This window comes from Micromonospora sp. DT44, from assembly GCF_049841635.1.
Taxonomy (GTDB): domain Bacteria; phylum Actinomycetota; class Actinomycetes; order Mycobacteriales; family Micromonosporaceae; genus Micromonospora.
In genome coordinates, this window is sequence record NZ_JBNCKS010000033.1 from 5963 (window position 1) to 62365 (window position 56403).

General features: G+C 72.5%; 54 protein-coding genes (1 of these 54 running past the window's edge). 20 read left to right on the forward strand and 34 right to left on the reverse strand.

Translation table 11 applies throughout. The annotated features are described in order from the left end of the window. Nucleotides 1–140 precede the first annotated feature (140 nt). The 5 genes from ACLQ25_RS19515 to ftsY all read right to left on the reverse strand — a co-directional run bounded on the left by ACLQ25_RS19515 (nt 141) and on the right by ftsY (nt 6598). Nucleotides 141–2471 (reverse strand): [protein-PII] uridylyltransferase, encoded by a 2331-nt coding sequence (locus tag ACLQ25_RS19515; protein WP_425732258.1) that lies wholly within the window; start codon nt 2469–2471, stop codon nt 141–143. 17 nt (nt 2472–2488) lie between these two features. After that, a complete protein-coding gene (locus tag ACLQ25_RS19520) occupies nt 2489–2827 on the reverse strand; it encodes a P-II family nitrogen regulator (RefSeq protein ID WP_007456507.1) in 339 nt (112 codons plus the stop codon). Nucleotides 2828–2852: 25 nt separating this feature from the next. Next, nucleotides 2853–4271, reverse strand: coding sequence for an ammonium transporter (locus ACLQ25_RS19525; protein WP_425732259.1), 1419 nt, complete (start codon nt 4269–4271; stop codon nt 2853–2855). A gap of 275 nt (nt 4272–4546) precedes the next feature. Continuing rightward, nucleotides 4547–5410, reverse strand: a complete 864-nt coding sequence (locus ACLQ25_RS19530; RefSeq protein WP_355051563.1) for an aminoglycoside phosphotransferase family protein — start codon at nt 5408–5410, stop codon at nt 4547–4549. Nucleotides 5411–5416: 6 nt separating this feature from the next. Further along, entirely contained in the window at nt 5417–6598 is a 1182-nt protein-coding gene (ftsY, locus tag ACLQ25_RS19535) for a signal recognition particle-docking protein FtsY (protein ID WP_425732260.1), read from the reverse strand. Nucleotides 6599–6681: 83 nt separating this feature from the next. Here ftsY and ACLQ25_RS19540 point away from each other — a divergent pair, with 83 nt between their 5' ends. The 5 genes from ACLQ25_RS19540 (at nt 6682) to ACLQ25_RS19560 (ending at nt 11620) form a co-directional block, all read left to right on the forward strand. Beyond that, nucleotides 6682–8394, forward strand: a complete 1713-nt coding sequence (locus tag ACLQ25_RS19540; protein WP_425732261.1) for an alkaline phosphatase D family protein — start codon at nt 6682–6684, stop codon at nt 8392–8394. Between the two features lie 26 nt (nt 8395–8420). Next, a complete protein-coding gene (locus ACLQ25_RS19545) occupies nt 8421–8861 on the forward strand; it encodes a MarR family winged helix-turn-helix transcriptional regulator (protein WP_425732262.1) in 441 nt (146 codons plus the stop codon). A gap of 83 nt (nt 8862–8944) precedes the next feature. Next, nucleotides 8945–10549, forward strand: coding sequence for an MDR family MFS transporter (locus ACLQ25_RS19550; protein WP_425732263.1), 1605 nt, complete (start codon nt 8945–8947; stop codon nt 10547–10549). Nucleotides 10550–10558: 9 nt separating this feature from the next. After that, on the forward strand, nt 10559–11053 hold the full coding sequence (locus ACLQ25_RS19555) for a universal stress protein (RefSeq protein ID WP_396801720.1): 495 nt from the start codon (nt 10559–10561) through the stop codon (nt 11051–11053). Between the two features lie 45 nt (nt 11054–11098). After that, nucleotides 11099–11620 carry a DinB family protein gene (locus ACLQ25_RS19560; RefSeq protein WP_425732264.1) on the forward strand — a complete coding sequence of 174 codons (522 nt, stop codon included), beginning with the start codon at nt 11099–11101 and terminating at the stop codon, nt 11618–11620. A gap of 7 nt (nt 11621–11627) precedes the next feature. Here ACLQ25_RS19560 and ACLQ25_RS19565 read toward each other — a convergent pair whose 3' ends face one another. The 3 genes from ACLQ25_RS19565 to ACLQ25_RS19575 all read right to left on the reverse strand — a co-directional run bounded on the left by ACLQ25_RS19565 (nt 11628) and on the right by ACLQ25_RS19575 (nt 16429). Next, nucleotides 11628–12248, reverse strand: a complete 621-nt coding sequence (locus tag ACLQ25_RS19565; RefSeq protein ID WP_425732265.1) for an HAD family hydrolase — start codon at nt 12246–12248, stop codon at nt 11628–11630. Beyond that, nucleotides 12248–15862: a chromosome segregation protein SMC gene (smc, locus tag ACLQ25_RS19570; protein ID WP_425732266.1), complete on the reverse strand. Its 3615-nt coding sequence runs from the start codon at nt 15860–15862 to the stop codon at nt 12248–12250. Before smc ends, ACLQ25_RS19565 begins: the two co-directional genes overlap by 1 nt. 372 nt (nt 15863–16234) lie before the next feature. Next, complete coding sequence (locus tag ACLQ25_RS19575) at nt 16235–16429, reverse strand: hypothetical protein (protein WP_030487463.1); 195 nt, start codon at nt 16427–16429, stop codon at nt 16235–16237. Nucleotides 16430–16823: 394 nt separating this feature from the next. On the opposite strand from ACLQ25_RS19575, the gene ACLQ25_RS19580 reads away from it, so the two are divergent. Both ACLQ25_RS19580 and ACLQ25_RS19585 read left to right on the forward strand, forming a co-directional pair. Continuing rightward, a complete protein-coding gene (locus tag ACLQ25_RS19580) occupies nt 16824–17894 on the forward strand; it encodes a CAP domain-containing protein (protein WP_425732312.1) in 1071 nt (356 codons plus the stop codon). Between the two features lie 110 nt (nt 17895–18004). After that, entirely contained in the window at nt 18005–18847 is an 843-nt protein-coding gene (locus ACLQ25_RS19585; protein ID WP_425732267.1) for an endo alpha-1,4 polygalactosaminidase, read from the forward strand. A 92-nt stretch (nt 18848–18939) separates the two neighbouring features. Here ACLQ25_RS19585 and ACLQ25_RS19590 read toward each other — a convergent pair whose 3' ends face one another. The 9 genes from ACLQ25_RS19590 to rsmD form a co-directional block, all read right to left on the reverse strand. Beyond that, nucleotides 18940–21159 (reverse strand): MMPL family transporter, encoded by a 2220-nt coding sequence (locus tag ACLQ25_RS19590; protein WP_425732268.1) that lies wholly within the window; start codon nt 21157–21159, stop codon nt 18940–18942. Between the two features lie 221 nt (nt 21160–21380). Continuing rightward, nucleotides 21381–22238: a bifunctional DNA-formamidopyrimidine glycosylase/DNA-(apurinic or apyrimidinic site) lyase gene (gene mutM / locus ACLQ25_RS19595; protein ID WP_425732269.1), complete on the reverse strand. Its 858-nt coding sequence runs from the start codon at nt 22236–22238 to the stop codon at nt 21381–21383. Further along, complete coding sequence (rnc, locus tag ACLQ25_RS19600) at nt 22231–23151, reverse strand: ribonuclease III (RefSeq protein WP_425732270.1); 921 nt, start codon at nt 23149–23151, stop codon at nt 22231–22233. The genes mutM and rnc overlap by 8 nt, the downstream gene beginning before the upstream one ends. Further along, nucleotides 23148–24134, reverse strand: a complete 987-nt coding sequence (locus ACLQ25_RS19605; RefSeq protein ID WP_425732271.1) for a phosphate acyltransferase PlsX — start codon at nt 24132–24134, stop codon at nt 23148–23150. The genes rnc and ACLQ25_RS19605 overlap by 4 nt, the downstream gene beginning before the upstream one ends. Nucleotides 24135–24245: 111 nt before the next feature. Beyond that, a complete protein-coding gene (gene rpmF, locus ACLQ25_RS19610) occupies nt 24246–24419 on the reverse strand; it encodes a 50S ribosomal protein L32 (protein ID WP_030335284.1) in 174 nt (57 codons plus the stop codon). 5 nt (nt 24420–24424) lie between these two features. Then, nucleotides 24425–24988: a YceD family protein gene (locus tag ACLQ25_RS19615; protein ID WP_425732272.1), complete on the reverse strand. Its 564-nt coding sequence runs from the start codon at nt 24986–24988 to the stop codon at nt 24425–24427. A gap of 111 nt (nt 24989–25099) precedes the next feature. Then, complete coding sequence (locus ACLQ25_RS19620; protein WP_355051547.1) at nt 25100–25597, reverse strand: hypothetical protein; 498 nt, start codon at nt 25595–25597, stop codon at nt 25100–25102. Nucleotides 25598–25877: 280 nt separating this feature from the next. Continuing rightward, on the reverse strand, nt 25878–26354 hold the full coding sequence (gene coaD, locus ACLQ25_RS19625; protein WP_425732273.1) for a pantetheine-phosphate adenylyltransferase: 477 nt from the start codon (nt 26352–26354) through the stop codon (nt 25878–25880). Then, complete coding sequence (gene rsmD, locus ACLQ25_RS19630; RefSeq protein ID WP_425732274.1) at nt 26351–26914, reverse strand: 16S rRNA (guanine(966)-N(2))-methyltransferase RsmD; 564 nt, start codon at nt 26912–26914, stop codon at nt 26351–26353. The genes coaD and rsmD overlap by 4 nt, the downstream gene beginning before the upstream one ends. 305 nt (nt 26915–27219) lie before the next feature. Here rsmD and ACLQ25_RS19635 point away from each other — a divergent pair, with 305 nt between their 5' ends. Beyond that, complete coding sequence (locus tag ACLQ25_RS19635; RefSeq protein ID WP_425732275.1) at nt 27220–28734, forward strand: cell wall anchor protein; 1515 nt, start codon at nt 27220–27222, stop codon at nt 28732–28734. 155 nt (nt 28735–28889) lie between these two features. Here ACLQ25_RS19635 and ACLQ25_RS19640 read toward each other — a convergent pair whose 3' ends face one another. Beyond that, nucleotides 28890–29363, reverse strand: coding sequence for an NUDIX domain-containing protein (locus ACLQ25_RS19640; protein WP_425732276.1), 474 nt, complete (start codon nt 29361–29363; stop codon nt 28890–28892). Continuing rightward, on the reverse strand, nt 29360–30082 hold the full coding sequence (locus tag ACLQ25_RS19645; protein WP_425732313.1) for an XRE family transcriptional regulator: 723 nt from the start codon (nt 30080–30082) through the stop codon (nt 29360–29362). Before ACLQ25_RS19645 ends, ACLQ25_RS19640 begins: the two co-directional genes overlap by 4 nt. A gap of 249 nt (nt 30083–30331) precedes the next feature. On the opposite strand from ACLQ25_RS19645, the gene ACLQ25_RS19650 reads away from it, so the two are divergent. Continuing rightward, a complete protein-coding gene (locus ACLQ25_RS19650) occupies nt 30332–30589 on the forward strand; it encodes a flavin reductase (protein WP_425732314.1) in 258 nt (85 codons plus the stop codon). Nucleotides 30590–30591: 2 nt separating this feature from the next. On the opposite strand, the gene recG is transcribed toward ACLQ25_RS19650, so the two are convergent. Together recG and ACLQ25_RS19660 are read right to left on the reverse strand one after the other, a co-directional pair. Beyond that, nucleotides 30592–32790, reverse strand: a complete 2199-nt coding sequence (recG, locus tag ACLQ25_RS19655) for an ATP-dependent DNA helicase RecG (protein WP_425732277.1) — start codon at nt 32788–32790, stop codon at nt 30592–30594. Further along, entirely contained in the window at nt 32787–34400 is a 1614-nt protein-coding gene (locus tag ACLQ25_RS19660) for a DAK2 domain-containing protein (protein ID WP_425732278.1), read from the reverse strand. Before ACLQ25_RS19660 ends, recG begins: the two co-directional genes overlap by 4 nt. Nucleotides 34401–34702: 302 nt before the next feature. Between ACLQ25_RS19660 and rpmB the strand changes: the two genes are divergently transcribed. After that, a complete protein-coding gene (rpmB, locus tag ACLQ25_RS19665) occupies nt 34703–34894 on the forward strand; it encodes a 50S ribosomal protein L28 (protein ID WP_091671657.1) in 192 nt (63 codons plus the stop codon). A gap of 93 nt (nt 34895–34987) precedes the next feature. Here rpmB and ACLQ25_RS19670 read toward each other — a convergent pair whose 3' ends face one another. After that, nucleotides 34988–35482 (reverse strand): GNAT family N-acetyltransferase, encoded by a 495-nt coding sequence (locus tag ACLQ25_RS19670; RefSeq protein ID WP_425732279.1) that lies wholly within the window; start codon nt 35480–35482, stop codon nt 34988–34990. After that, nucleotides 35479–36411, reverse strand: coding sequence for a thiamine-phosphate kinase (locus ACLQ25_RS19675; RefSeq protein ID WP_425732315.1), 933 nt, complete (start codon nt 36409–36411; stop codon nt 35479–35481). The genes ACLQ25_RS19670 and ACLQ25_RS19675 overlap by 4 nt, the downstream gene beginning before the upstream one ends. Nucleotides 36412–36564: 153 nt before the next feature. Here ACLQ25_RS19675 and ACLQ25_RS19680 point away from each other — a divergent pair, with 153 nt between their 5' ends. Together ACLQ25_RS19680 and ACLQ25_RS19685 are read left to right on the forward strand one after the other, a co-directional pair. Beyond that, entirely contained in the window at nt 36565–36798 is a 234-nt protein-coding gene (locus tag ACLQ25_RS19680; RefSeq protein WP_007456453.1) for an Lrp/AsnC ligand binding domain-containing protein, read from the forward strand. Between the two features lie 9 nt (nt 36799–36807). Further along, a complete protein-coding gene (locus ACLQ25_RS19685; protein WP_425732280.1) occupies nt 36808–37488 on the forward strand; it encodes a DUF3515 family protein in 681 nt (226 codons plus the stop codon). Nucleotides 37489–37540: 52 nt separating this feature from the next. On the opposite strand, the gene ACLQ25_RS19690 is transcribed toward ACLQ25_RS19685, so the two are convergent. Continuing rightward, entirely contained in the window at nt 37541–38641 is a 1101-nt protein-coding gene (locus tag ACLQ25_RS19690) for a D-alanine--D-alanine ligase family protein (protein WP_425732281.1), read from the reverse strand. Between the two features lie 172 nt (nt 38642–38813). Then, nucleotides 38814–39032, reverse strand: a complete 219-nt coding sequence (locus ACLQ25_RS19695; RefSeq protein ID WP_088946586.1) for a hypothetical protein — start codon at nt 39030–39032, stop codon at nt 38814–38816. Between the two features lie 274 nt (nt 39033–39306). On the opposite strand from ACLQ25_RS19695, the gene ACLQ25_RS19700 reads away from it, so the two are divergent. Together ACLQ25_RS19700 and ACLQ25_RS19705 are read left to right on the forward strand one after the other, a co-directional pair. After that, nucleotides 39307–40152 carry a helix-turn-helix domain-containing protein gene (locus ACLQ25_RS19700; protein ID WP_357131152.1) on the forward strand — a complete coding sequence of 282 codons (846 nt, stop codon included), beginning with the start codon at nt 39307–39309 and terminating at the stop codon, nt 40150–40152. Nucleotides 40153–40159: 7 nt separating this feature from the next. After that, on the forward strand, nt 40160–40360 hold the full coding sequence (locus ACLQ25_RS19705) for a DUF397 domain-containing protein (RefSeq protein WP_357131155.1): 201 nt from the start codon (nt 40160–40162) through the stop codon (nt 40358–40360). A 77-nt stretch (nt 40361–40437) separates the two neighbouring features. Here the strand turns inward: ACLQ25_RS19705 and ACLQ25_RS19710 are convergent, their stop codons facing one another. The 5 genes from ACLQ25_RS19710 to ACLQ25_RS19730 form a co-directional block, all read right to left on the reverse strand. Further along, a complete protein-coding gene (locus ACLQ25_RS19710; RefSeq protein WP_425732282.1) occupies nt 40438–41487 on the reverse strand; it encodes an ROK family protein in 1050 nt (349 codons plus the stop codon). Nucleotides 41488–41680: 193 nt separating this feature from the next. After that, entirely contained in the window at nt 41681–42466 is a 786-nt protein-coding gene (locus tag ACLQ25_RS19715) for a putative protein N(5)-glutamine methyltransferase (RefSeq protein ID WP_425732283.1), read from the reverse strand. Then, entirely contained in the window at nt 42463–43584 is a 1122-nt protein-coding gene (locus ACLQ25_RS19720; RefSeq protein ID WP_425732284.1) for a cystathionine gamma-lyase, read from the reverse strand. The genes ACLQ25_RS19715 and ACLQ25_RS19720 overlap by 4 nt, the downstream gene beginning before the upstream one ends. 7 nt (nt 43585–43591) lie before the next feature. Further along, a complete protein-coding gene (locus ACLQ25_RS19725; protein WP_425732285.1) occupies nt 43592–44599 on the reverse strand; it encodes an NAD(P)H-dependent glycerol-3-phosphate dehydrogenase in 1008 nt (335 codons plus the stop codon). Then, nucleotides 44596–45330: a lysophospholipid acyltransferase family protein gene (locus ACLQ25_RS19730; RefSeq protein WP_425732286.1), complete on the reverse strand. Its 735-nt coding sequence runs from the start codon at nt 45328–45330 to the stop codon at nt 44596–44598. Before ACLQ25_RS19730 ends, ACLQ25_RS19725 begins: the two co-directional genes overlap by 4 nt. Before the next feature lie 127 nt (nt 45331–45457). Here ACLQ25_RS19730 and cofC point away from each other — a divergent pair, with 127 nt between their 5' ends. From cofC to ACLQ25_RS19755, 5 genes are read left to right on the forward strand one after another with little or no spacing between them, the layout of a single operon-like run. Then, nucleotides 45458–46105, forward strand: a complete 648-nt coding sequence (cofC, locus tag ACLQ25_RS19735) for a 2-phospho-L-lactate guanylyltransferase (protein ID WP_425732287.1) — start codon at nt 45458–45460, stop codon at nt 46103–46105. Between the two features lie 51 nt (nt 46106–46156). After that, nucleotides 46157–46354 (forward strand): cold-shock protein, encoded by a 198-nt coding sequence (locus tag ACLQ25_RS19740; protein ID WP_007456426.1) that lies wholly within the window; start codon nt 46157–46159, stop codon nt 46352–46354. 54 nt (nt 46355–46408) lie between these two features. After that, nucleotides 46409–48754, forward strand: coding sequence for an RNA degradosome polyphosphate kinase (locus ACLQ25_RS19745; protein ID WP_425732288.1), 2346 nt, complete (start codon nt 46409–46411; stop codon nt 48752–48754). A gap of 24 nt (nt 48755–48778) precedes the next feature. After that, nucleotides 48779–50299 carry a CHAD domain-containing protein gene (locus tag ACLQ25_RS19750; protein WP_425732289.1) on the forward strand — a complete coding sequence of 507 codons (1521 nt, stop codon included), beginning with the start codon at nt 48779–48781 and terminating at the stop codon, nt 50297–50299. Then, a complete protein-coding gene (locus ACLQ25_RS19755) occupies nt 50287–51165 on the forward strand; it encodes an NUDIX hydrolase (RefSeq protein ID WP_425732290.1) in 879 nt (292 codons plus the stop codon). The genes ACLQ25_RS19750 and ACLQ25_RS19755 overlap by 13 nt, the downstream gene beginning before the upstream one ends. A gap of 137 nt (nt 51166–51302) precedes the next feature. Here the strand turns inward: ACLQ25_RS19755 and ACLQ25_RS19760 are convergent, their stop codons facing one another. The 4 genes from ACLQ25_RS19760 to leuC form a co-directional block, all read right to left on the reverse strand. Further along, entirely contained in the window at nt 51303–53309 is a 2007-nt protein-coding gene (locus ACLQ25_RS19760) for an endonuclease/exonuclease/phosphatase family protein (RefSeq protein WP_425732291.1), read from the reverse strand. 144 nt (nt 53310–53453) lie between these two features. Further along, nucleotides 53454–54125 (reverse strand): HU family DNA-binding protein, encoded by a 672-nt coding sequence (locus ACLQ25_RS19765; RefSeq protein ID WP_425732292.1) that lies wholly within the window; start codon nt 54123–54125, stop codon nt 53454–53456. A gap of 171 nt (nt 54126–54296) precedes the next feature. After that, nucleotides 54297–54884: a 3-isopropylmalate dehydratase small subunit gene (gene leuD, locus ACLQ25_RS19770; protein WP_425732293.1), complete on the reverse strand. Its 588-nt coding sequence runs from the start codon at nt 54882–54884 to the stop codon at nt 54297–54299. 14 nt (nt 54885–54898) lie between these two features. Then, entirely contained in the window at nt 54899–56344 is a 1446-nt protein-coding gene (gene leuC, locus ACLQ25_RS19775; RefSeq protein ID WP_425732294.1) for a 3-isopropylmalate dehydratase large subunit, read from the reverse strand. 49 nt (nt 56345–56393) lie between these two features. Here leuC and ACLQ25_RS19780 point away from each other — a divergent pair, with 49 nt between their 5' ends. Then, nucleotides 56394–56403 carry the 5' end (the start) of an IclR family transcriptional regulator gene (locus ACLQ25_RS19780; RefSeq protein WP_091671614.1) on the forward strand. 677 nt of this gene lie beyond the right edge of the window, so the window shows 10 of its 687 coding nt (coding positions 1–10); the start codon lies at nt 56394–56396; its stop codon lies off the right edge, out of view.

The following is a 56403-nucleotide window of genomic DNA, read 5'->3' on the forward strand; positions in this document are numbered from 1 at the left end:
AACACGGCCAGCGCGGGCCCAACACGGCCAGCGCGGGCCCAACACGGCCAGCGCGGGCCCAACACGGCCAGCGCGGGCCCAACACGGCCAGCGCGGGCGACGGCTGCCAACGCTAGCCGTCGCACGGCGCGGATCGCTGGTCAGACGGCGGCGAGTACGGCGGCCTCCAGGCGGGCCCGGGTGGCGTCGTCCGGCCAGCCGCCCACGAGGTAGAAGGCGTCGACGACGTCCGCGCCGAGAGTCGAGATCCGTGCGGCCCGGACCAGGGCGCCCGCCTCGTCGAGCGCGCCGGCCACCCGGTAGAGCAGCCCGGCGGCGTCGGCCGCGCGAAGTTCGAGCAGGACGGCGTCGGTGGCCGCCTCGCGGTGCCAGACGACCCGGGGTGCGGCGCCGCTGCCCCGGGCGGCGAGCGCACGACCGCGCAGCCGTTGGGTGACGGACACGTCGCCGGCGACCGCGCGGCGTAGGTCGGCGCGGAGCGGGACCGGGTCGGCCGGCAGGCCGTAGCGGGGTTGCACCCGGCACTCGACGAGCGCTCGGCCGTCGACCACGGAGGCGTCGGCGGAGAGCACCTCCAGTCGGTGCAGGGCGAGGCAGCCGGCCACCGTGGCGAGCAGTCCCCGCCGGTCGGCGGCGGCCACCGCCACCCGGTCTCCGGTGAGGTGGACGACCGGCAGCGGCCCGGCCAGCAGCGCCGGGTCCGGGGCCGGGGGCTCGGGCAGCACACCGGTGTCCAGGGCGGTACGGACGCGGGCGACCAGTTCGGCGACGAGTCGGCCCTTCCAGTCCGACCAGGCGGCCGGGCCGGTGGCGGCGGCGTCGGCGCGGACGAGGGCGTGCAGCAGGTCGAGCGTGCCGGTGTCCCCCACCGCCTCGGCGACCGACGCGATGGTCACCGGATCGGCGAGGTCCCGACGGGTGGACACGTCCGGCAGGAGCAGGTGCAGCCGGACGAGCGTGCCGATCAGCGCCACCTCCGGGGCGGGCAGCCCGACGCGGGTCGCCACCGTCTCGGCGAGCGGTACCCCGACGGTGCTGTGGTCGCCGGGCAGGCCCTTGCCGATGTCGTGCAGCAGGGCGCCGAGCAGCAGCAGGTCGGGACGGTCCACCTCGCGGGCGTGCCGGCTGGCCTCGTGGGCGGCCTGCACGAGGTGCCGGTCGAGGGTGTAGCGGTGCACCGGGTTGTGCTGGGGCAGGCTGCGCAGCCGGGTCCACTCGGGCAGCCAGCCGTCCACCAGCCCGTACCTGTCGCAGGTCTCCCACGCCGGCACCAGGCCGGGACCGGCGCCCAGCAGCGTGGTGAGCGCGGCCCGGGCCTCGGCCGGCCAGGGTGCGGGCAGCGGGGGGCAGTACGCGGCCAGCCACTCGCAGGTGGCCCGCGCGATCGGCAGTCGGGTGGTGGCCGCCGCGGCGGCCACGCGCAGGGACAGGCTGGGGTCGGGACGCGCGCCGATCGCCGTCCGGGCCAGCACCAGCTCCCCGTCGTGCTCGACCACGTCCCGGGCCACGGGCCGACGTACCGGGCTGCCGTTCCCACCCCGGGAGCGGCCCGAGCGCAGCCGGTCGGCGGCGCGGAAGGCGTCGTCGAGGGCGTGGCTGACCGTGCGCGCGTCCCCGGCCACCCGCCGCAGGAGTGCGTCGCCATCGTCCACGACGGCTCCAGGCCGCCGCGCGGCGTCAGACGCGCCGGGCTGGAGTTGTCGTAGGCCGAGCAGCGCGGCGACGCCGTCGCGTTCCTGGGCGACCAGTCGGTCGACCCGGCGGCCGACCTGCTGGTGCAGGGCGTCGCGCGTGTCCAGCAGCCGCAGGTGGGCGGCGCGGACGGCGGGACGCAGCGCGTCGGTGATTCCGGCGGCGGAGATCGCGCGCAGCAGCCCCACGTCGCGCAGCCCGCCGGCGGCTTCCTTGAGGTCGCCTTCGAGGAGGAAGGCCAGCTCGCCGTGCGCCTGCCAACGGGCGACGGTGATCTCACGCAGACCCGGGAGCTGCCGCACGGCGGTCCGCCGCCAGTGGTCGGCGGCGGTGCGGGTCAGCGCGTCGGCCAGGGACTGGTCGCCGGCCACCAGGCGGGCGTCGAGCAGCCCGAGGGCGACCTTGACGTCGTCCTGGGCCACCGACAGGGCCTCGGAGACGGTCCGCACGGAGTGGTCGAGGCGCAGTCCGGCGTCCCAGATCGGGTACCAGACGGAGGCGGCCAACTCGTCCGTGCCGGGCACTCCGGCGTGCAGCAGCACCAGGTCGAGGTCGCCGTAGGGGGCGCACTGCCGCCGCCCCAGGCCCCCGACGGCCATCAGCGCGACACCGTCGCGCGCGGGCAGCAACCCACGCAGGAACTCGTCGTACGCGGCCGCCCGCCCCACTCGGGCGGCCTCCCCGATCCCCCCCGGTACGCCGACGACCTCGTTGATCAAGAGGTTCGCGTCGCCGTCGCCGGTGTTTCCTGACGCGTTCTTCTTGATCAACGAGGTCATGTCAGTAGTGGTCCGGATCAGAGAGCGTCGAGGCCGCGCTCGCCGGTACGTACCCGGACGACCTCCTCGACACCGGTGACCCAGACCTTGCCGTCGCCGATCTTGCCCGTACGGGCGGCACCGACGATGGCGTCCACGATCTTTTCCACGTCGATCTCGTCGGTGAGCACCTCGACCCGGATCTTGGGCAGGAACTCGACCGTGTACTCGGCACCCCGGTAGACCTCGGTGTGCCCCTTCTGCCGTCCGTACCCCTGGACCTCACTGACGGTCAGCCCGGCCACGCCCAGGGCGTGCAGAGCTTCCTTCACCGCGTCCAGCTGGTACGGCTTGATGACCGCGGTCACCAGCTTCATGTCCAACCCCTCCATCTAAGGAACGTTAACCGGCGACCTTGGCGCTGACCGGCTCGGTGGACTCGGTCTCGGGAGCGGCGGTGCTCGGCGCGCCACCGGTGGAACCGATGCCGGCCATCGCGAACGCGCCACCCGTGCCGCCGCCCGACGGAGACAGGTCGTAGCTGCTCTCGGCGTGCTCGGCGATGTCGATGCCCTCGACCTCGGCCTCGCTCTTGACGCGGAAGCCGATCGTCTTCTCAATCGCGAAGGCGATCACCCAGGCGACGCCGAACGACCACGCGGTGACGATCAGACCGGCCAGGGCCTGCCGACCGAGCTGGGTCACGCCGCCACCGTAGAACAGGCCGTCGGAGGCGCCGACCACGTCGCTGATCGCGGCGTTGACCGAGTTGGTGGCGAACAGGCCGAGCCAGAGCGAGCCGATCCAGCCGCCGACGAAGTGCACGCCGACCACGTCGAGGGAGTCGTCGTAGCCCAGCTTGTACTTCAGGCTGACGGCGACCGCGCACACCGCGCCGGCGACGATGCCGAGCAGTACGGACGCCCACGGGGTGATGAAGCCACAGGCCGGGGTGATGGCGACCAGGCCGGCGACGGCGCCGGACGAGGCGCCGACCATCGTCGGCTTCCGGTCCTTGATCCACTCAACCGCGATCCAGCCGAGCACCGCGGCGGCGGTGGCGAGCTGGGTGTTGATGAAGGCGAGGCCGGCGACCGAGTCGACGGTCAACTCCGACCCGGCGTTGAAGCCGAACCAGCCGAACCACAGCAGACCGGCGCCGAGCGCGACGAGCGGGATGTTGTGCGGCTTCATGCCCTCGCGGGGCCAGCCGAGACGCTTGCCGAGCACCAGGGCCACGGCCAGGGCCGCCGCACCGGCGTTGATGTGCACTGCGGTACCACCGGCGAAGTCGAGCGCCTTGATGTGGCCGTCACCGCCGCCGATGAAGCCGCCGCCCCACACCCAGTGCGCGACCGGGAAGTAGACCAGGGTCGCCCAGCCGAAGGCGAACAGCAGCCAGCCGGCCATCTTGGCCCGGTCGGCGATGGCGCCGCTGATGAGCGCGACGGTGATCACGGCGAAGACCATCTGGAACGCCATGAACACGTAGAGCGGAATGCCGATGCCGCTGGGGTTCTCCGCCGTGGCGCCCCACAGGTCGGACTCGGCGAGGAAGGTCTTGGTACCGAGGTACGCGCCCGGGTCACCGATGATGCCGCTCTTATCGGTGCCGAAGGCGATGCTGAAACCGTAGAACCACCATAGAACAGAGATGAGCCCGATGGCGGTGAAGCTCATCATCATCATGTTGAGTACGCCCTTGGCCCGGTTGAGGCCGCCGTAGAACAGCGCCAGTCCGGGGGTCATGAGCAGCACGAGCGCGGTCGAAACCAGCAGCCACGTAGTATTGGCGCCGTCGATCGTCGGTGCTTCAGGCACGCTGGCCTCCTAAAGGTGAAGTCCTCCTTCGCGGCTTTCCGGGGCAGCGTCGCCCGTAGGCCGGTTGCGCGGAAGCCTTGTTGCCGGCTGTTTCACCCAGGGTCCCGTGCGGGTTTCCAATTCGTGACGGCTTGTTTCGTACGTGTCACGGAGTCCGCACAGTCGGCAGCATGGACAATGGTGGATCGTTCGGACGGCGCGCGTCGATGGCTGACCGGCCAGACCCATCGACCGGTCCGCTTGACGGGCCCGGCCGAGCATCGACCGGTCCGCGCTCAGCGGAGGGCGTTCTCCAGTGCGTGCCGCTCGTAGTCGAGCAGCCGCAGGTCGCGCATCGGACGCCGCAGGTGCCCCTTGTGCACGATCCGGACGAACGCCGGCTCACCGGCGGCGGCCATCCGGCGGATGCCCTCGACGTGGTCCACGATCCGCTTGCGAATGGTGCGGATCAGTCGGTGCCGGTCCCGTGGGATCAACCCGTACGCGTCGGCGAACAGACGCAGCCGGCGCGGCCGGTCCGGGTGCTTCCAGCCCAGGGTGATCGAGTCCCGGTCGGCGAAGATCGGCACCCACGTCCACGCCGCGTACGCCACGTCGTAGATCCGCGCGCCGGGCGAGGCGAGGTCGAAGTCGATCAGCCCGAGGGTGCCGTCCGGACGCCAGATCACGTTGTGCGGGGCGGCGTCGTGGTGGCAGATCACCTCGGTGTCCGGCGGCGGAGGGCCGAACGAGCGCCAGACAGCCCCCGCCGGCGGGGCGAAGCCGTACTGCGCGTCGTGGAACATCCGCAGCATGGTGGCGACGGTGACCAGCGCCTCATCGGTCACCCAGTGCGGGGCGAGCGGATATTCCCCGCACTCCCCTTCCAGGTACGACAGCACCTCACGGTTGCGCTCGTCCATCCCGAGCGCCCTGGGGGCGCCGGTGAAGCCGACGTACTCCAGGTGCCGGAGCAGGGCGTGCACGGACGGGGTCCACGGCCCGGCGTTGCGACGGACCGTGTCGCCGACCCGGACCACGGTGCTCACGTTCCCGCCGTGCAGCGGGATCTCCTGCGAAGTCACGTACGGTCTCCCGAGGCGCTGCGAGGAATGGCCGGGATCACGCCAGCCCGCGTACGCGCGATCGTCACTGGTCACCCGAGACTACGCGTCCCGTCCAGCGGGCTCGGTGCCCAGCAGCGCGTCGACGAACTGCGCCGGGTCGAACGGCGCGAGGTCGTCCTTGCCCTCACCGAGACCGACGAGCTTGACCGGGATGCCGAGCTTGCGCTGTACGGCGATCACGATGCCGCCCTTGGCGGTGCCGTCGAGCTTGGTCAGCACCACGCCGGTCACGTTGACCACCTCGGTGAAGACCCGGGCCTGTTCCAGACCGTTCTGGCCGGTCGTGGCGTCGAGGATGAGCAGCGTCTCGTCGATCGGGCCCTGCTTCTCGACGACGCGTTTGACCTTGCCCAGCTCGTCCATCAGGCCGACCTTGTTCTGCAGGCGACCGGCGGTGTCGATGAGCACCGTGTCCACGCCGGTGTCGATGCCCCGCTTGACGGCGTCGAAGGCCACGCTGGCCGGGTCGGCCGCCTCGGGGCCCCGCACGGTCTCCGCGCCGACCCGTTCGCCCCAGGTCTGCAACTGGTCGGCGGCGGCGGCCCGGAAGGTGTCGGCGGCGCCGAGCAGCACGGTACGGCCGTCGGCGACCAGCACCCGGGCGATCTTGCCGCACGTGGTGGTCTTGCCGGCGCCGTTGACGCCGACGACCAGCACCACCGCCGGCACGCCGTCCTTGGGCGCGGTCCGCAGCGCGCGGTCCATGCCGGGGTTGAGGGCGTTGACCAGTTCGGCGGCGAGCAGCGCGCGGAGTTCGCCGGCCGAGCGGGTGCCCAGCACCCGGGTCTGCTCCCGCAGGCGGTCGACGATGTCACGGGTCGCGTCCACGCCGACGTCGGCGGTGATCAAGCTGTCCTCGATCTCCTCCCAGACGTCCTCGTCGAGGTGGTCGCGGGCGAGCAGGCCGAGCAGGCCCTTGCCGAACACGTTCTGCGAGCGCGACAGCCGCGACCGGAGCCGGATCAGCCGCCCGGCGGTCGGCTCGGGCACCTCGACCTGCGGCTCGAGCACCGGGGGCGGCTCGACCAGGACACCGGTGGACAGATCGGACTCCGGTGCCTCGACCGGCGGCCCGGCGAGATCCTCTTCGGCCCGGGTGTCGACCTCGGTGCGCGGAAGCGGAGGCTCGGGCCGCCGCCGCAGACGGGGCACGACCAGCCCGACTGTGCCGGCGATCAGCACACCGAGCAGGACCAGAGCGAGGACGAGATATTCGGCCATGCCGGAATCCTGTCAGATGCCGGCGACGGCGTCCCAGCCACCGCACCCGGCCGGTGTCCGGAAACCGGCGGTAGGCTCGCGTCATGCCCGCCGCACACCTCCTGATCGGCCCACTTCTGCGGCGAGTGGTCGACACCCGGGCGACGATCTGGGTGGAGACCGCCGCGCCCGCCGTGGTCACCGTCCGCACCGCCGACGGCGCCACCGGCACCGCGCCCACCTTCTCGGCGTACGACCACCACTACGCCCTCGTCGTGGTGGAGGGCCTCACTCCGGACAGCACCACCACCTACGAGGTGCTGGTCGACGACGAGCTGGTGTGGCCCGTGGAGAGCAGCGGCTTCCCGCCCAGCGTGATCCGTACCCGGGCGGTCGACGACCGGGAGCAGCCGGTCAACCTGATCTTCGGTTCGTGTCGCGAAACCACCCAGCACGCCACCACCCGCAAGCTCCCACCGGACGCCCTGGACGCGTACGCGCGGCGGTCGATGGCGGAACCGGAGTCGCATCCGCTGCCGGATTTGCTGGTGCTCCTCGGTGACCAGGTGTACGCCGATGTCACCTCACCGACCGTGCGCCGGCTGCTGCGCCGACGCCGTCGGCGGCCCAAGGGCGCTCCCGCCGACCAGGTGGTGAGCTTCGACGAGTACACGAAGCTCTACCTGGAGTCGTGGCGTGATCCGGAGATCCGCTGGCTGCTCTCCACCGTGCCCAGCGTGATGATCTTCGACGATCACGAGATCATCGACGACTGGAACACCTCGGCGTCGTGGCGTGCCGAGATGCGTGAGCAGCCGTGGTGGGCCGAACGGATCGGCAGCGGACTGGCCTCGTACTGGGTCTACCAGCACCTGGGCAACCTCGCGCCGGACGAGATCGCCGCCGACCCGGTCTTCGCCAAGGTCGTCGCCGCCGAGGACGCCACCGGCGTGCTGCGCGAGTTCGGGCACCGGGTCGACCAGGAGGCCGACCTGGCGCACGACACCGAGCGCTGGCGGGCGGTGCAGTACCAGTGGAGCTACGCGCTCGACCTGGGGCGCACCCGGTTGGTCATGCTCGACAACCGGTGCAGCCGGGTGCTCGAGCCGGGCAGCCGGGCGATGCTGCCGCCGGGTGAGTGGTCGTGGTTCCTGGATCAGGCCCACGGCGTCTACGACCACCTGGTGGTGGGCGCCTCGCTGCCCTGGCTGCTGCCCCAGGGCATCCACCACATCGAGGCGTGGAACGAGAAGCTGGCCGACTCGCGCCGACCGTGGGTGGCCCGGACGGCCGAGAAGCTGCGCCGGGCTCTCGATCTGGAGCACTGGGCGGCGTTCCGACGGTCCTTCGAGGCGCTCGGTGAGACGTTCGCCCGGATCGGCACCGGCACGCCGAGAGCGCCCGGCGCACGGGTCGGCGCCGGCCCGGCGTACGCCCCACCGGCGTCGATCAGCGTGCTCTCCGGGGACGTGCACCACTCGTACGTGGCCCGGGCCCGGTTCGCCGACCCCGCGGTGGTCACGCCGGTGCACCAGCTCACCTGCTCGCCGATTCACAACCAGGTGCCGGCCGGCATCCGACCGCTGATGAAGATGGGCTGGTCGTCGGGCCCGGCGGGGGCCACCCGGGCGCTGGCCCGTTCGGCGGGCGTCCGGCGGCCGGGGGTGCGCTGGCGCAAGCTGGCCGGCCCCTACTTCGGCAACGCCGTCGCCACCCTGACCCATCGGGGTCGGCAGGCCGAGGTGACGATCGAGGGCACGACCAGCGACGGTCACCTACGCCCCGTGATGAGCCGCCGCCTCTCCGGCGACGGGTGACCGGGCCCCGCCGTACTCTCTAGGCCGTGAGCGAGCATCAGCCGGAGCCGATCCGGGCCGTCGAGCACGAGCTGACCGCATTGCTGCGTCGCGGGCGGGCGGTCTCCTGGGAGATTGCCCGCGAGGTGCACCCGACCCTCGAACCGAACACCTACGGGCTGCTGCTCTGGTTGCGGCGCAGCGGGTCGATCCGGCTGACCGAGCTGGCGGCGCGGCTCGGCGTGGGCAAGGGGACGCTCAGCCGGCAGATCAACGGGCTGGAGGCACTCGGCCTGGTGCACCGCGAGCCGGACCCGAGTGACCGGCGGGCGGCGCAGATCAGCCTCACCGAGGAGGGGCAGCACCGGTTCGATGTCGCCCGAGCCGCCCGATTGGGCGAATTCCTCCGCGCGCTTGACGACTGGCCGACCCGGGACGTGGAGGAGTTCGCCCGGCTCCTCGGCCGCTTCAACGATTCCTGGAGATGACCCCGCGAGGCGGGGAATGTCGCCACCCCCCGGCAAGTTGTTGCTTGAGGCAACCAAAACGTACGGGCTGGAGGCACCACACGATGAGCCAGGCGACAGCGTCCCGAGCGCCCGCCGTCGACATGACCCACCGGCAGATCCTGGAGGCCCTCTCCGGCCTCCTGCTGGGCATGTTCGTCGCAATCCTCTCCTCCACGGTCGTCTCGAACGCGCTGCCGCGGATCATCACTGAGCTGCACGGCGGCCAGTCCGCCTACACCTGGGTGGTCACTTCGGCGCTGCTTGCGACCACCGCAACCACCCCAATTTGGGGCAAACTGTCCGACCTGGCCAGTAAGAAGACACTGGTCCAACTCGCCCTGGGCATTTACGTCCTGGGCTCGGTGCTGGCCGGCCTGGCGCAGGGCACCAGCGAGCTGATCGCGTGTCGGGTGCTCCAGGGCGTCGGCGCCGGTGGCCTCACCGCCCTGGCCCAGGTGATCCTGGCGACGATCATCGCGCCGCGCGAGCGGGGCCGCTACAGCGGCTACCTGGGCGCCGTGATGGCCGTCGGCACCATCGGCGGCCCGCTGATCGGCGGCGTGATCGTCGACACCTCGTGGCTCGGCTGGCGCTGGTGCTTCTACGTCGGTGTGCCGTTCGCCATCGCCGCGCTGGTCGTGCTGCAGAAGACGCTGCACCTGCCGGTGGTCAAGCGCAAGGCACAGATCGACTGGTGGGGCGCCACCCTGATCACGGCGGCGGTCTCGGTGCTGCTGATCTGGGTGTCCCTGGCCGGCGACCAGTTCGCCTGGGCGTCCTGGCAGACCGTCGCCATGGTCCTCGGCGCCCTGCTCCTCGGCGCGCTCGCCATCCGGGTGGAGACCCGCGCCGCCGAGCCGATGATCCCGCCGCGGCTGTTCCGCAACCGGACGATCACCCTCGCCGTCGTCGCCAGCGTCGCGGTGGGCGTGGGCCTGTTCGGCGCGTCGATCTTCCTCGGCCAGTACTTCCAGATCAGCCGGGGCGAGTCCCCGACGATGGCCGGCCTGATGACCCTGCCGATGATCCTCGGCCTGCTGGTCGCCTCGACGGTGGGCGGACGGATCATCACGAAGACCGGCCGCTGGAAGCGCTTCCTGGTAGCCGGTTCGGCGCTGCTCACCGTCGGCTTCGCGCTCATGGGCACCCTGCGCGCGGACACCAGCTACGCCCTGCTCAGCGTCTACATGCTGCTGGTCGGCGTCGGCCTGGGCCTCACCATGCAGAACCTCGTCCTCGCCGTGCAGAACACCGTCGGCACGCACGAGCTCGGCGCGGCCAGCTCGGTGGTGGCGTTCTTCCGCAGCCTGGGCGGCGCGATCGGCGTCTCCGCCCTCGGCGCGGTCCTCGCCCACAAGGTCAAGGGCTACACCGCCGACGGACTGTCCCAGCTCGGCATCCCGGCCTCCAGCTCCGGCAGCGGCGGCACCCTGCCCGACGTGCACGCCCTGCCCGGCCCGCTGCGGGCGGTGGTGGAGGCCGCGTACGGCCACGGCGCCGGCGACATCTTCCTGGCCGCCGCCCCGTTCGCGCTGATCGCGTTGATCGCCGTGCTCTTCATCAAGGAAGTGCCGCTGCGCCAGCAGAACAGCACTCCGGTTTCCGGCGGGGACGAGCGGGAATCGAACAACATCGTGGGCGCGGTCCCCGCCGCCGAGCAGAGGTGAGGTAGAGCCATGGGCGTGGGAGCACCGGACCGCGAGGAGTACGGCCCCCGGGTCAGCTCGCTTCCCTTCGAGCGCGGCACCGACGGCCCGAGGGTGATCATGGTGGGTGTCGACGGCACCCGTACCTCCGGGCGGGCCGGCTCCTACGCCGCAGGGCTGGCCCGCCGGCAGGGCGCCGCGCTCGTGGTGGTCTTCGTCAGCTCGGCGAGCGGCCTCACCTCCCTGGTGCCCGGGATGGATGCCGGCGCGGTCCAGCGCACCCACGACGAGCTGGCCGACGAGCTGCGCCGGGAGTGCCGACGGGGGGCCGAGCAGTTGGGCATTCCGGTGACGCTGCTGTGCCGACGCGGCGACGCGTACACCGAGCTGTGTGCGGCCGCCGACGAGTTCCGGGCCGACATGGTGGTGGTGGGCGCTTCCGAGCAGGCCGGGCACCGGCTGGTCGGCTCGGTCGCCACCCGGCTGGTCCGCAAGGGGCACTGGCCCGTCGTCGTGGTGCCCTGAATAACCCGTCGCGGACCGTCCCACGTCCCGGGCAGGATGCGCGCCATGACGTGGACCGCACCGGAGATCACCCGAACCCCCGAACCGTACGTCGGCGACGAGCGCACGATGCTCGACGGCTGGCTCGACTACCACCGGCAGACACTGCTGCTCAAGTGCGCAGGGCTCACCGAGAAGCAGTTGCGCACCCCGAGCGTCGAGCCGTCCGGGCTGACCCTGCTCGGCCTCGTCCGGCACCTCGCCGAGGTGGAGGCGTGGTGGTTCCGGGAGAGCTTCGCCGGCGAGCGGGTCGACTACCCGTACTTCACGCCCGAGAACCCGGACGCCGACCACGACGTGAGCGCCGCCGATGCCGAGGCGGACTTCGCCACCTTCCACCGCGAGGTGGCACTGGCCCGCGCGGCCGCCGCCGGGCACTCCCTCGACGAGACGTTCACCGAGGTCGGCGCGAAGAAGCGCACCTTCAACCTGCGCTGGGTGTACGTGCACATGATCGAGGAGTACGCCCGACACAACGGCCACGCCGACCTGATCCGGGAACGCATCGACGGCGTCACCGGCGAGTGAGCGCCGCTCAGTAGTCCAGAGCCGCGCGCAGGTAGCGCAGGTCGGTGTGGCCGCCCCAGCGGTGGGCCGACAGCCCGGCGGACCGGGCGCCCCGTACGGCCCAGTCCTCGTCGTCGACGAAGAGGACCCGGGCCGGTGGGGTGGCCAGCGCCTGGCAGGCAGCCTGGAAGTACTCCGGAGCGGGCTTGTGCACGCCGAGCGTGGACGAGTTGACCACCACGTCGAACTCGCCGACCAGGCCGAGCACGGCGAGGTCGGCGTCGAGCAGGTCGGTGGCGTTGGTGCCCAGGCCGACGGGAATGCCGGCGGCGCGCACCTCCCGGACGAAGTCGAGCACCTCGGTGTCCACCTCGCCCCGGTAGCGCTGCCACTGCTCGACGGCCGCGCGGGCCCGGTCCGGCCCGCCGGCCGGCTCGGCGAGCGCGTCGGCCACGCTGCTCACCCAGTCGGCGTGGCTGACCTGGCCGGTGAGCACCGGCTGGAGCCGTCCCCACTGCATGGCGATCTCGGTGAGCACCCCCTCGGAGAGGCCGTACTCCCGCTCGACGTCGGCCGCCACCGCCGGGTCCCACCGGCGCAGTACGCCGTCGAAGTCCAGCAGGAGCGCCCTCGCGCGTTCCCGAGCCACTACCCGTTCTCCTCGCCGCGGCCGGGCCGCTGGTCGTCCTCGTCGGCCCGGTTGAGCCGTTGACTGATCACCTGGGTGACCCCGCTGCGCATGGTCACCCCGTACAGCGCGTCGGCGATCTCCATCGTCCGCTTCTGGTGCGTGATGACGATCAGCTGACTCTTCTCCCGCAACTGTGCCAGCAGCGTGATGAGCCGGCCCAGGTTCACGTCGTCCAGGGCCGCCTCCACCTCGTCCATGATGTAGAACGGGCTGGGCCGAGCGCGGAAGATCGCCACGAGCATGGCCACGGCGGTCAGCGACCGCTCACCACCGGAGAGCAACGACAGGCGCTTGATCTTCTTGCCCGGCGGGCGGGCCTCGACCTCGACGCCGGTGGTGAGCAGGTCCTCGGGGTCGGTGAGGATGAGCCGGCCCTCACCGCCGGGAAAGAGCACCGTGAACACCTGCTGGAACTCGCGCGCGGTGTCCTCGAAGGCGCTGGCGAAGACCTCCAGGATCCGCTCGTCCACGTCCTTCACGACGGTGAGCAGGTCCCGTCGGGTGGCCTTGAGGTCCTCCAACTGCTCGGAGAGGAACTTGAAGCGCTCCTCCAGCGCCGCGAACTCCTCCAACGCCAGTGGGTTGACCTTGCCGAGCAGCGCGAGTTCGCGTTCCGCCTTGGCGGCCCGTTTCTCCTGCACCGGCCGCTCGTAGCGCACCGGCTCGGGCACCGGCAGACCGTCGCGTTCGGCGGTGGCCACGTCGACCTGGGTCGGTGGGACGAGCTGGTTCGGGCCGTACTCGGCGACGAGGGTCTCCACGTCCAGCCCGAAGTCCTCGGCGGCCTTCGCCTCCAGTTGTTCGATCCGCAGCCGCTGCTCCGCGCGGGCCACCTCGTCGCGGTGGACCTGGCTGGTCAGACGCTCCAGCTCGGCGCCGAGGCGCTTGGCCGCTCCGCGTACCTCCTGAAGCTCCGCCTCGCGGGCGGCGCGTTCGCGCGCGACGGCGTCGCGGTGCTGCTCGGCCGTCGCGATCGACGTGGTGAGCCGGGTGAGCGCCGCGCGCGCTCCGCCCGCGACGGCCCGGGCGATGCCCGCGCCCCGGGCGCGCGCCGCCCGCCGCGCGGCGGCGCGTTCGCGGGCGGCCCGCTCCGCGGTGGCCTGCCGGGTCAGCGAATCGGCCCGGCCCGCGATCGAGGAGACCCGCTCCTCGGCGGTACGCACCGCGAGCCGGACCTCCATCTCGTTCTGTCGGGCCTGCGGCACCATGGCGGCGAGCTGGTCCCGTTCCTCGGCGGAGGGTTCGGCGTCGACCGGGGTCTCCTCGGCCAGCCGAAGCCGCTCCTCCAGCTCGTCGAGCGTGGCGAGGTCCCGCTGCCGGGCGGCCTCGGCGCGGGCGCGGGATTCGCCGAGGCGGTCGGTCTCCGCCTTGGCGGACCGGGCGGCCGCGCCCAGCTCGGCGAGCCGGCGGGCGGCGGCGTTGCGGTGGCTCTCCGCCTCGCGCTTCTCGGCGGCGGCGTGCTGCACGACCTCCTTCGCGGCGGTCACCTCGGCGCGCGCCTCGACGAGCTGGTCGCGCAGCTCCACGCCGGTCCGCTCGGCGGTGAGCCGATTGGTCCGGGCCTCCTCGACGGCCGCCTGCACCTCGATGTAGCTGGGTGCCTTGGACGACCCGCCGGCCGCCGCGTACGCCCCGACGACGTCGCCGTCCGGGGTGACGGCTCGCAGCTCGGGGTTGCCGGCGACCAGCTCGGCCGCCGCGGCGAGATCGTCGACGAGCGCCACGTCCCGCAACGCCCGGTGCACCGCCGGACGGATGTCGGGCGCGCACTCCACCAGGTCGGGGGCCCAACGGGCGCCGTCGGGCAGCTTCGGGCGCAGCGCGTCGGCCGATCCGGTAATGCCGGGCCCGGCGGGGCTGCCGACCAGCAGACCGGCCCGACCGGCGTCGGAGATCTTCAGCAGCCGCATCGCCTCGACGGCCTCGTCCACCCCGCTGACGGCGACGGCGTCGGCGAGACCGCCGAGCGCGGCGGCCAGCGCGGCCTCGTGGCCGGGAGCGACGGTGAGCAGGCCGGCGAGGCTGCCGAGCAGACCGGGGACGTCTCCGGCGCGGGCGAGCAGCGCACCGGCGCCGTCCTTGCGCCGCAGGCCCAGCGCCAGGGCCTCCTCGCGGGCCTTCCAGGTGGCGGCGTCCTTCTCCGCGGCCCGCTCGGCGTCGGCGAGGGCCCGTACGGCCGCCTGGGCGCGTTCCTGGACGGCGAGCGCCTCGGCGTGCCGGGCGTCCAGGTCCGCGTTGTCCCGGTCCGCCTCGGTGGACTGGGCGGCGACCGCGTCCAGGTCGGCCTGCGCCTGTTCGGCGCGGCCCAGCGCGTCGGCGTGCGCGACGGCGAGGCGTTCGATCTCCTCGCCGGCGCTGGTGGTGCGGGCGCGGGCCGAGTTGACCTGGCCGGTGAGGCGGGCCATGCCCTCGCGCCGGTCGGCGATGGCCTTGGCGGCGGCGACCAGCTCGCGTTCGGCGGCGGCGAGCTGCCGTTCCAGCTCCTGGCGGTGCTCGACCGCCTCGGCCAGCCGGATCTGGTCGTCGGTGAGCGCCGCGCGCAGCTCCTCCTCCTGCTCGCGGACGCGCTCGGCCTCGGCTTCCAACTGGTCGGGGTCGCGGCCGGGCCGTTCGTCGTCGCCGCCGGCGCTGAGGTGCCGCAGCCGTTCCCGGGCGAGCTGTTCGATCGAGCGGAAGCGCTCCTGCAGCGCGGACAGCTTGTACCAGGTGTCCTGCGCGGCGGCGAGCAGCGGCGCGTCCTCGGCGAGGGCGGCCTCCAGCTCGCCGAGCCGGCCCTGCACCTCGGCGTGCTCCCCCTCGATCTGCTCGCGCCGCTCCCGCAGTGCGGTCTCGTCGGCGATCTCCCGGTCGAGCGTGGTCCGCAGGGTGGCCAGGTCGTCGGCCAGCAGGCGCAGCCGGGCGTCGCGCAGGTTGGCCTGGATGGCGGCGGCGCGGCGGGCCACCTCGGCCTGCCGGCCCAGTGGCTTGAGCTGGCGACGCAGCTCGGCGGTGAGGTCGTTGAGGCGGTTGAGGTTGGTCTGCATCGCATCGAGCTTGCGAAGGGCCTTTTCCTTGCGCTTGCGGTGCTTGAGGACGCCGGCGGCCTCCTCGATGAACGAGCGGCGGTCCTCCGGCTTGGCGTGCAGCATGCCGTCCAGACGGCCCTGCCCGACGATGATGTGCATCTCCCGGCCGATGCCGGAGTCGGACAGCAGCTCCTGGATGTCGAGCAGTCGACAGGTGTTGCCGTTGATCTCGTACTCGCTCTCGCCGGAGCGGAACATCCGGCGGGTGATGGAGACCTCGGTGTACTCGATCGGCAGCGCGCCGTCGGTGTTGTCGATGGTGAGGGTGACCTCGGCGCGGCCCAGCGGGGCGCGGCCGGCGGTGCCGGCGAAGATGACGTCCTCCATCTTGCCGCCGCGCAGCGCCTTGGCGCCCTGTTCGCCGAGCACCCAGGCGATGGCGTCGACGACGTTGGACTTACCGGAGCCGTTCGGGCCCACCACGCAGGTGATCCCGGGCTCCAGCTTCAACGTCGTGGCGGAGGCGAAGGACTTGAAGCCCTTCACCGTCAGGCTCTTGAGATACACCTTCTCGATCCTCGTCCGGTGGCCGCCGTACCGTCGCCGGCTGCGGGGACCTGGGTGAACCCGCAGACTAACCCGGTGACGGCACCCGCCCGGCACGCGACCCGCCCCGGCCGGGACGACGACCCGCGCTCACCCGTGGCCGAGGAGACAACGCGCTGTCGTCACGGCGGTGACGGAAAGGCAAAGGCCTTTCATGATCAGAATGCGGTTCGGCACGTTCTGCGATAACTGCGGGAGCGCTTAACGCGAGGCCGGTTACAAGATCATAAATCGTCGGCCGCGAAAGGGGCCGGACAGCGTTGCGCGCCGGCACATGGGTGTCGGCGCGCATTTTTGCGGTGGTGCTGCGACTCAGTTTTCCAATCCCGAAGATCAGGTCAGCGCCGGCTCGGCGAGACGGAGCAGGTCGTCCGCTTCCGCCGCAGCCGCCGCGAGCCGATCATTGTCGGCACGCAGACGCGTGATCTCGAACTCCAGTGCCTGAACCCTGGAACGCAGTCGGGTGACCTCGTCGAGCAGACGCCGGTCGGGCGCTGCACCTACGTGGCCGTAGAGGGCCTTCGCCATGCTGACTCCTTGATATGCGCTGCCGGAAAGGCCGGCCAAGCGCGCGCCCATTAAGTACGCGGCTGTCATTCCAGGTGTATCTGGGCATGACCGGGCGCGACTGGCGACACCTATATATTGAGCCGCAAACCCCTCCTTCGTCAAGTTCTCGCAGGCCGTAGATCATCTCCACGTCGACCTGTCCACTTGTCGGGGGGCTGCCGCAAGGCACGGACACGCTCTGTCCGGACGCCTTTACTGTACGCCCGTATTCCCGGAAGTCACCGCCTTGGCGTCCGACTTCCTCTTAACTCTTCCTTAGCCACGTTGCCGCAGGTCGCGGGCGAGTCGTAGCGTCACCCGGGCCCACAACCGACCCCGTGGAGGCAGCGGCGTGTACGGCTTGACCGACCCGATGGACCCGAACGGCGCCGCCAAGCGTGCCGAGCGGCCGACCGACGAGCCGGACTGGCTGACAGACCGCCCGGAGCCCCGCTCGGCGTACCTGTTCGGGGACGACCCCGACCAGCCCGCTGACGAGTGGCACGCCGCCGAGCCCTCCCCCCGCTGGGAGCCCGCCCCCATGAAGGCGTCGACCACTGGCCAGCCGGGCCAGGGGTGGGGCGACGAACCGACCGGCGACACACGGCCGACAGAGGTCACGGACGGGTGGCGCGACCAGACCGACGCGTACCGCACCGGAGGCAGGAACACGGAGGCCGCCGGCGACGGGCGGACCGGCACCGGACGGCACCGCTCGCCGCGGAACTGGCGTCGCCCGCTCATGATCGGCGGCGCGGCTGCGACGGCCACCCTCGTGGTGAGCATCGGCGTCGGCGCGCTCGCGATGCCCGGCGGCAACGGGCCGGCCGACGAGCCGAGCGCCGTCGACGACACCGTCGCCGCCGCGCCCGCGGTCCCCACCGACGAGGCGACCAGCGATGCTCCGGTCGCGCCTTCCCCGACCAGCTCGCCCAGCCCGGCGCGGCCGAGCCCGTCGCCGAGCAAGGTCGTCAAGCCCACGCCGGCCTCGTCGCGGACCACCGCCACGTCCCGCCGCAGCGTCGATCGCAGCACCGCCCCGAGCACCGCCAGCGGCACCGTCAGCGACCAGGCCCGCGAGGTGGTGGACCTGGTCAACGCCGAGCGGGCCAAGGCCGGCTGCAAGGCGCTGAGCATCGACGACAAGTTGATGACCGCCGCGCAGCGGCACAGCCAGGACCAGGCCGACCACAGCAAGATGACACACACCGGCAGCGACGGCAGCGACACGGGCGTCCGGCTGGACCGCGTCGGCTACGCGTGGCGTACCTACGGCGAAAACGTGGCGTGGAACCAGAAGACGCCGGCCGCCGTGATGGATGCCTGGATGAACAGCTCCGGGCACCGCGCCAACATCCTGAACTGCGCGTTCACCGAGATCGGCGTCGGCATCGCCAGCAGCGACGGGCCGTACTGGACGCAGGTCTTCGCGGCGCCGCGCTGACCGCGCGTCGTCCGCGCCCCCGCGCTCGTTGACCCGGTTGGGTACGCCGGGGTACACGGCGGCGTGCCGGTGGGGGCGGCGACGGGCCGCCCGGGACCCGGGAGCTGCCGATGCGGATCCGGCCGCGGCGACGTCGCGCCGCACGCCCGCTACGCCGGATCGTGTCGGCCGCCGTCGCGCTCGTCCTGGTGGTGCCGGCGTACGGCTGCCGGCGCGAGCTGACCCCGCCCGGCGCGCCCACCCCGTGGCCGGCCGCCCAGTCCCGCCACTGGCAGTGGCAGTGGCAACTCGACGGCCCGCTCGACGAGACGGTGGAGGCGGACGTCTTCCTGCTCGACCCGGTGGCGACCACGGCGGCCCAGACGGCCGAGCTGCGCGCACGGGACCGACGGCTGATCTGTCAGGTGGCGGTCGGCTCGATGCGCCCGACCGACCCGGACGCCAGCCGACTGCCCGCCGTCGTGCTCGGCGCTCCCGGTCGACAGTCCGGCAGTCGGTGGCTGGACGTACGGGCCTGGGACGCGCTGGAGCCGGTGCTGACCGACCGGTTCCGGCTGTGCCGGGGCAAGGGCTTCGGCGCGGTGGCGCTGGCCGACGCCGACGGGTACGCGCACCGCAGCGGTTTCCCTTTGGGGTTCGACGATCAGCTGCTGTTCAACCGCCGCCTGGCCCGCCTGGCGCGCTCGCTGGAGCTCTCCCCCGGGCTGGTCAACGACGTGCCGCAGCTCGCGGCCCTGGCGCCGGACTTCGACTTCGTGGTCAACGAGGAGTGCGTCCGGCTCGACCAGTGCGCCAAGCTGCTGCCGTTCGCGGACGCCGGCAAACCGGTCTTCCACGTCGAGTACGTCGGCACGACCGACGAATTCTGCGTCACCACCGTCGGCTACGGCTTCGCGTCGATCCGCAAGGACCGGGAGTTGGACGCCTGGCGGGAGCCCTGCCCGCTGCCGTGACCGCCCGCCACTGGTCTCGGACCGGCCGCGCTCGACCGGACGGCCCGTGCCGGGCCGCGAGTCGCGGCCCGGCACGGGGAACGATCTGCTGCTCAGGAGACGGGCACCAGCTCCGGCGCGGGGGTCGGCGGATCGGTGGGAGCGGGCGTCGGGCGTCGACGCAGGAACCGCGGCGCCCACCAGTTCGCGTCACCGAGCATGGTCATGAGAGCCGGCAGCACCACCCCCCGGATGATCGTGGCATCCAGCAGGATCGCCGCCGCCAGACCGATGCCGAGCTGCTTCATGTCGATCGTGCTCAACGTGGCGAAGATCGAGAACACCCCGACCATCACGATCGCCGCGCTGGTCACCACCCCGGCCGACGACGTGATGCCGTACGAGACCGCGTCCCGGTTGGACATTCCGGCCCGTATCCCCTCGCGGATCCGGCTCACCACGAACACGTGGTAGTCCATCGAGAGCCCGAACAGCACCACGAACAGGAACAGCGGCAGCCAGGAGACGATCGCCCCCATCGACGTGAAGCCGAGCAGTCCCTCGGCCCAGTCACCTTGGAAGACCAGCACCAGCAGCCCGTACGCGGCACCGGCGGAGAGCAGGTTCAGCACGATCGAGCTGGCCGCCACCACGACCGAGCGGAAGGTGAGCGTCATGACGAGGAACGTGAGCGCCAGCACGAAGCCCATCACCAGCGGCAGTTTGTCGCGGACATGCGCCGCGTAGTCCTCGCTGTCGGCCACGCTGCCGCCCACCGCGTACTCGATGCCGGGGATGCCCCGCAGCTCGGCCGGGACCAGGTCGGCGCGCAGCTTCTCCAGCGACTCCACCGACCGGTCGTCGCGGCTGGCGTACGGGGTGGCGACGTCCAGCACCGACACCCGCCGGTCGGCCGACACCTTGATCTTCGGGCCGTCCGCCTCGGTGGGGGCGAACAGCGGATCGGCGGAGGCGCGGGCGGCCAGGTCGGTGAGCGCCGCGCCCACCCGGTCGGCCTGGTCGGCCGGCGCGCGCACGGCCACCACGTGATTGGTGCCGGTGCTCGGGAAGGCGGCGGTGAGCCGGTCGTACGCCTGCATGGCCGGTGTCGTGCGCGGCAGGTCCTCCATGCCGGGGAACTTCAGCTTCATGCCGAGTGCCGGCGCGGCCAACGCGAGCAGCAGGCCGACCGAGATGACGAGCGTCGCCACCGGTGCCCGCAGCGCGGGACGCAGCACCGTCGGCCAGAGCCGGGGCGTACGCGCCTCGCCGTGCCGTCCCGTGCGCGGCGCGGTGAGGCGCCACAGCAGCGGCACCCGGGGACGGTCGACCCAGCGGCCCAGCCGGGCCAACAGGGCGGGCAGCACGGTCAGCGAACCGGTCACCGCGACGGCCACCACCAGGATCGAACCCACGGCCAGCGACGAGAAGACGACGTCGCCGGCGAGGAACAACCCGGCCATCGCGATGATCACCGCGACCCCGGAGACCACCACGGCATGCCCGGAGGTCTCCGCGGCGATCTCCACGGCGTCCAGGCCGGAGCGGCCCTTGGCGCGTTCCTCCCGCTCCCGGCGAATGTAGAACAGCGAGTAGTCGACCCCCACCGCCATGCCGATCAGCAGGATCACCGGTGACGTGGTGTCGGTGGCCGGCACCAGGTGCGAGGCGAGCGTGGACAGACCCATCGCCGCGGCGACCGACGAGAGCGCCAGCAGCACCGGCACGCTGGCCGCGATCAACGCGCCGAACGCGATGATCAGAATGGCGAGGGTCACCGGCAGGCTCAGCAGCTCGGCCCGCTCGAAGTCCTTGCCGAGGGTGTCGTCGAGCGCCTGACCGATCGACGCCCCGCCGACCTGCTCGACGCGTACCTGGGGGTGCGCGCTCTGCACCCCGGCGGTGGCGTCCCGCAACGGCTGCACCCGGTCGGACGCCGTCTCCGGGTCACCGGACATGGTGATCGGCAGCAACAGCGCCGACCCGTCCCGCGCGGTGACCGGTGGGCCGATCTCGGCAACCCCGGTGACCGTACGCAGCCGGGCGGCGGCATCGTCGGCGGCCGCCTTCGCCGCGGCCGGGTCCAGGGTGCCGCCCCGGGGGGTGATGAGGACGTTCTCCACGGCCGGGTCGTCGAAGTCCCCGCCGTTCACGATGAGGCTGGCCCGCCCGGCCTCGCCGATCGCCTGGTCGTCGCCGGTGGCCTCGTTGAGGCCGGCGGCGCTGCCCCCGACGAAGCACACCGCCACGAACACGACCCACAACGCGATCGCCCGCCACGGATGCTCGGCGCTCCACCGCGCCATCCGCACCGTCACCGGTCTGCTGCCCATCAGTGCCCCCCTGTCACGTCGACCCCCTGCCGACCGTGCTGACGTTAGGGGCGTGACGAGGCGGTCACATCGGGGAACGGCCCCGGCCCGCCCCGGAGTCGTCCGACCGGGGGCGGCGGGTCCGCCGGGCGGGCATCAACCCGCGATTCGGGCGTACGCCGGGGAACTACCCGGAGCGTCCGGCCGCAACCCGCCGGCACCGACCCGGAGCCGACTCCGGGTCATCCCCGAAGGGTTCCCCGAGGCCGGGGCTGGCAACGCGGGCAGCTGTACGAGGAGCGGTTCATGAACGACTCACGCCGGATCGGCATACCGCAGCGCCGGCACGGCTCACCCTCGCGGCCGTACGCGTTCAGCGCACGGTCGAAGTAGCCGCTCTCGCCGTTGACGTTGACGTAGAGGGCGTCGAAGCTGGTGCCGCCCACCTTGATGGCCTCGGCGAGCACGTCTCGGACGTGGCCGAGCAGGCGCTGGGCGGCCGGACCGGTGAGCGCGTCGGTCGGGCGGGCGCCGTGCAACCGCGCACGCCAGAGCGCCTCGTCGGCGTAGATGTTGCCCACCCCGGAGATCAGCGTCTGGTCGAGCAGGGCCCGCTTCACCTCGGTCCGCCGGCGTCGCAGCGCGGCGACGAACGCCGCGTCGGAGAACTCCGGGTCCATCGGGTCACGCGCGATGTGCGCGATCTCGGCCGGCAGGTCGGCGCCGCCCTCGCTCACCGCGAGCCCACCGAACGTGCGCTGGTCGACGAAGCGCAGCTCGGGCCCGTCGTCGGCGAACCGGAACCGGACCCGCAGGTGGGTCTCGTCGGGGGTGCCGGGCGGCTGGAGCAGCAACTGACCCGACATGCCGAGGTGCCCGACCACCGCGTCCCCGCTGTCCAGCGGGAGCCACAGGTACTTGCCGCGCCGCCGGACGTCCAGGATCGTCCGGCCGGCGAGCACGTCGGCGAAGTGCGCGCCGCCGGGTACGTGCCGCCGGACGGCACGCGGGTGCCGGACCTCGACCGAGGCGATCCGCCGGCCGGTGACCCACTGGGCCAGCCCTTGCCGGACGGTCTCCACCTCGGGCAACTCAGGCACGGCCGGACCCCTGCTCCTGCGCCACGTCGGCCGGCATGACCTGCGCCAGGTGGTCGGCCTGCTCGGCCTCGGCCGCCTGCTCGGCGCGCTCCAGCGGCCCGGCCGCGTCGCCCCGGTCGGCGTCGGCCAAGGCGTGCTGGTCGGCTGAGGTGTCCTGGTCGGCCGCGTTGTCCTGGTCGGCCGCGTTGTCCTGGTCCTGCTCGTGCTGGTCCGAGAGCATCCGCCAGGCCGCTTCGGCGGCGCGCTGCTCGGCCTCCTTCTTGCTGCGCCCCTCCGCGCCGCCGTACCGGTTGCCGGCCACCACGACCCAGGCCGTGAACGTCTTGAGGTGATCCGGTCCGGTGCCCTCGATCCGGTACTCGGGCACGCCCAGGCCGAGCGCGGCGGTCAACTCCTGCAGGCTGGTCTTCCAGTCCAGGGCGGCGCCCCGGCCGGCCGACTCGGCCATCAGCGGGTCGAAGAGGCGGTGGATCACGATCCCGGCGGTGTCCAGCCCGTACTGGAGGTAGATCGCGCCGAGCAGCGCCTCCAGGGTGTCGGCGAGGATGCTCGCCTTGTCCCGGCCACCGGTGGACTCCTCGCCCTTGCCCAGCAGCAGGTACGCGCCGAGGCCGTCCGGGCCGAGGCCGCGGGCCACGTCGGCGAGCGCCCGCATGTTGACCACGCTCGCCCGGAGCTTCGCCAACTGTCCCTCGGGCAGGTCCGGGTGGTTGTGGAACAGGGCGGTGGTGATCACGACGCCGAGCACCGAGTCGCCGAGGAACTCCAGTCGCTCGTTCGTCGGCAGGCCGCCGTTCTCGTACGCGTACGAGCGGTGGGTCAGCGCGCGTTGCAGCAGGTCCGGCTCCAGGCTGACGCCGAACGCGGCTTCCAGGTGACCGACGGACGCCCGCCGCCGCTTGTCGTTGCTCATGATGTGCGTACCTCGGTGTCGGTGGGGCGGTCGGTGCGGTCCGTCGCGGCGTCGCCGTCGAGCAACGCGGAGACCAGATCGGTGGCACGCCGCCGCCACAGGTGAGCGGCGAGTGCGATGCCGGAGGCGACGTCGGCGGCACGGGCGGAGCCGTGACAGACGACGACGGTCCCCGCGACGCCCAGCAGGGCCGCCGCGCGGGGAGCGCCACCCTCGGCGGGTGGGCCGCCGGCCATGGCGTACGCGCCCTCGATCGCCTTGAGCAGCACGTTACCGGTGAAGCCGTCGGTGACCACCACATCGGCGCGCGCGCCGTCGGCCACGTCGTACCCCTCGACGAGGCCGACGTAGCGCGCCCCGCCGGGCAGCGGTTCGACGGCGAGCAGGGGGTCGGTGGCCCGGCGTACCCGGTCGCCCTTGCCAGCCTCGGTGCCCACCGAGAGCAGGCCGACCCGCGGCGCGGCGATCGAGTGGGCCACCGCGGCGTACGCGGCGCCGAGAACGGCGTGCCGGGCGAGGGTGGCGGGGCGGGGTTCCAGTGAGCCGCCCACGTCGAGCAGGACCACCGGCCCGGCGACCGCGGGCAGGGTGGCGACCAGGGCGGGCTGGCGGATCTCCGACCAGCGCCCGACGCCGAGCACGGCAGCCGTGACCGTGGCGCCGGTGGCGCCGGCGGAGACGAGGGCGTCGGCGGCGCCGTCGCGGACGGCCGTGACGGCGGCCCGGACGGTGCTCTCCGAGCGGGCGGCGCTGGGATGGTCGGCCATACCAACGGCGGAACGGACCGGCCGGACCGTGATCCGGGCCCGTTCGGCCGGGGCGAGGGCAGCGATCAGCCCGTCGGCGACCTCAGTCGGACCGACGAGCAGCAGGTGCAGGTCAGGGTCGGCGCGCATGGCCCGCAGAGCGCCGTCAACCACGACGGCGGGAGCGTCGTCCCCGCCGAGGAGGTCAACGGCGATCCGCGCGGTGCCCGGCTCCACCAGGACGCCGGCCGGAGTGGGCCGGGCGTCGGAGGGAGCCGGGGCACCGGGCGAATGCCAGGATGCGCGCGCCGCCCGACCTGGGGTCGGGGGCGTCACTCGGCGTCCAGGTCAGACCTCGAGAACCTGGCGGCCGTTGTAGGTGCCGCAGACGGAGCAGGCGGCGTGCGGCAGCTTCGGGGACTTGCACTGCGGGCACGCGACGGTCGCGACCACGGTCGCCTTCCAGTTCGCCCGGCGGGACCGGGTGTTGCTGCGCGACATCTTGCGCTTCGGGACGGCCACGGTTCTTACTCCTCTGTAACGGTCATTTGCGACAGGCCCGCCCAACGCGGGTCGATCTGCTGGTGACTGTGGTCGGCCGGCAGATCGTCCCAGTGCGCCCCACATTCAGGGCACAGTCCTGGGCAGTCCTCCCGGCAGAGCGGGTTGGTCGGCAGCGTGAGCACCAACGCGTCCCGCAGCGCCGGCTCCAGGTCGATCAGATCGCCCTGCATCCGGCCCACCTCGTCCTCGTCGGTCGTGGCGTCCGTGGTGCTGTTCTCGTACGCGTACAGCTCCTGGATCGTCACGGCCATCGATTCGTTGATCTCGCGCAGGCAGCGCCCGCACTCGCCCCGGACGGGACCGGTGATGGTCCCCGAGACGAGTACACCCTCGGACACCGACTGCAACCTCAGATCGAGGTCGAGGTCCGCGCCCTCCGGTACGGCGATCAACTCCACACCGAGGTCCACCGGTGCCGGCACGACCCGCTGGACCTCACGCAACGCACCAGGGCGGCGCGGCAGGTCTCTCGTGTCGAGGACCAGCGGCGACCTGGGGTCGAGTGTCGATGGCGAGTGCTTGGGCATAGTAAGACTCCGGCCGGTGAGAGGCCGACAAAAAAGGTTACCTGGGCGACCGCCCGGCCGTCGAACCGGGGGCGACGCCTGCGGCGCAAATGTCGGCTGGTGAGGTGCCGCTCAGAAGGGTAGCGGGCGTTCCGCCTCATCCCCACCGAAGGTGCCGATCTCCCGCAGCGCGTGCATCTTGTCGCGGCCACGCTCTATCGAGGCGAGGGCCCGGGTGAGGAACTGCTCGAAGTTGGCCAGCGCCGTGTCGACGTAGTCGTCGACCTCCTCGCGCAGGCGCTGCGCCTCGGCACGGGCCTCGGCGATGATCCGGGCGCCCTCGTGCTCGGCCGACACGGTGATCTCGTTCACCGATACGAGGCGGGCGTGTTCTGCCTCACCCTCGCTGATGATCCGGTCCGCCTCGCGCTTGCCCGCGTCCATGATCTTGTCGCGCTCCTCCAGGAGCGCGGCGGCGCGACGCAGGTCGGCGGGGAGGTCCGCGCGCATCTCGTCCAGCGCGGCGATCACCTCGCCCCGGTCGACCATGCAGTTGTTCCGCGACATCGGGACGGAGCGTGCCTGCTCCACCATGGCGATCAGTTCGTCGATGCGATCGAGCGGGTCCACCGGTACCTCACTCCTGTCGTTCGTCGGCCGACCTCCATGATGCGGGCTACGGCCGGTTTCCCGCTGTGCCCATCATGGCGTGCCCGCCCCACACGATCCCCCACCACCCCAACCCGGCGCGTCGCGAAGCCGTCACTCCCGGCTCCCCGCCTCGCCGCCGCCCCGCCTCCACCTCGCCTCCACCTCGCCGATCTTGCGGTTTCTGTCGTGGCAAACCGCCATGAAGAGGGCAGAACGGCGACCGAAAGTGCAAGATCGCGGGGAGGTGGGGGGCGTGGAATCAGGGGCGCAGGCGGGCCTGGAGGGCCTCGCGGACCGGGTCGGGGACGTGCGCGGAGATGTCGCCGCCCCACTTGGCCACGTCCTTGACGAGGCTGGACGAGAGGAACGAGTAGAGCGGGTTGGTCGGCATGAAGAGCGTCTCGACGCCGGCCAGCCCGATGTTCATCTGGGCCATCTGCAGCTCGTAGTCGAAGTCGCTGACCGCCCGCAGCCCTTTGATCAGGACGCTCGCCTGCTGCGCCCGGCAGAAATCGACGAGCAATCCGCGGAACGACTCGACCCGCACGTTGTCGTACGACGAGGTCACCTCGCGGAGCATCTCGATCCGCTCGTCGACGGTGAACAGGCCGCTCTTGGACTGGTTCACGAGAACGCCGACGATCACCTCGTCGAACAGCCGGCTGGCGCGGCCGATGATGTCGAGGTGTCCGTTGGTGACCGGGTCGAACGAGCCGGGACAGACCGCACGTCTCATGATCGGCGACCGTACCAAAGGGTGGTCTCGCCGTACCGGCGACTGCGCTGCGCGGTGATCCCCTGCACCCACTCGAAGTCCCTGGTCCGGCGCGACCGCTCCACCACCACGAGGGCGTCCGGCGTCAGCCAGCCACCGTCGACCAGCGTCGTCAGCAGCGCGGTGATCTCCGCGTCCGGCACAGCGTAGGGCGGGTCGGCGAAGACCACGTCGTACCCGCCACCGTCCGGACCGGCGGCCAGCACCGTCGCCACCTTGCCGGCCACCAGGCGTACGGCGGCGCCGGCTCGCAGGGTCGCCACGTTCTCCCGGATCACCCGGGCGGCGCGCGGGTCGGACTCCACCAGCAGGACGTGCCCGGCGCCCCGGGACAGCGCCTCCAGCCCGACCGCGCCGGAGCCGGCGTACAGGTCGGCGAAGCGCGCGCCGTCGAGGTCGACCTCGGACTCGACGGCGCTGAAGAGCGCCTCCCGGACCCGGTCGGACGTGGGCCGGGTGCCGGCGCCGGGCGGTGCGGCGATCCGTCGGCCACCGAGTGTCCCGGCCACGATCCGGGTCACCGTCTCCTCCTGCTCATGACCAGGACGCTACGCGACCAGTCGGACCCGACGGCCGACACGGTCGGTACCACCACGCGGACCATGTGATCACTTCTCGTATATCAATGATCTCAACTTCATAACATCAGTCTTAGCAAATCCTGAGCACTGTCTCACGCCGGGCGATATCGCTAGGGTCTGCCGGGTGCCGGCGACAACCCGCCGGCCCACGGCTCGGGAGGGCGCCTCTCCGATCGGACGTGCGGTGACCGTCCACCGTCTCTCCCGTGCCACACCCCTGACGCTTCAGCACTCCAGGAGTACCCGTGATCCGTCCCAAGCTGTCGCTCCGGCGACCGCTGGCCATCCTGGGAGCCGCCATCGTCGGCCTCACCGGGGTTGTCGCGGTTGCCGCCCCAGCCAGCGCGCACCACACCACGATCAAGGCCACCGTCGACTGCGACCGGCAGACCGGCGAGCGCGTGATCACGTGGAACGTGGAGAACAGCGAGCGCGACAAGGCCGTGACGCTCCAGCGGGTGACCGCAGAGCCGTCGACGCCGGTGACGGTGCCCGTCGAGGGTGCCAAGGCGGTGCCGCTGCAGGGCTACGTCATCAAGAAGGGCGGCTTCGTGCAGGCCGTCCAGCGGGTGCCGGGCAACACCGCCAGCGCCAAGCTCGTGGTGTTCGGCAAGTGGAAGAAGAACGGCCAGGAAGCCACCAACGACGGCAGCATCACCATCCCCGCCGACCAGTCCTGCGCTCCGGCCCCGAAGTGCGTCGAGCTCGACAAGGCCAAGTACAGCCACACCTTCGACGGCACGAAGGGCACCGCCACCGTCAAGCTCGACGGTGACCTGCCGCTCTGCGGCGAGGGCAAGCAGTACTTCACGCTGGTGTCGTACTTCGCGCCGCGGCCGCAGTTCGCCACCCCGCAGTACGTCTACGGCACGCCGGACAGCGACTTCGTCAGCGCCACCCAGACCGAGATCACGTTGAACGTCGAGATCCCGGACTGCCACACCCAGGTCGACCTCATCTGGGGCGGCAAGGACCAGGTCATCGACGAGATCGTCGACGGCGGCAAGCGCTACGACAACAAGAAGCTGGGCTCGCCGGGCACCCCGGGCAACCGGTCCAAGGGCCCGCAGGGCTGGTACAACGGCGGCAGCAAGAGCTGCGCCACCCCGGCCTCGACCTTCGCGTCCAACTGCGACGGTTCGGTCGCCGTGTCGCTGAGCAACGACGGCAAGATCAGCAAGTACGCCGTCGAGTTCGAGGTCAAGGGCGAGAACGGCTTCACCAAGAAGGTCTCCGTCGCCCCGGGCAAGGCCGACACCAGCATCGTGGTGCCCGCCGCTGACGCCGGCAAGATCGAGGTCCTGGTCGACGGCAAGGTCATCGAGAACGGCACCTACTCGTGGGCGCGCCCCGAGGACTGCCCGCTGCCGGCCGTCACCACCAAGGCCGACTGCAAGGAGTTCGCCCTCACCGTCACCAACCCCGAGGGTGGCCTGCCGGTGAAGACCACCTTCACCTACGGCGACAAGACCGAGACCCGTACGGTCGCGGCCGGCGCCTCGGAGACGGTGACCTTCAAGGCCAGCAAGGCCGAGTCGGCGCTCGTCGCGCTGCCGGACCTGGACCTAGAGCTGGAAGCTGTCTACACGCCGGAGGGCAACTGCGGCGGTAGCGGTGGCGGCGGCAGCGAAGACGAGCCGGGTCTCCCGGTCACCGGTGCGGCGGCGGGCGGCATCGCCGCCGGCGCGGTCGCCCTGCTGATCGCTGGCGCGGCGCTCTTGGTCATCGCCCGTCGGCGTCGGGTGACCTTCACCGCCTGACCTGACCTGACCTGAGCTGAAGCCCGAGGGCGCGGCGACCACCCGGTCGACGCGCCCTCGGTCGTTATGCGTTGACAGGATCCAGCCGCAGTCGGCGGCCCCGGGCCCCTCAAGAGTCATGAGAGGGGTCACCAGCGCGCGCCGAGGTGTCGACGCTATCCGAGGTAAGGAGTGTCGCGGCCTTCTACGTGGTGCTTGAGGCGGAGTCGAACGGTGTCATGAATGGGGATGACGCTGAATTCGGCAGGGTCGATGAAGCGGACGTCCGTCGACTCGTCGCTGATGCTGATCGTGCCGCCGATGACGTGGGCGCGGTAGGTCACCGTGAATTCCTGGCGGACTTCGCCGTCGGGGTAGGCGATCACGTGCGCAGGATCGCTGTAGATGCCCAGCAGACCAGTGACTTCGACGTCCAGGCCGGTCTCCTCCCGTACCTCGCGGACGACGCACTGTTGCAAAGTTTCGCCGACATTCATGGCGCCGCCGGGTAGGGACCAGTTGCCGGAGTCGCTACGCCGTTGGAGCAGCACGCGGCCGCGCGGATCGGTGACGACGGCCGCCGCGGCGGGGACGAGACTGTTGGCGACCGGTGCTTGGGGGTCGTGGTAGTAGTCACGCCGGCCGGTCACCGGGCTTCCTTCGGGTAGGCGGTGGTGGTCTGCCATACCTGCTCGAACTGGTCGGCGTGGGCGGCGAAGATTCCGTGCGGCGAGAGTTCCCGCAGATGCAGCGCGGGGTGTTGGTAGCCGCGTGCGCGGTACAGGTGTGGGGTGACGATCATCTGGTGGTCGAACCGGAACACCGAGTTGTAGAGGTGCACCGCGTGCAGGCCGATTTCCACACCGGGCACGCCGCAAAGGGGCTCGCAGAAGTTGAGGGCGTTGCGGATCCGGCCGGGTAATGTGCCCCCGATCTGTTCGAGGGCGTCGCGTTCGGCGACGTGCGGACAGTCGGGATCGGCGAACGCGAGCCGGATCTGCGCACCGTCGGCGGCCTTGTCGGAGATGAGCTGCATCGTGTTGGGCAGCAATTCCAGCAGGAACGGGTAGGCGTAGCCGAGTAGGTCGATCCGAGTGGTCGCGCCGGTGAGCAAGGCGGCCCAGACATGGTGCGGGATGTCGGCGCGGTGGGCGTAGGCGGCCACGACCTCGGCTGTGGCCTCCGCGCCGGGTGCCTGGTCGAGACGGGTCTGGTGCCAAAGGTCTGCTTCGGTCTCGCCGAGGGCGTCGGCAACGGCGAGGCGGGTGCGCTGGTGCGGGACGCGACCACTGAGCCATCGGGTGACGGTCTTGACGTCGACACCGACGGCCGTGGCGAGGGCGGCCGAATCGAGGTGGGCGCGGAGCATGGCCGCGCGGAGGCGGTGACTCATACCGTCCCACCGTAGTGGACGCATCAGGATGCCTATGGGTCACAGAAGTGTCTGACTCTGTGTCCACGGGGACGTTGGAGTGCCCACAACCAGTTCGTAGGTTCAGCGCCAGGGCCTCACCGGTTCGCTTGCGGCAGATTCGCCGGGCTGGTGAGTGTCAGGGGGAAGAGGCCGTCAACACCCTGGGGAGGGGCCTCTTCTCCCCTCCAACGGTCCGGGAGGGTGGTGGGGTTGTTGTCGGCGCATCAGCCGGTAAGGCCGCAGTGGAACTGCGCCGGGTGCAGGTCACCGTGGCCGTGCAGAACCAGGAAGAGGCAGCTTGTTGAGGAGTTCACCGGCGCGCGGATTTCGCTGATGCTGCATCTGTCGGCGTACCTGGTGCAGGCGTGTGCCGACCTGCCGCGTACACCGTCTGGGGTGTTGCACTCGCGGTTTCTCGCCTGGCCGCGTTCGGCGGCGCTGCGCGACGAGCAGACGCGATGAGATCAGCCCTTCTCCAGGTACTCCGCACGGTCCTCGTCGACAAGCGCGGCCACCGACGCGGCCAGCGCCGGATTGCCCGCCAACTCCGGGTCGTCCCCGATCAGGGTGATGGCCTCGGCGCGGGCGTCCCGGATCAGGTCGGCGTCGCGTCGCAGGGACAGCAGCCGCAGGTGCGAGCGGTGCCCGGACTGGGTAACCCCCAGCACGTCGCCCTCGCGGCGCTGCTCCAGATCCAGTTCGGCGAGTTTGAAACCGTCGCTGGTGGAGGCCACCGCGTCCAGGCGTTCCCGCGCCGACGAGCCCTCGGCCGCCTCGCTGACCAGCAGGCAGAGCCCGGCGGCTGCCCCTCGGCCGACCCGGCCCCGGAGCTGGTGCAGTTGCGAGACGCCGAAGCGGTCGGCGTCCAGCACGATCATCACGGTGGCGTTGGGCACGTCCACACCGACCTCGATCACCGTGGTCGCCACCAGTACGTCCAGGTCACCGGCGGCGAAGGAGCGCATCACCGCGTCCTTCTCGTCGGCGGGCAACCGGCCGTGCAGCACCCCGATCCGCAACCCGTGCAGCGGCCCCTCGGCCAGCAGCGGTGCCACCTCGGTCACGGCCAGCGGAGGCCGCCGGCCGTTGTCGTCCTCCGGCGGCGGCTCCTCGTCGGACACCGGACCGTCCCCGATTCGCGGGCACACCACGTACGCCTGGTGACCGGCGGCCACCTCCTCGCGCAGCCGACGCCACGCCCGGTCCAGGAACGCCGGCTTCTCGACGGCCGGGACCACGTGCGAGGCGATCGGCGACCGGCCCCGGGGCAACTGGGAGAGAGTGGACACCTCCAGGTCGCCGTAGACGGTCATCGCCACCGTTCGCGGGATCGGCGTCGCCGTCATCACCAGCGTGTGCGGCGGCTGGTCGGCCTTGGCGCGCAGCGCGTCGCGCTGCTCCACGCCGAAGCGGTGCTGCTCGTCGACCACCACGAGACCCAGGTCGGCGAAATCGACACCCTCGTAGAGCAGCGCGTGGGTGCCCAGCACGATGCCGGCTGCGCCGCTGGCCACCTCGCCGAGCGCCCGGCGGCGGGCCGCCGCGCCCAGCGAGCCGGTGACCAGCTCGACCCGGGTGGCGTGGTCGGCGGAGTCCAGCTCACCGGCCCGGCCCAGCGGCCCGAGCAGGTCGAGCATGCCGCGATAGTGCTGCGCGGCCAGAACTTCGGTGGGAGCCAGCAGCGCGGCCTGCCCGCCCGCGTCGACCACCTGGAGCATGGCCCGCAGGGCAACCACCGTCTTGCCCGAGCCCACCTCGCCCTGCAACAGGCGGTGCATCGGGTGCGCGGCGGCCAGGTCATCGGCGATCTCCGCGCCCACCTCGCGCTGGCCGGCGGTCAGCTCGTACGGCAGACGGGCGTCGAACGCGTCCAGCAGCCCGTCGGCGCGCGGCGGACGGGGCCGGGCCGGCCAGTCGGCGGCCCGGTGCTTGCGCTGCACCAGCGTCAACTGGACGGCGAACGCCTCGTCCCACTTGAGCCGCCGTCGCGCCCGGTGCAGGGCCTCCTTCGTGGACGGTCGGTGGATCTCCCGCAGCGCCGCGCCCAGGTCGACGAGGTTACGGCTGGCCCGGACGGCGGCCGGCAGCGGATCGTCCGGCGGGGTGAACGTGTCCAGGACGACCCGTACACAGCGGGCGATGACCCAGGTCGGTACGGCAGCGGCGGCCGGGTAGACGGGGATCAGCGCGCCCGCGAACTCCTCGATCTCGTCGTTGACCGCCGCCTCGCCCTCGCCGCCCTCGCCGAGCAGGACGTACTCCGGGCCGTTGAGCTGCCGTTTGCCCCGGAACTCGGTGACCTTGCCGGCGAACAGCCCCCACCGGCCGGGCCGCAGCTCCCGTTCGCGCCACGCCTGGTTGCCGAAGAACGTCAGCGTCAGCACACCGCCGGAGCCGTCGCCGACGGTCACCTCGAGCAGGTTGCCCCGACGCTGACGCATCGGCCGTACGGCGGTGCGTTGCACCTGGGCCAGCACGGTGACCTGCTCCCCGACGTCCAGCGACCGGATGTCGGTGTGCTCGCCACGCTCGTCGTAGCGGCGCGGGAAGTGGTAGATGAGGTCGCCCGCCGTGTGCAGGTCGAGCTGGGAGGCCAACGCCTTCGCCGTCTTGTCGCCGACGAGCTTCTTCAGCGGCGTGTCCACCGTGGCCGGCTCACTCATTCGACCCCCACCAGGAGCGGATAGAACGGCTGACCGCCCGGGTACGCCTGTACCTCGACGAACGGCCAGCGCCGCGCGACGTGCGCGCGGACGGCATCGGTGAGCCCGGCGGGGGCGTCCGCCCCGGCGAGCAGGGTGACCAGCTCCCCGCCACCGCCGAGCATCCGGTCGACGACGGCGGCGCAGGTGTCGGTGAGGTCGGTGCCGATCAGGTGCACCTCGCCCTCGACCAGCGCAAGCACGTCACCGGGGCGGCAGGGGCCGGCGACCGTGAGCGCCTCGCGGCTGGCGTGGCAGACCTCGGCGTAGCGGCAGGCGCCGGCAGCCTCGGCCATCGCGATCACGTCGTCCTCGAACCGGCGCGTGCCGTCGCGGACCGCGAGGGCCGCGAGTGCCTGCACCGGTGAACGGGTCGGCACCACGCTCACCTTGATGCCGTGCCGGTGAGCCTCGCGGGCCGCCGCGCTGGCGACCGCCGCCGTGTTGGGATCGTTCGGCAGGACGACCACCCGGGCCGCCCCGGTGCCGCGCACCGCGGCCAGCAAATCACCGATGGACGGGTTGCGGCGCACCACCGTCGCGCCCTCGGCGGCGAACAGCTCGGCGATCCCGGCGCCGGTGGCCACGACCACGGCGGCCCGGCCGTCCTCGGGCGGACCGCCGGACGGCTCCGGCTGGTCGGCGAAGCGGGTCACCGAGATCCGGTACGGCCGGCCGGCGGCGATCCCCGCCTCGACCACCGCGCCCACGTCGTTGACGTGCACGTGCACGGTCCAGGTGCCGTCCGGCTCGCGTCCGTCACCGACGACGACCAGCGAGTCGCCCAGCGTGTCCAGGGTGCGGCGCAGCGCGGCCACCGCGTCGGCGCGGGCGTCGAGCAGGTACTGCACCTCGTAGGCGTACTCCTCGGAACCGGTCTCGCGTGCGACGGTGGCCGCCGGACGGGCGGTGCGCGGCGGCGGCGCGGGCGGGGTGGCGCTCTCCCCGGTGAGGACCTCGACCAGGGCGTCGAGCAGGACACAGAGCCCGCGCCCGCCAGCGTCGACGACGCCGGCGCGGGCCAGAGCCGGCAATTGCTCGGGCGTACGGGCCAGGGCCTCGGCCGCCGCCCGCGCCGCGTCACGGGCCACCACCGTCAGGTCGTCGCTGCCCGCCTGCTCGGCCCCCGTGGCCGCGGCGGCGACGACGGTCAGCAGGGTGCCTTCGACGGGACGGCCGACCGCGGTGTACGCGGCGGTGGTCGCCGCCCGCAGCGCGCCGGCCAGGGCCCGCCCGCGCACCGCCGGCACGCCGACGACCGCGTCGGCGAACCCGCGCAGAATCTGCGACAGGATGACGCCCGAGTTGCCCCGCGCGCCCAGCAGCGCGCCCTGCGCCATCAGCCGCAGCGCGTGCCCGTGGGCGGTCGGGCCGCTGTCGGGGAGGGTGTCCAGGTCCATCGACAGGGCCTGCTGCGCCGAGGTGAGGGTGAGCACCAGATTGGTGCCGGTGTCGCCGTCGGGCACCGGGTAGACGTTGAGCTGGTCGATCTCGCCCTGGTGGCGCTTGAGCGCGACCAGCCCACTCGCGCACCAGCGGCGGACCGTGGCGGCGTCGAGGGTGTCCAGCACGGGCAGAAGCCTACTGGCGCGCGCCGACACACGTCGGACTCGTCCGGCGTGTCCGGTTGCGCGGACGCCCGACGGGTCCCACCCTCCCGGCCCGGACGGGCGGGATCCGCCCGCCAGGTACAGTTGCCGCCGGAACCACCCCCGTCACCCGGCGGGCCGGCCACCAGGCACTGAGCGGTGCGGCGGCTGCTCCGCGGGTCAGGGCGGTTGGTCACCTCGGCGGGGCATCGGGTAGGCTGACGCGGTTGCCCGGGCAGCACCTGCCGGCGACCTCATGAACGTTTCAATCCCAGGAGTATCCCGTGGCTAGCGTGTGCGACGTCTGTGGCAAGGGACCGGGCTTCGGCCACAACGTGCCCTGGTCCAAGAAGAAGACCAACCGCCGCTGGAACCCGAACATCCAGTCGGTGCGCACCCCGGCCGGTGGTGGCAACACCAAGAAGCTGCAGGTCTGCACCTCGTGCATCAAGGCCGGCAAGGTCACCCGCGCCTGACGCGGCAGCACCAACTCTTCTCGTTCGGCTCAGCCGGCGGGCCCTGCGGCCCGCCGGCTCTGTCATGTCCGCGTACGGCTTGACGCCGGTCGCTCAGAGCGTGCGGCCGAAGGAGACGCAGCCCTCCGCGTCCTTGTAGAACCCGAAGTTGGGAATCCGGTCATAACCGGCGGACGCGTACATGGCGATCGCCTCGGGCTGCTTGTCCCCGCACTCCAGGACCATCCGCTTGCGGTCGTGCTCCCGGGCCGAGCGCTCGACGGCCGCGAGGACCGTCCGCGCCACGCCACGTCCACGCGCGGCCGGGGCGGTGTACATCCGCTTCAGCTCGGCGGTATCCGTGCCGTGGCTGCGCCAGCCGCCGCAGCCGACCGGCTCACCGGCCAGGTAGGCGACGAGGAACGCGCCGTCCGGCGGCTCGAACTCGCTCGCCACCACCGGGGTGTCGTCGCCGGTGCCCCCGTACCGGGTGGCCAGGTCGGCCAACGCGGCCTTGATCAACTGCTGCGCCACCGGCGCGTCGAACCGCACCAGCCGAATCTCGATCTCACTCACGGTATCCAGCGTACGGCCGCCGAATGACCTCATCGGAAGTGGTCCCAGCCCCGGGGCCCGTCGTAGGCGCCGCCGTCGACCGTCACCCCGACACCGTCCGTCACCGTGCCGATGCGCCGCCACTGCGGCGGCAACGCCACCGTCGGGGGGAAGGTCGCGGCCAGCGCGTGGTCCTCGCCACCCGCCAGGATCCAGGTGTACGCGTCGACGCCGAGCGCCTGCGCGGCATCCGCCATCTGCCGGGGCACCTCGAAGGCGTCGCGGCGCACGTCGATCGCCACACCGCTGGCCCGCGCCACGTGTCCCAGGTCGGCGAGGAGCCCGTCCGAGACGTCGATCATCGAAGTCGCGCCGAGCTGGGCGGCCTGCGGTCCGGCCGGGTAGGGGACGTTCGGCCGCCGGTACGCCTCGACCAGCAGCCGGGGAGTACGAAAGCCGCGGCTGAGCACGGTCAGCCCGGCCGCCGCGTACCCGATGCGGCCCGCCAGGGCCAGCACGTCGCCGGGACGGGCGCCGGAGCGCACCACCGGCGCCCGGCCACCGAGGTCGCCCAGCGCGGTGACCGCGATGGTCAGGGTGGGGCTCGACGACATGTCCCCGCCCACCACGCTCGCGCCGACCGTGGCGGCCTCCGCGGCCAACCCGTCGGCCAGGTCCTCCGCCCAGCTCGCCTCTAAATCGGCGGGCATGCAGAGGGCGACCAGCAGAGCGGTCGGGACGGCGCCCATCGCCGCGACGTCGGCCAGGTTGGCGGCGGCGGCCCGGTGACCGACGTCGCGCGCCGACCCCCAGTCCCGCCGGAAGTGCCGCCCCTCGACGAGCACGTCCGTGCAGGCGACCACCCGGCCGTCCGGCGCGGCCACCACCGCCGCGTCGTCACCCGGCCCGAGCACCGTCGTCGGGCCCATCGACAGGCGGGCGGTGACCCGCCCGATCAGCCCGAACTCGCCGATCCCGGCCACGCTGGCGGCACTGCCGGCGTTCGACCCGTTCTGCCCGACACCGCCGCGCTCGCTCACCGCTGCTCCTTGACCACCGATAGGGATCGGACCTGGTCCGTAAGGTAGTTTCACCCTTCGGGCCGCCTTCGGGCGGCGACGGACGGAGGTCGAGTCGTGGTACAGGCGTACATCCTCATCCAGACCGAGGTCGGCCGCGCACGGGACGTGGCGGGTCTCATCGCGGACATCGCCGGCGTGGTACGCGTCGACGCCGTCACCGGGCCGTACGACGTGGTCGTCCTCACCGAGGCGAACACCGTCGACGAGCTCGGCAAACTCATCGTCAGCAAGGTGCAGATGGTGCCCGGCATCACCCGCACCCTCACGTGTTCGGTGGTGCGGCTGTAAGTGGACGAGATGACGACCCCCTCGGCGGTTCGGGACGACGGCGAGCGGGAGCCGGCGGACACCTCGCCCGAGCCGGCTGAAGGTACCCGCGCGGACGCCGATCCGGCCGCCGACGCGCCGGCCGGCCGGGACCGGACCGTCCGGGGAGCGGCCCTGCTCGCCACGGTGATCGCACTACCGGTCACGCTGCTGGTGGCCGTGCTGGCCTTTGCCAAACTCGCCCCGGAGACGCCGGCCGCCGCGCCGAGCCCGTCGGCGAGCACCACCCGGGCACAGTCCAGCGCGCCGGTCGAGATGGCCGCGCCGGCGCTGGCCGAACGCCCCGCCACGGTCTGTCGGGCGCTGCTCTCCCAGCTCCCGCAGACCATCCGCGACCTGACCCAGCGTCCGGTCACGGCGGGCCCTGAGCAGAACGCCGCGTACGGCGACCCCGCGCTCACCGTGGCCTGCGGAGGCGCCGAGCAGACCATTCCGGCGACCGACGAGGTCTGGGTGGTCAACCGGGTCTGCTGGCACCCCGTTGAGCAGACCGACATGACGGTGCTCACCACCGTTGACCGGGAGACGCCGGTGACGGTCCGGATCCCGCGCTCCTACACGCAGCCGTTGCAGTGGGCCGCCCCGATCTCCAGCGCCATCGTGGCGTCGGTGCCCTCGGGCGGCACCGTTCCCGCCGGCTGCCAGGGCTGACGCGCCGACGCGTGGCCCGTACGACGGGCCACGCGTCGAGGACGTCCTCGGCTCAGTGCAGGCCGACGCCGCGCCGCTGGGCGGTACGGATCAGCCGGCTGACCAGCTTGGGGTACTCCAGGCCGGAGGCCGCCCACATCCGGGGGAACATCGACGTCGGGGTGAACCCGGGCATCGTGTTGATCTCGTTGAGGTAGATGTCCAGGTCCGGGGTGACGAAGAAGTCGGCCCGGGCCAGGCCGGCGCAGTCCAGCGCGGTGAACGCGCGAACCGCGTACTCCTGCACCTGGCGGGTCACCTTGTCGGGCAGGCCGGCCGGAATGTCGTACTCGCAGGAGTCGTCGAGGTACTTGGCCTCGAAGTCGTAGAAGTCGTGGTCGGCGACGACGCGTACCTCGGCCAGCACCGACGCCTCGGGGGTGCCACCGGCCTCGCCCTCCAGCACACCGCACTCGATCTCGCGGCCGACGATCGCGGCCTCGATGATGACCTTGGGGTCGAACTGCCGGGCGGTGGCGACCGCCTCGTCGAGCTGCGCCCAGTCGGTGACCCGGGTGATGCCGAACGAGGAGCCGGCGCGGGACGGCTTCACGAAGACCGGCAGGCCGAGCCGCTTCTTGTCCTGCTCGCTCAGCGTCATCCCGTTGCGCAGCACCGCGTACGCGCCGACCGGGATGCCCTCGATGGAGCAGAGCTTCTTGGTGAACTCCTTGTCCATCGCGGCGGCGGAGGCGAAGACGTTGGCCCCCACGTAGGGGATGCCGGCCATCTCGAGCATGCCCTGGATGGTGCCGTCCTCGCCGTACGTGCCGTGCAGGACGGGGAAGACCACGTCCACGTCGGCCAGCGCCCGGGGGCCTTCGGTCGGGTCGAGCACCATCAGCCCGTTGCCGGTGGGGTCGGCGCGGAGCACGATGTCCGCGCCGGACTCTGCGGTGATCTCCGGGAGCTGGCGGGCGTCGATGGCGAGCTGGGCGGGATCGCCACTGGTCAGCACCCACTGGCCGGCGCGGGTGATGCCGACCGGCACCACCTCGTACTCGTCGGGGTCGAGGGCGCCGAACACGCTGCCGGCGCTGACGCAGGAGATGCCGTGCTCCGGGCTGCGGCCGCCGAAGACGATCGCCACGCGGGTCTTGCCTGGGGTGGTCACTCCGGTCACCTCTTCGTACGCGACTGCGGCTGGTCGTGCTCGCCGGTGGCGCTCACCCGGTTGACCTTACTGTGCGTGGCGATCAGGCGCGGCGATACCCGGCGAGCCACGACGCGACACGGCATTCGGTCAACAGAGCATATACGGTGTGTGACGGAATGGTGGGGTCGAATCAGTCCCGGGAGTGCCGGCGACCGACCGCGATCACCTTGACCCGCTGCCGGCCGGCCCGGACCATGCCCAGCGCCATGAAGGCGCCGGCGATCCGGTCGGCGGCCTCCCTACTGCTCGCGCCCACGACCTGGCGGCGACGCTCGGGGGCGACCCGCTCGTTGCGGTCGATGCCCTCGACGGGACGCACGTCGGTGAGCACGACCAGGAAGCGGGTCATCCCCGAACCCCGCAGCGCGGGGGCGGAGACTTCGGACCGGTACGCACGTCGTCCCCTTCCGGCGGGCGGGCACGGGCGGCACGCGGCGATCGGGTACGGGGGAGAAACCCGATCGCCGCGCGCCCTATCCCCTCCGGTCGCTCACCACCACCGTCGCCACGACAACCGGCGGTGAGGACGCGATAACAGATTGACACGTCTACAGCCATGAATGCAACTCTCATCGGCCATCTCTCATGTACCCGTTCCCATAAATGTGTGCGACCATCGATGCATGGCCCCCAAGACCGCCCGTGCCCGCCGACTCGGCATCGCCCTACGCCAGTTCCGGGAAGCCGCCGGGCTGACGCTGGAGTCCGCCGCAGACGAGATCAACAGCACCCGCAGCACCCTCTCGCGCTACGAGAACGCCCAGACACTGATCAGCCCGGCCACCGTGCGCGCCCTGCTCACCTCGTACGGGGTGACGTCCGAGGAGGTGGCCGCCGCGGTGCAACTCGCCAAGGACGCGCGCAAGCCGGGCTGGTGGGTGTCGTACTCGTACCTGCTCGACCCGCGCACCATCGACTTCATCGCCCTGGAGGCGGAGGCCACCGCCATCTCCAACTTCGAGCCGTCCGTGGTGCCCGGCCTGCTGCAGACCGCCGACTACATCCGCGGAGTGATGCGCGGCGGCCCGCACACCCTGGGCGACGAGCTGGTGGAGCAGCGGGTCAAGATCCGGCTCGACCGCCAGCAACGGCTCACCGCTGACACCCCACCCATCCTCGACGCGATCATCGACGAGGGCGCGCTGCTGCGCCCCGTCGGCGACGAGTCGGTGATGGAGGGCCAGCTACGGCACCTCGTCAAGATGGCCGAGCTGCCGAACATCACCGTCCAGGTGATTCCCCTCTCCGCCGGCTACCACCGGGGCACCCGTGGCTCGCTGCACATCCTGGAGTTCGCCGATCCGGAGGACCCGATCATCGCCTCGGTGGAGACCGTCGCCGGTCAGATGATCCTCGACCGGGCGGGCGAGACGCGTACCTGCACCAAGATCATGGAGCATCTGCGCAGCGTGGCGCTCAGTCCGGCGGACAGCCGGGCGATGCTCCTGTCAGTCCTGAAGGGACGGTAGGAGACCGATGACACCGACGATCTCAGCGGCGTTGGCCACGGCGGCGTGGCGCAAGAGCAGCCGTAGCGGCGACGAGGGAGCCTGCGTGGAGGTGGCCGCGATCCCCCGACTGGTGGCCGTCCGCGACTCCAAGGACCCGGCCGGCCCGGCCCTGCTGTTCCCCCCGGCGGCCTGGGCCACCTTCGCCCAGGCCCCACCGCGCCGCTGACCAGCCAGTAGGACCCGCGCCCCGCCGACCGGGCTGACACAGCCCGGAACGCGGGGCGCGGCCGGGCGGGGGCGGGATCAGGCGACCAGCGGGCGGGGCTCCGGCGCGGCACGTACGGCCTCCAGGGCGGCGATCGCCACGCCACGGGCGCCGGCCATGTCGCGCTCCGGCACGAGCGCGAAGGTGGCGACGGCGGCCTGCTCCGCGCGGAGCACGGTGTGCTCGCGGACCGTCGCCAGGAACCAGTCCCGGAATGCCGGTGCGGCCTCCACCACACCGCCACCGACGAAGTACGCGTGCGGGTCGGTGAAGTTGGCCGCCAGGGTGAACAGACGGCCCAGCGCCATCGCCTGCTGGGTGAAGAGGTCCCGGGCCAACGCGTCACCCCGCTCGCCGTAGCCCCGCACGAGCTTCGCCGCCCGTGCCACCGGCTCGGCCGCGAGGGGGTGGTCGGGATAGCGGGCCAGCCAGTACGGCAGCAGGTTGCGCTCGATGCCGGTCAGCGACGCGATGCTCTCGACATCGCCGGTGAAGCCGCAGGCGCAGGTCGGCTCCGACTGCTCCGGACCGAGCAGGCCGCCCAGCGGGATGTGTACGTGACCCAGCTCGCCGGCCATGCCGGCGGCGCCGGCGATCACCCTGCCGCCCTCGACCACCCCGCCGCCGAGGCCCGTGCCGACGATCGCGGAGACCGACGACCGGGTCATCGCCTCGTCACCGAAGTACACGTGGTGGGCGTAGAGCGCCGCCGCGTTGCCGTCGTTGTGGTAGACCACCGGCAGGCCCAGCCGACGCTCCAACGCGCCTCGGACGTCGAAGCCACGCCAGGCCGGCTGCGAGAAGTTGGTCGAGCCGCGCGACGAGATGACGCCGGTGGCGCTCGCAGGACCCGGGGTGTCGAGCCCGACCGCCCGGACCAGCTCGCGGGGGACGCCGGTCTGCGCCAGCGCCCCGTCCAGCGCCCGCGCCAGCGCCTCGATCGCCGCCTCCGGGCCGGCCTGCACCTCGCTGGGGATCTCCAGCAGGCCGTCGACCAGGAAGTGGCCGTCCACCGTCAGCACGGTGGCGTTGTTGCTGGTGCCACCGTTGTCCAGGCCGACGACCACCGGCACCCCTGCGCTGCCCACCGCAACCGCCTCCCGCCCTCATGAGTGTGAGCCGAGGCTAGTGCCAACCCCGCTCCCCCGCCACGTCACTCCCCCTCCCGACCCTGGATCCCCGCGATCTTGCACTTTCTGTGCCGACAAACGGCACGCGAAGGCACATCTCCACCACCGAAAGTGCAAGATCGCGGGGAGCGAAGGGCGGGGACGGGAGGAGTCAGCGGGGACGGCGGGCTGTTATCGCCGTTGCTTCCCGGTCTTCGTCGTGGTGGACGGTTGGCGTCAGGCCGGCCGTGTGGAGGGCCGCGCACAGTGCGTCCACCTGCGTCTCGCCGGCCTCGACCACCAGGTGACCGCCCGGGGCCAGCCAGGTCGCCGCCTCGACGCCCACCCGGCGCAGCACGGCCAGCCCGTCCGGCCCGCCGTCGAGCGCCACCGGGGCCTCGTGCAGCCGCGCCTCCGGCGGCATCAGGGCCACCGCGTCGGTCGGCACGTACGGTGCGTTGGCGACCACCAGATCGAGTCGCCCCCGCCAGCGCTGGGGCAGCGGGGCGAACAGGTCACCCTCGTACACCTCGGCGGCCAGCCCGGCGAGGTTGCGCCGGGCGCACGCCACCGCCACCGGGTCGATGTCGGCGGCGGCCAGCCAGCGCGGCGCGAGCCGGTGCGCCAGCGCGACGGCGGCAGCCCCGGAGCCGCAGCAGAGATCGACCACGGCCGGGGCGGGACCGGTCAGCTCAACCGCCACCTCGACCAGCAGGGCCGTCCGGCCGCGCGGCACGAAGACGCCCGGGTCGACGCCGATCCGTAGGCCGCAGAACTCCGCCCAGCCGAGCACGTACTCCAGCGGCTCACCGGCCACCCGGCGGTCGGTCAGCTCGGCCAGCGCCACCGGATCGTCGGTGGCGGCGAGCAGCAACTCGGCCTCGTCCTCGGCGTACACACAGCCGGCGGCGCGCAGCCGGCCCACCAGGGCCGGCCGGTCGATCGACGGTGACTTCACTCAGGCACCGCGCTGGCGTCCAGCGCGGCGGCGATGTCGGCCACCAGGTCGGCCGTGTCCTCGGCGCCGCAGGAGAGCCGGACGAAACCGGGCGCGGTGTCGTCGCCCCACTGGGCCCGCCGGTCGGCGGTGGTGTGCAGACCGCCGAAGGAGGTGGCGGCCGCCACCAGCCGGGCGGCATCGACGAAGCGGGCGACCCGATCGGCGTCGCCCAGGTCGAACGACAGCACCCCGGGCATCCGGCGCATCTGCGTCGAGGCCACCGCGTACGCGGGGTCGTCCGGCAGCCCCGGCCAGCGCAGCCCGGTCACGTCCGCACGGGCCGCCAGCAGGTCGGCGACGGCGGCGGCGTTCGCGCTCTGCCGGGCCAGCCGCAGGTCGAGGGTCGCCAGCGACCGGTGGGCCAGCCAGGCGTCGAACGCGCCGGGCACCGAACCGGTGCTGGTACGCCAGAGCGTCACCGCCTCCACCACCTCGGCGGACCGGCTGGCCAGGTAGCCGAGCAGCAGGTCGGAGTGGCCGGTGAGCGCCTTCGTGCCGGAGGCCACCACCAGGTCGGCGCCCAGGTCCAGTGGACGCTGCCCGAGCGGGGTGGCCGTGGTGTTGTCGACCGCGAGCAGGGCGCCGGCGGCGTGCGCCCGCTCCGCCAGGGCGGCCACGTCGACCACGTCCAGGCCCGGGTTGGCCGGGGTCTCCACCAACACCAGCCGGACGCCCTCGAACGACGGGTACGGGCCGACGGTCGGCACGAAGAGCACCCGTACGCCGATCGTCTCCAGTACGGCGGTGGCGAACGCCCGCACCGGGAAGTACCCGTCGGAGGGCAGCACCACGGTGTCCCCCGGGCGCAGCAGGGTGAACAGCGCGCCGGTGATGGCGGCCTGACCGCTGGCGAAGACGCGACAGTCCCCGCCCTCCAACTCGCCCACCGCGGCTTCCAGCAGCCGCCGGGTCGGGTTGTCGGGGCGACCGTAGCCGTTCGGCGATGCGTCCGGCCCCTGCCGCGGGTCGAGGTGGTACGGCGCGGCGAACACCGGCCCCGGCAGGAACGGGTCACCCGGTGCCGGCTCCGGCAGGCCGGCGCGTACACAGCGGGTGCCGTCTCCCCACTCGCTCATCAGGTCCTCACTCGTACGACTCGGGCTTGGCGGTGCGGCTCATCAGCGCCTGGACGGCGAGACGGGGGTCCATCCCCTCGTGGCAGATCCGTTCGACGTGCTCGGTGATCGGCATCTCGACGCCGTGCGCCCGGGCCAGGTCGCGGATCGCGAGGCAGCTCTTGACGCCCTCGGCGGTCTGTCGCGTGGCGGTCTGGGCCTGTTCCAGGGTCTCGCCCCGACCCAGGTGCTCGCCGAAGGTGCGGTTCCGGGCCAGCGGGGACGAGCAGGAGGCGACGAGGTCGCCCATACCCGCCAGGCCGGCGAAGGTGATCGGGTCCGCGCCGAGCGCCACGCCCAGGCGGGCCGTCTCGGCGAGCCCCCGGGTCATCAGCATGGCCCGGGTGTTGTCGCCGAAGCCCATCGCCGTGGCGATGCCGTAGGACAGCGCGATCACGTTCTTGACCGCGCCGCCCAACTCGCAGCCGATCACGTCGTCGTTGGTGTACGGGCGCAGGTACGGCGTACGGATCGACGACTGCACGAGCGTGGCCCGGTCGGCGTTCGTGCCGGCCACCACCGTTGCGGCCGGCTGCTCGGCGGCGATCTCCGGGGCCAGGTTCGGGCCGGAGACCACCACCACCCGGTCCGCGGCCACCCCGGCGGTCTCCACGATGACCTCGCTCATCCGCCTGGTGGTGCCGAGCTCGATGCCCTTCATCAGCGACACGAGCGTCGAGTCCGGGTGCAGGTGCCGGGCCCACTCGGCGAGGTTGCCGCGCAGGGTCTGCGACGGCACGGAGAGCACCACCACCTCGGCGCCGGTGATCGCCTCGGCGGCGTCGGTGGTGGCGGTAACCCGGGCCGGCAGCAGCAGGTCCGGCAGGTACTCGGGGTTGCGACGCTCGGTACGGATGCTCTCGGCAACGGGGGCCCGGCGGGCCCACACGGTCACGTCCCGGCCCGCGTCGGCCAGGATCTTGGCGAAGGCGGTGCCCCAGGAGCCGGCACCGAGCACCGCGACGTGGCCGCTCATGCCGCTTCGCCCTCAGGCCGTTCGACGGACGGTCGGGCCGGCCGTTCCCACAGGGGTGGCGGGGTCCCGCCCCGGATCTCGGCGAGCATGTCCCGCAGCCGCAGCATGATGGCGTCCGTCATCTCTTCGAGGGTTTCCCGGGTCGGCGGCGCGTCCGCCCAGCGGCTGAGGTCGACCGGCTCCCCGGCCACCACGGTGACCGGGAGCCGGGGGCGTGGGTTGAGCCGGCTGGTACGCGGGTCGAAGATCCGCTCCGGCCCCCACATCGCCACCGGCACCACGGGCGCCCCGGTGGCCAGCGCCAGCCGGGCGGCGCCGGTCTTGGCCTTCATCGGCCACAGCTCCGGCTGCCGGGTGGTGGTGCCCTCCGGGTAGATCACGACCGCACCGCCCTGGTCGAGCGCGGCGACCAGCGCGTCAAGCGAGCGGACCGCCTCGACGCTGCCCCGCTCGACCGGGATCTGCCGGCAGCGGTGCAGGATCCAGCCGACCACCGGCACCCGGAACACGCTGGCCTTGCCCAGGAACTGGGGCCACCGGCCGGAGTCGTAGACGAAGTGCGCGGAGACCAGCGGGTCGGCGTGCGAGATGTGGTTCGGCACGATGATCACGCCGCCGTCACCGGCGAGGTGTTCCTGGCCGCGCCAGGTCCGCCGGGTCCAGACGGTCATCACCGGCTTGACCAGCCCCACGGCGAACCATTGCCAGAACCCCAGCCTCCGCCGTGCCACTGTGCCTCCTCGTCGCGCCGACCCCACCGCGCGCGCCCCACCCGCGACACCCGCAGCGGAAATCATGCCTGCTCGCCCCCGGTACGGCCAGCGAGGGTCCCGTCGTCCGGCTGGCAGGATTGCGGACGTGATTCAGCCGAGGTGGGCCGTCGTGGTGCCGGTGAAGCGTCTGACCGGAGCCAAGAGCCGGCTGCGGGGCGCGCTGCCCGGCGTACCCCATGAGGAGCTGGCGCTGGCGCTGGCGGCCGACACCCTGCGCGCGGTGCTGGCCTGCCCGGCGGTCGCCGAGGCCCTGGTGGTGACCGACGACCACCGGGTGGCGCAGGCGGCGCGGGCCCTCGGCGCGCGCACCCTCGCCGACCTGCCGGACGCCGGCCTGAACGCGGCGTTCCGGCACGGCGCGGCACAGACCGTGGCGCGGTGGGTGACCGGACTCACCGCCGACCTGCCGGCGCTGCGCCCGCAGGACCTGGCCGCCGCGCTGCTCGCGGCGCGGCGCGGGGCCGAGGGGGTACGCCGGTTCGTCGCGGACGCGCCCGGTACGGGGACCGTGCTGCTCACCGCCCCGCCGGGCGTCGACCTCGATCCGCGGTTCGGGATCGACTCGGCGGCGGCGCACGAGGCGAGCGGAGCGCTGCCGCTGACCGGCGACTGGCCGAGTCTGCGACGTGACGTGGACACCGCGGACGACCTGGCCGAGGCCGCCCGCCTGGGTCTGGGGCCGCGCACGGCCGCGCTGCTCGCCACGGTCCGCCCGGCGCGCGCCACGAGCTGAGGGCGCCGGCCGCGCCGCACCGGGGTGACCTTGCCGGTGTACGGTGCCAGCATGCAGGGCACGGTGGCCAGCTACGACGCGGCGACGCGCAGCGGTGTCCTGCTGCTCGACGACGGCACCGAGCTGCGCTTTCCCGCCCGGGCGTTCGACGCCTCCGGCCTGCGGCTGCTGCGGCTCGGCCAGCGGGTCCGCATCGACACCGATCCCGACGGCGAGGTCGTCCGGGTGACATTGCCGACGATGAACTGAGCTGGCAGGGCCAAGTTCATTTTGCGTTAACTCGAATCGGGTGATTATGAGCAGGTGAGCACCCCTCGCGAGCACCCGGTCACCCCGCCCGCCACCGACCCCCGCAACGGCGCCCGCATCCGCGGCACCGATGGCCGTTTCCGCCCGTCCCGGGCCGAACGGGCCGGCGCCGCCCGCGCCGACACGCTCGCCGACGACCCGGGGGGCGCCTCCTCCGGGCTGGACGAGGTCCTCGACCCCGCCGTCACGACCACCGAGACGGACGGCCCGGCGGCCGGTGGGCTCCAGCCGGGCCCGCCACCCGCCGGGGACGACGGGGAGGCCCCGACCCCTCCCCCGCTGCCGGAGGACCGCTTCCTCAACCGGGAGCTCTCCTGGCTCGACTTCAACGCGCGGGTGCTCACCCTCGCCGAGGACCAGCGCACTCCCCTGCTGGAGCGGGCCAAGTTCCTGGCCATCTTCGCCAGCAATCTCGACGAGTTCTACATGGTCCGTATCGCCGGGCTGAAGCGACGACTCTCCGCCGGCCTGCCGGTGCGCGGCGGAGACCGGCTGCCCCTGCGTACCCAGTTGGAGCTGATCGCCGAGCGGACCGCCGCGTTGGGCGCCCGGCACGCCGCCTGCTTCGTCGACGACGTGCTGCCCAAGCTGGCCGACGAGGGCATCCGCATCCTGCGCTGGGGCGATCTGGGCGACGGCGAACGGGAGCGGCTGCGCACCTACTTCCGGGAGCACATCTTTCCGGTGCTGACCCCGCTCGCGGTGGACCCGGCGCACCCGTTCCCGTACATCTCGGGACGCTCGCTGAACCTGGCGGTGGCCGTCCGCGACCCGGACGGCGGCTCCGAGCTGTTCGCGCGGGTGAAGGTGCCCAACAACGTCCCGCGGTTCGTCCGCGTCGACCGGGACCAGGCGGGCGTACGGATGCTGCCGGTCGAGGACCTGATCTCGGTGCACCTGGGTCAGCTCTTCAGCGGCATGCAGGTGGTCGAGTGCCACCTGTTCCGGGTCACCCGTAACGCCGAGGTGGAGGTCGACGAGGACCGCGACGAGGACCTGCTCCAGGCGCTGGAACGGGAGCTGGCCCGCCGCCGGTTCGGCCCTCCGGTGCGGCTGGAGGTCGCCGCCTCCATCTCCGACCACATGCTGGAACTGCTCGTCCGCGAGTTGGACATGGACGACCAGGACGTACTTCGGGTGCCCGGCCTGCTCGACCTGTCCGCGCTCTGGCAGGTGTACGGCGAGGCCGATCGCCCGGATCTGAAGGACCCGCCGTTCGTACCGGCCACGCACCCCCGGCTCACCGAGGGTGAGGTGCCGCGCAGCGTCTTCTCCACCCTGCGCGACGGGGACATCCTGGTGCACCACCCCTACCACTCGTTCGCGACGAGCGTGCAGCGCTTCATCGAGCAGGCCGCCGCCGACCCGAACGTGCTCGCCATCAAGCAGACGCTCTACCGGACCAGCGGTGACTCGCCGATCGTGGACGCGCTCGTGGACGCGGCCGCCGCCGGCAAGCAGGTGGTGGTGCTGGTCGAGGTGAAGGCCCGCTTCGACGAGGTGGCCAACATCGGCTGGGCCCGGACCCTGGAACGCGCCGGCTGTCACGTGGTGTACGGGCTGGTGGGGCTCAAGACGCACTGCAAGACCGCGTTGGTGGTCCGGCAGGAGGGCAACCAGATCCGCCGGTACTGCCACATCGGCACCGGCAACTACCACCCGAAGACCGCGCGGCTGTACGAGGACTTCGGCATGCTCACCGCCGATCCGGAGATCGGAGCGGACCTCACCGACCTGTTCAACGTGCTGACCGGCTACAGCCGGCAGACCGCGTACCGGCGACTGCTGGTCGCCCCCCAGGGCATCCGCAGCGGACTGATCGAACGGATCGAGCGGGAGATCGCGCACGTCCGCCTCGGCATGCCCGGCCTGGTCCAGTTCAAGGTCAACTCGCTGGTCGACGAGGGCATAACCGACGCGCTGTACCGGGCCTCCCAGGCCGGCGTCCACGTCGACCTGCTCATCCGGGGCATGTGCACGCTGCGTCCCGGGGTGCCGGGGCTGTCGGAGAACATCCGGGTCCGCTCGATCCTGGGCCGCTTCCTGGAGCACTCCCGCATCTTCCGCTTCGGCAACAACGGCGAGGCCGAGTTCTGGATGGGCTCGGCGGACCTGATGCACCGCAACCTGGACCGGCGGGTGGAGGCGCTCGTGCAGGTGAGCGACCCGATCGCCCGAGCCGAGCTGGACCACGTGCTGACCGCCGCCATGAGCCCGGACGTCGACGCGTTCGAGCTGGCCGGCGACGGCACCTGGACCCGGCGTACCGGCGGCGACGAAACGGCCCGCGCACATCTGCAGGAACTGTTGCTGCGCCGCGTCGGTGGCACAGCCGGCTGAGCGATCACCGCCTAGGCTGAGCTGATGGTCGAGGAGGAGCAGAAGTACGAGGTGGACGACACCTTCGTGCTACCCGACCTGTCCGCCACCGCACCGGTCGGTGGGCGGGTCCGGGCGCTGCCGCCGGTGACGCTCGTCGCCCGCTACCTCGACACGGTCGACCTGCGGCTGGCCCGCGCCGGGGCTTCCCTTCGCCACCGTGACGGGGACGAGCCGCCGTGGACGGTGAAGCTGCCCACCGGCACGCCCGGCGTCCGGCACGAGATCTCCCGTCCCGGGCCGGCCGGGCAGCCGCCGCCGGAGCTGGTCGAGCTGGTCACCGCCCTGCACCGGGGTGCGCCCCTGACACCGGTCACGGTGGTGCGTACCGTCCGGCACGCCCACGAGGTGTGCGCCGAGGATGGCACGGTGCTCGCCGAGGTGGTGGACGACCGGGTGAGCGTCCTCGACGACGCCGGCGCCACCACGGGTGAGTTCCGCGAGGTGGAGGTCGAACGCAAGGCCGGCGACCGTGACCTGCTGGGCCGCATCGGCGCGGTGCTGCGCGACGCCGGGGCGCGGGCCGGCTCGTTCACCCCGAAGCACGTGCGGGCGCTGGGGGCCGTGGCACAGGCCGAACCGGACCTGGTCGCACCGGGCGAACTGGCCGACGACCCGAGCGCCGGGGAGGTGGTCACCGAAGCGGTCCGCAAGGAGGTACGCCGGCTACTGGCGCACGACCCCCTCGTCCGGCTGCACAGCTCCACCGGCGACGGCGACAGCGCAGTACACCAGATGCGGGTGGCCTGCCGACGGCTGCGCAGCGACCTGCGGACCTTCCGTCCACTCGTCCGTCGGAGCTGGGCCCGCCCGCTGCGCGACGAGCTGCGCTGGCTGGCCGGGGTGCTCGGCGGCGCGCGCGACGCCGAGGTGCTGCGCGAGCGGCTGCGGCGCACCGCGACCGCCGACCCACTCAGCCCACTCGACGCGGACGCGGTCGACCGGCTCGACGACGCGCTCGCGCAGCGGCAGCGGCAGGCGCTCGCCGCCATCGACGAGGCGCTGCGCTCCCCGCGCTACCTGGCCCTGGTGGACGCCCTCGTGCTGGCCGCCCGCGCGCCCCGGCTCACCCGGCGGGCGGCCACCCCGGCAGCCCGGACGCTACCGAAGCTGGTGGCCCGACCGTGGCGGCAGCTCACCGGCCCGGACGGCGTCGACGGGCTCGACCCGCTCGCGCCCGACGACCGCTGGCACGCCGTCCGCAAGCAGGGCAAACAGGCCCGGTACGCGGTCACCGCCGTCCTCCCGGCGGTCGGCGGGGACGCGCAGCGGCTGGCCCGTGCGCTGGCCCGCGTCCAGGACGTGCTCGGTGAACACCAGGACGCCGCGGTGGCCGCCGAGACCTGGCTCGCCCTCGCCGCCGAGCGGCCGGACGACCACGACGTGGCGGTCACCGCCGGACGGCTGGCCGAACGGGAACGCGACACGGTCCACCGGATGCGGGCCCGGTTCCCCGACGCGTGGCACCGGGCGACCCGGCGACGGCGGACCAGATGGCTGCCGTGACGGGCATCCGGGCCGCCGGCGGGGTCTGCTGGCGACCGACCGACGACGGCGTACGGGTCTGCGTGGTGCACCGCCCGCGCTACGGGGACTGGACGCTGCCCAAGGGCAAGCTGGAACCGGGCGAACACCCGCTCGTCGCGGCGGTCCGTGAGGTGGCCGAGGAGGCCGACGTGCGGGGCGTACCGCAGGTGCGGCTGCCGTCGGTGCGCTACCGCAGCGAGGGACAGGCCAAACTGGTCGACTACTGGTCGATGCTCGCCGTCGCCGAGGGGGGTTTCCAGCCGGGCACCGAGGTCGACGACATCCGGTGGTTGACCGTCGACGACGCGATCCGGCTGGTCAGCTACCCGCACGACGCCGAGGTGCTGGCCGCGTTCGCCGCGCTGCCGTCGGTGACCGCGACTGTCGCGCTGGTCCGGCACGGGCACGCCGGGAAGCGGGCCACGTGGACCGGTCCGGACACCGGCCGGCCGCTCGACGACGAGGGGTGGGCCCAGGCACACGCGCTGGCGCCGCTGATCGCCGTGGTCCGGCCGGCCCGGTTGCTGTCGGCGTCGGCACGCCGCTGCGTGCAGACCCTGGACCCGGCCGCCGCGCTGCTCGACCTGCCCATCGAGGTCTGCGGCGACCTGGACGAGCCGCAGCCGGGCCAGCAGCCCGACGAGCGGATGCTGGCCACCGCCGCGCAACTGCTGGAGCTGGGCTGCGCCGGCGGGCAGGTGGCGGTGTGCAGCCAGGGCAAGGTGCTGCCCGGCGCGTTGGAGCGGCTGACCGGCCGCGCCGACGAGGACTTCACCACCCCGAAGGGCGGCGGTTGGCTGCTCGCCTTCGTCGGCGACCGACTGCTCGCCACCGATCGCCTCTGACGCCTGGGCACTGATCCGCCCCGGTCAGCCGACGCACCGGGTCAGCGCGACATCGTCGGTGCGGCGCACCGGGTCAGCGCGGCTTCGTCAGCCCGACGCACCGGGTCAGCGCGGCTTCGTCGGCCCGGCTCACCGGGTCAGCGCGGCGGCAGCGTGACGGTCACCGCCACCGGCAGATGGTCGCTGGCCTCGCCACGCGGCGCGACCGGGTCCGCCGCCGTCAGACCGGGTGAGACGAAGACGTGATCGATCTGCTGCCGGGGGTCGTCGGCGGGGCTGGTCGCCAGCGGCCGGGCGGCCGCCAACGCGTCCACCAGACCCGCCCCCGTGAACTGGCCGAACGCCTCGTCACCCGGCTCGGTGTTCAGGTCGCCGGCCACGACGAGCGGGCGGCCCGCCGCGTACCGGATGGCGAAGTCAGCGACCGCACGGGCCTGGACCACCGGTCCCCGGCCGGGCGGCGGCTGCAGGTGGGTGCTCACCACGGCGGTACGCACGTCGTCGCCGAGGTCGAGGGTCACGGCGAGCGCCTGCGCGCCGGTCGGCGCCCCGACAGCCGGCAACGGCAGGGACTCCGGCGCGGTGACCGGCCAGCGGCTGAGCACCGCGTCACCCCACACCGGGTCGGCGGCCGGTCCGAAGACGTACGGCATGCCGAGCCGATCGGACAGCAGGTCCAGCGTGTCGTGGCCGCCGTTGAGCAGCCAGCCCCGGTCCACCTCGCTGAGCAGCACGACGTCCGGTCGCTGCCGGTCGATCGCGGTGGCCAGTCCGGCCAGGTCGAACCGGCCGTCCAGGCCGAAGCCCATCCGGATGTTGTACGCCACCACCCGCAACCGCTCCGGCGGGCCCTCCCGGTTGCTGGCAACCGGAAGTTCCTCGTTGACCAGCGGTGCGAGCAGGGCCAGCACGGTAACCACGGCCGTGGTCGGCAGGGGCGACAACGGTCCGGGGAGCCGGCGGCGGATGGGACGGGCCGTCACAGCCACCCCGGCGACCAACGCGGCCACCACCACCGGCACGGCGGCGTTGGGGTAGCCGAGGTCGTAGGCGGAGTAGTAGCCGATCGAACCGACCACGAAGACGAGCATGCCGGCAGCCAGCGCGTACCCCCGGCGGGCCGCCGCCCGCAGTCCATCGCCCGCCTCGTCCGCCCGTACCCGGTCGGGGCCGGCGCTGTCGGTGCGGGCCGCGCTGTCGGTGCGGGCCGCGCTGTCGGCCCGGCCCGCGCTGTCGGCCCGGCCCGCGCTGTCGGCCCGGCCCGCGCTGTCGGCCCGGCCCGCGCTGTCGGTGAGGGCCAGGCAGGCGCCGAGGCCGACGGCGCTGAGCAGCATGGCCGCGACCAGCAGATCGCCACGGTCGAGCGCGAAGAGCACCGCGCCCGCCAGCAGGGCCACCGGCCCGAGTGGGCGGGTCCACGGCCGGGTCGGGCCCGTCAGCGCGGCCAGCAGGAATCCGGCGACCGCGACCGGCACCGGCGCCAGGCCGAACAGCGGCGAACGGGCGACGGCCCCATCCGCTTGCAGGTACGACATCCCGGCCTGCGCCAGGGCCGGCGCGAGGGCCACCATCCCGGACAGCAGCAGCGTCGGCCCGAACAGCAGCCACGATCGGGCCCCGCCAGGGCCGGGCGGCGCGGCGGGCAGGGCGGCGTCGAGCAGGAACAGCGCCACCGCGACGACGGTGAGCAGCCAGGCCGCCCAGCCGCCGCGCCAGACGAGGTCGTAGGTGTCCAGCAGCGCGTGACCAACGGCGTTGACCGCCAGCCCGAGCGCCAGCCCCGGCACCGGGCGGTCGGTGCCGGCGGCGACGCCGACCAGCCACACCAGCCCGGCCATCAAGCCCACGGTGGCCAACCAGAGCTGCGGGCGGCCACCAGGGGTCGCGGTGAGCGCGAGCCGGGCCACGGCCAGCACGACGGCAGCGGCGACGGTCACCGGACGGGTACCGACCCGACGGACCAGTGCCGGCGCGGCCAACGCCAGGACGAACCAGCCGAGCGCGAACGCGCCCATCAGCTCGGCCGGAGTGGAAGCGGCCTGCCCGAAGATGGTGATGATGCCGGGTAGCCAGACGCGCAGCACGTCGATCAGCAGGATGACGCCCAGCGCGAGCGATGAGGTGGTGAGCTGGCGGTAGCGCACCGGCGCCCCACTTCCCGTCGACGGACCGACTCGAAGGGGGGAGCCGGCACGGCGATTCTGCGCGTACCGCCCGGTCGGGTCAACGGTTCCGACACGCACGAGGGGCGTCCACCACGCGGTGGACGCCCCTCGCAGCTCGGTCGGTCAGCGCTTGCTGGCCGCCTTCTTGGCCGGAGCCTTCTTCGCCGGAGCCTTCTTGGCCGCCGTGCTCTTGCTCGCCGCCGCGGTGGTCTTCTTCGCCGTGGCGGACTTGGTCGCCGCGGCGCTCTTCTTCGCCGGGGCGGTCTTCTTGCTGGCGACCGTCTTGGTCGCGGTGGTCTTGCTCGCCTTGGCCGGGGCGGTCTTCTTGCTGGCCGCCTTCGTGGCCGTGGTGGTCTTGCTCGCCTTGGCCGGGGCCGTCTTCTTGCTGGCGGCCTTCGTGGCGGTGGCCTTGGTGGCGGTGGCCTTGGTAGCGGTGGCCTTGGTGCCCGTCGCCTTGGTGCCGGCCGCCTTCGCCGTGGTGGTCGCCGTCTTCTTCGCCGCCACCGTGGCCTTCGGCACCTTGCCGCTGGCCACCATCTCCTTGAACCCGGCGCCGGGACGGAAGGTCGGGACGGACGTCTTCTTGACCTTCACCGCCTCGCCGGTACGCGGGTTGCGCGCTGTTCGTGCGCCACGGACACGCTTTTCGAATGCTCCGAATCCGGTGATCGCCACCTTCTCGCCCTTGGTGACCGCCGCCTGGACCTCAGTGAGGACCGCGTCGAGCGCGGCCGTCGCCGTTTTCCGGTCTCCCAGGCGAACGGCGAGCGCCTCGATGAGCTCGGCCTTGTTCACGACTTCCTCCCGATTGTGCAACTGACTCGACGCGAGCCATTCTGCGCGCACCGTATGCCCTGTAGTGCCTGGACACAAACATTCGGCGGAAAAAAGCCCTTGTGTCGTAACGGATTCGCCCGCACCGGTTGGACCGGCGAGGGCGAAATCCGATGTGCAGTACGCGTACGGCTATGCCACGGAGGGCAGGAACGGCGGTCGGCTGGCCTCGTACGAGTCGATGTCGGCGGCGTGTCGGAGGGTGAGTCCAATGTCGTCCAGGCCCTCGATCAGCCGCCAGCGGCTGAAGTCGTCCAGCGGGAACGACCAGGTCGCGTCCCCGGCCCGGACCTGTCGGGCGGTCAGATCGACGGTCACCGGCGTGGTCGGATCGGCCTCGACGAGATCCCACAACTCCTCGACGGCTTTCAATTCCAACTCGACCGGCAGCAGGCCCTCCTTGAGTGCGTTGCCGCGGAAGATGTCACCGAAGCGCGGCGACACGACCGCCCGGAAGCCCCAGTCCCGCAGCGCCCAGACCGCATGCTCACGCGATGATCCGGTGCCGAACTCCGGTCCGGCGACGAGGATCGACGCCCCGGAATAGGTTTCATCGTTGAGCACGAATGCCGGGTCTTCCCGCCAGGCGTTGAACAGCCCGTCGGCGAAGCCGGTACGGGTCACCCTCTTGAGGTACACGGCCGGGATGATCTGATCCGTGTCCACGTTGGACCGCCGCAGTGGCACGGCCGTACCGGTGTGGGTGGTGAACTTGTCCATCTCGTCGGTCCCTTCTACAGGTCGGCGGGGGCGGCCAGCCGGCCGACCACGGCGGTGGCGGCGGCGACCGGCGGGGACACCAGATGGGTACGTCCGCCCCGGCCCTGCCGGCCCTCGAAGTTGCGGTTGGAGGTGGAGGCGGAGCGCTCGCCCGGCTTGAGCGTGTCCGGGTTCATGCCCAGGCACATGGAGCAGCCGGCGAACCGCCATTCGGCGCCCGCGTCGGCGAAGACCTTGTCCAGTCCCTCGGCCTCGGCGGCCTCGCGTACGGAGGCGGAGCCGGGCACCACGAGCATCCGCACCCCGTCGGCGACCCGGTGCCCGCGCAGCACGTCGGCGGCGGCCCGCAGGTCCTCCAGACGGCCGTTGGTGCAGGAGCCCACGAAGACCACGTCGATGGGCAGTTCCCGCAGCGGGGTGCCGGGGCGCAGATCCATGTACTCCAGGGCCCGGCGTGCGGCGGCACGCTCCGCGTCGGTGGTGAACTCGTCCGGGTCGGGCACCGGCGCGCTCAGCGGCGCGCCCTGGCCGGGGTTCGTGCCCCAGGTGACGAACGGCGTGATGCGGCTGGCGTCCAGCGTCACCTCGGCGTCGAAGTGCGCGCCCTCGTCGGTCGGCAGCGTCCGCCACCAGGCGAGCGCCGCGTCCCAGTCGGCGCCCTGGGGCGCGTTCGGCCGACCCTTGAGGTACGCGAAAGTCGTCTCGTCCGGCGCGATCATGCCGGCCTTGGCGCCCCACTCGATGGACATGTTGGCGATGGTCATCCGCCCCTCCATGGAGAGGTTGCGGATCGCCTCACCGCGGTACTCCACGATGTGCCCACGGCCGCCGCCGGTGCCGACCTGGGTGATCAGCGCCAGCACCAGGTCCTTCGCGGTGACGCCCGGCGCGAGCTGGCCGGTGACGTTCACGGCCATCGTCTTCGGCCGGCTCTGCGGCAGCGTCTGGGTGGCCAGCACGTGCTCCACCTCGCTGGTGCCGATGCCGAAGGCGAGCGCGCCGAACGCGCCGTGGGTGGCGGTGTGCGAGTCGCCGCAGACGATCGTCATGCCCGGCTGGGTGACGCCGAGCTGCGGGCCGATGACGTGCACGATGCCCTGGTTGGCGTCGCCGAGGGGGTGCAGCCGCACCCCGAACTCGGCGCAGTTGCGGCGCAACGTCTCGATCTGCGTACGCGACGTCGGGTCCGCGATGGTGAGCAGGTCACCACGGCGGGACCGGAACGCCGGATCGTCGTACCCGGTCGGGGTGTTGTGATCCTCGGTCGCGAGGGTCAGGTCGGTACGACGCACCCGACGCCCGGCGAGCCGGAGCCCGTCGAACGCCTGCGGGCTGGTCACCTCGTGCAGCAGGTGCAGGTCGATGAAGAGCAGGTCCGGCTCACCAGCGGCGGACCGTACGACGTGCGCGTCCCAGACCTTCTCGGCCAGGGTCCTCGGCTCAGGAGTGACTCCCACCATCTGGACATCCTAAATTCTGGGAGGTAAGTTTCGGCTTGTGGGACACAGTATGAGCGGTG

Excerpts from the sequence above, each read along its gene's own strand:
- ACLQ25_RS19515 (WP_425732258.1), bottom strand. The coding sequence starts at position 2,471 with ATGACCTCGTTGATCAAGAAGAACGCGTCAGGAAACACCGGCGACGGC.
- ACLQ25_RS19520 (WP_007456507.1), bottom strand. The coding sequence starts at position 2,827 with ATGAAGCTGGTGACCGCGGTCATCAAGCCGTACCAGCTGGACGCGGTG.
- ftsY (WP_425732260.1), bottom strand. The coding sequence starts at position 6,598 with ATGGCCGAATATCTCGTCCTCGCTCTGGTCCTGCTCGGTGTGCTGATC.
- ACLQ25_RS19540 (WP_425732261.1), top strand. The coding sequence starts at position 6,682 with ATGCCCGCCGCACACCTCCTGATCGGCCCACTTCTGCGGCGAGTGGTC.
- ACLQ25_RS19550 (WP_425732263.1), top strand. The coding sequence starts at position 8,945 with ATGAGCCAGGCGACAGCGTCCCGAGCGCCCGCCGTCGACATGACCCAC.
- ACLQ25_RS19555 (WP_396801720.1), top strand. The coding sequence starts at position 10,559 with ATGGGCGTGGGAGCACCGGACCGCGAGGAGTACGGCCCCCGGGTCAGC.
- ACLQ25_RS19560 (WP_425732264.1), top strand. The coding sequence starts at position 11,099 with ATGACGTGGACCGCACCGGAGATCACCCGAACCCCCGAACCGTACGTC.
- ACLQ25_RS19575 (WP_030487463.1), bottom strand. The coding sequence starts at position 16,429 with ATGGCGAAGGCCCTCTACGGCCACGTAGGTGCAGCGCCCGACCGGCGT.
- ACLQ25_RS19580 (WP_425732312.1), top strand. The coding sequence starts at position 16,824 with ATGGACCCGAACGGCGCCGCCAAGCGTGCCGAGCGGCCGACCGACGAG.
- ACLQ25_RS19585 (WP_425732267.1), top strand. The coding sequence starts at position 18,005 with ATGCGGATCCGGCCGCGGCGACGTCGCGCCGCACGCCCGCTACGCCGG.
- ACLQ25_RS19590 (WP_425732268.1), bottom strand. The coding sequence starts at position 21,159 with ATGGGCAGCAGACCGGTGACGGTGCGGATGGCGCGGTGGAGCGCCGAG.
- rnc (WP_425732270.1), bottom strand. The coding sequence starts at position 23,151 with ATGAGCAACGACAAGCGGCGGCGGGCGTCCGTCGGTCACCTGGAAGCC.
- ACLQ25_RS19615 (WP_425732272.1), bottom strand. The coding sequence starts at position 24,988 with ATGCCCAAGCACTCGCCATCGACACTCGACCCCAGGTCGCCGCTGGTC.
- coaD (WP_425732273.1), bottom strand. The coding sequence starts at position 26,354 with ATGAGACGTGCGGTCTGTCCCGGCTCGTTCGACCCGGTCACCAACGGA.
- ACLQ25_RS19645 (WP_425732313.1), bottom strand. The coding sequence starts at position 30,082 with ATGCTCCGCGCCCACCTCGATTCGGCCGCCCTCGCCACGGCCGTCGGT.
- recG (WP_425732277.1), bottom strand. The coding sequence starts at position 32,790 with ATGAGTGAGCCGGCCACGGTGGACACGCCGCTGAAGAAGCTCGTCGGC.
- ACLQ25_RS19670 (WP_425732279.1), bottom strand. The coding sequence starts at position 35,482 with ATGAGGTCATTCGGCGGCCGTACGCTGGATACCGTGAGTGAGATCGAG.
- ACLQ25_RS19685 (WP_425732280.1), top strand. The coding sequence starts at position 36,808 with ATGACGACCCCCTCGGCGGTTCGGGACGACGGCGAGCGGGAGCCGGCG.
- ACLQ25_RS19695 (WP_088946586.1), bottom strand. The coding sequence starts at position 39,032 with ATGACCCGCTTCCTGGTCGTGCTCACCGACGTGCGTCCCGTCGAGGGC.
- ACLQ25_RS19700 (WP_357131152.1), top strand. The coding sequence starts at position 39,307 with ATGGCCCCCAAGACCGCCCGTGCCCGCCGACTCGGCATCGCCCTACGC.
- ACLQ25_RS19705 (WP_357131155.1), top strand. The coding sequence starts at position 40,160 with ATGACACCGACGATCTCAGCGGCGTTGGCCACGGCGGCGTGGCGCAAG.
- ACLQ25_RS19720 (WP_425732284.1), bottom strand. The coding sequence starts at position 43,584 with ATGAGCGAGTGGGGAGACGGCACCCGCTGTGTACGCGCCGGCCTGCCG.
- ACLQ25_RS19725 (WP_425732285.1), bottom strand. The coding sequence starts at position 44,599 with ATGAGCGGCCACGTCGCGGTGCTCGGTGCCGGCTCCTGGGGCACCGCC.
- ACLQ25_RS19740 (WP_007456426.1), top strand. The coding sequence starts at position 46,157 with ATGCAGGGCACGGTGGCCAGCTACGACGCGGCGACGCGCAGCGGTGTC.
- ACLQ25_RS19750 (WP_425732289.1), top strand. The coding sequence starts at position 48,779 with ATGGTCGAGGAGGAGCAGAAGTACGAGGTGGACGACACCTTCGTGCTA.
- ACLQ25_RS19755 (WP_425732290.1), top strand. The coding sequence starts at position 50,287 with ATGGCTGCCGTGACGGGCATCCGGGCCGCCGGCGGGGTCTGCTGGCGA.
- leuD (WP_425732293.1), bottom strand. The coding sequence starts at position 54,884 with ATGGACAAGTTCACCACCCACACCGGTACGGCCGTGCCACTGCGGCGG.
- leuC (WP_425732294.1), bottom strand. The coding sequence starts at position 56,344 with ATGGTGGGAGTCACTCCTGAGCCGAGGACCCTGGCCGAGAAGGTCTGG.